Source organism: Kaistella chaponensis, from assembly GCF_900156725.1.
Lineage (GTDB): Bacteria > Bacteroidota > Bacteroidia > Flavobacteriales > Weeksellaceae > Kaistella > Kaistella chaponensis.
The window spans coordinates 1-57,671 of sequence record NZ_FTOI01000015.1 but is presented as its reverse complement, the minus strand read 5'-3'; the positions used below and the strand labels follow the sequence as shown (position 1 = coordinate 57,671).

The following is a 57,671-nucleotide window of genomic DNA, read 5'->3' as shown; positions in this document are numbered from 1 at the left end:
CCAAATATAAAACAAAACTCATGGAACAATTTAATGCCGCAAATAAAATTCAGGATTTGCAATATTTCGGAGAATTCGGAGGAGTAAACCCTTCCATTTCAGACAGTTCAACCTACACTTTTCTCTCCGCAAAAACCATGTTCGATACGTTCGAAGGAAATACAGAAGGTTGCTATTTGTATTCCAGACATTCTACACCGAGTAATCTTTATTTGAGCGAAGCTTTAGCACAAATGGAAGGAACCGAAAGTGCAAATGTAACCGCTTCTGGAATGGGCGCAATTACTTCTACCCTGCTTCAACTCTGCAAAAGCGGAGATCATATTATTTCGAGCCGCACGATTTATGGCGGAACGTATGCTTTTATGAAAAATTTTCTGCCGGGTTTCAATATTCAAACTTCATTTGTAGATATCACCAATTTAGAAAAAGTGGAAGCTGCCATTACCGAAAATACCAAAATTCTCTTTTGCGAAACAGTAAGCAATCCACTTCTAGAAATTGCCGATTTGCGGGAGTTGTCAAAAATTGCTAAAAAACACAACCTAAAACTCATTGTTGACAATACTTTTTCGCCTCTTTCTGTTTCGCCGCAGGTTTTGGGAACGGATATTACGATTCACAGTTTGACCAAATTTATCAATGGAAGCAGTGACGCGGTTGCAGGTGTGGTGTGCGCAAGTTCGCAATTTATTGATGATTTAAAAGATGTGAATTCTGGTGCGTGTATGTTGTTGGGACCGACTTTAGACAGTTTTCGGGCGGCAAGTATTTTGAAAAATTTACGAACCCTTCATATCAGAATCAAAAAACACAGCGAAAATGCGCAATATTTGGCAGAACAGTTTGAGAAAGATGGATTGACCGTAAAATATCCCGGATTGAAAAGCCACAAACAGCACGAGCTCTTCAAAAGCATGATGAATGAAGAATACGGTTTCGGTGGATTGTTGACTTTAGATGTGAAAACAACGGAAAAAGCCAACGAACTTATGGAACTGATGCAGAAAGAAAATTTAGGATATTTGGCGGTAAGTCTGGGTTTTTATAAAACATTATTTTCCTGTTCGGGAAGTTCAACTTCCTCGGAAATACCGGAAGCGGAACAGAAAGAAATGGGACTTTCACCAGGATTGATCAGAATGTCAATCGGTTTGGATCATGATATTAAAAGAACCTACGAAAAAATGAAATGGTGTATGGAGCAGGTTGGTATTTTTAAAGAAATAAAATCTGCACTGGCAAATTAGAAAGATAGAAATTAAAAAAAAAAAAGACTTCGCTTGAAGTCTTTTTTTTTGACATTTATTTACAGATCAAAATGATTCGGATGTTTCTTTTGAATTTCGGTAACTGTTCCCAAAACTTTCTCTTGCAAACTATCTTGATAAATTTCTAATTTTTTTGAGATTTTTTCATCTGCACTTCCAATAATTTTCGCCGCTAAAATTCCAGCATTCATTGCACCATTTAATGCAACCGCTGCAACCGGAATTCCTGATGGCATTTGTAAAATAGAAAGAACAGAATCCCACCCATCAATGGAGTTTGAGGATAAAATAGGAACTCCAATTACAGGCAATGTGGTGCAACTTGCGACCATTCCAGGAAGATGAGCAGCGCCTCCTGCTCCTGCAATAATTACTTTTAAGCCACGAGATTTTGCCGATTTTGCGTAATCGAACATTCTTTCTGGTGTTCGATGCGCGGAAACGACTGTTAATTCATAAGGAATTTCGAGTGATTTCAAAAAATTCGCTGCCTGTTCCATAATTGCCAAATCGCTTTGGCTTCCCATAATTATTCCGACCATTTTTTCAATTAATTTTAAAGGTTAAAGGTAAGAAAATAAATCCCGAATTTATAAATTTAGAGAATCTGCAACCGCATTCCCAACAAAAAATCCCGTGCTGAAACAAGCCTGCAAAAGATAGCCTCCAGTTGGTGCTTCCCAATCGATCATTTCTCCTGCGCAGAAAACATTTGGAAATTTTTTCAATTCAAAAAAGGAATTCAATTCTGAAAATGCAACTCCGCCCGAAGTAGAAATCACCTCGTCAATTGGCCGAAAACTTAAAACTTCAATCGGAAATTTTTTAATCCTTTTTGCTAAAATTTCGACATCGGTGTAGGTTTCTTTGTCTAATGTTTTTAGCAGATTCAACGCAGTGGTTGATAATTTCAATTTCTTTTTTAAAATCGGACTGATTCTGTCAGAACTTTTCAATTCCGCTACAATTTCATCTTCTGATAAGTTTGGCTTCAGATCAATTTCTATCACTATAGGGAAATCATGTTTTCGGGTGAAGCGATTCAGGTAGTAAACCGGACTTCCTTCAATGCCGTATTTGGTAAAGACAATTTCGCCAATTTTACTGTGATCTTCAAAAAAAACTTTAATGTTTTTCAAATATTGTCCTTGCAATAAGTGATATTTTTTCGGAGTATTATAACCAGAATTTGCGGATTGCAAAGGAATAATCTCAATGTTTTTTGCGGCTAAAGTTTCCACCCATTTTGCATCAGACCCGGTTTTTTTCCAGGAACCGCCTCCCATTGCGAGAATTAATTTTGAATATTTGACGATTACATCATTGTCATTATTTTTAAGAAAAACTGAAGAATCATCAAAATCTTTAAAAGTATAATCATAATGAATCGTAACTCCCAAAAACGTCAAACGATCTAACCAAGCTTTTAAAACCTGAATGGGTTTGAAATCTTTTGTCGGAAAAATCTTGCCGGAACTTCCGATATATGTTGTAATCCCAAGATCAGAAAGCCATTGAATTACTTGCTGATTATCAAAATATTTAATTAAATTTTGAATTTCTGATGATTCATATTTTTCAACGAATTGATCAATTTCTTCACTGTGCGTCAAATTAAAGCCTCCATTTCCGGCGACTAAAAATTTTCTTGCCGCTGCTTTGTTTTGCTCATAAACATGAACTTCAAAACCTTTTTCCGCTAAAATTTGTGCAGCCATTAATCCAGCCGGACCAGCTCCAATGATGATGATTTGATTTTTCTGCATCGTGTTGCAAAAGTACGGTTTTAGTTTTCCGTTGAACTTCAATTTTTTCTACCAGATAATAATGTTCTATCGCATTCCGATAATTATCGGAAGTGACCAAACAAAAGATCGCTTTTCAAGTGACTCAAAAGCCTGCAAAATCGATTTAAAAATACATTTCGCTGTTGCCAACTTTTAATATGTTTATTTTTCGAATTGCTATTTTGCCTCTTCCGATAATTATCGGAATGCGGTAAAAATATTTTTTCTAAAATTTTATGAGGAAATAAATTAGAATTTATCGGACTACAATTCCCAATTTTTATAAGGATTTAAAGTTAGATTAGAATTGAAATACTTTTCTTCTGCGGTAACTTCCTGCGCAATCCAATCGGGAATTTTGAAACTTTCGTCTTCACTTTTCAGTTCAATTTCTGCCACGATCAATCCCTCATTTTCTCCAAAAAAAACATCCACTTCCCAAATATGATGGTCCACAGAAATCTTATATCTGATTTTTGAAAGTTCGGAAACTGCAAATTGATCCAACAATTCTTGGGCTTCTTCTAAAGGAATTTCATACTCATATTCGGCTCGTGTTGCACCCACCGAAATTCCTTTGATCGTTAAAAAACCTTTGTCAGAAGTTTGTCTTACCCGAATAGTTTTCTTTGGATCGGTAAGCAAATAACCTTGACGGAAATTTTCCCCGCGAGGTTTTTCGAGTTGGTTCCAATTTTCTTTTTTAACTAAAAATTTCCGTTCTATTTCAATTCCCATCTTTAAAAACCACCATTTTTTTATGATAATGCAGCCCTCAAAAATACTGAAAAATGCAGCAATCGGTGCAATAAATTCTTCCTAAAAAAACGGTCAATATTTAGGACTCATCGGTTCAAAATTCTACCTTTGTTCCCGAAACTCACCACGTGTTTTTCAAAAATTGATTTTTCACCTTACCAAACATCATTTTTTAATGTTCAAAGATCCCAAATTAGTACTTGCAATAATTACCGTGGCCTTGGTTTGGGGAACGACATTTTTAGGAATCAGAATTGCGGTAGAAACGATTCCGCCGTGGTTTGTGGCAGGAATTCGCCAGTTATTAGCCGGTGCAATTTTGTTGCTCATCCTGCTTTTTTCCAAAAAATTAAAATGGATCGGCTGGAAAAATTATGGCAATCAAATCATTCTCGCATCCTTAATGTTGATTGTCGCAAACGGAATGACAACAGTTGCCGAAAAGCATTTAACGAGCAGTTTGGCTTCTTTGATTAGTTCTACATCTCCGCTTCTGGTTTTTATTTTAAGCATTTTTTTTAATCTTCAGAAATTCAGTTTTCGCGGTATGATTGGGATTTTGCTTGGATTTGCGGGAATTGTACTCATCTTCAAAGACGGACTTCAGGATTTGCTCAATCCGGAATACCGAAACGGCGTGATCTATATTTTTATCGCCATCTTTGGATGGTCTTTTGGAACCATTTATACCAAGAAAATCAATCATGAACCGGAGAATATTTCTCTCAATCTTTTTTATCAGTTCAGTTTCGCAGGAGTAGTTCAAATTATTTTTGGTTTCCTTGTTTCTGATCACATCGAGGTTTCTTCGTGGAGTCTAAAAAGTATTTTGGCTACGGTTTATTTGGCAGTATTTGGTTCTATTATTGCTTTTGTAGCGTTTCATTCCGCGCTGAAAAAAATCACGGCGAGTCAAATTGCAATCCTTTCTTATGTCAACACGATTATTGCGATTTTTCTGGGTTGGTTAGTTTTAAGTGAGCCAATTAGCATCCTTTTTCTGGTTGCGACCATTTTAATTATTGGAGGCGTTTTCATCACCAATTATAAGCCGGGAATGTTTAAGAAAAATTTGGATTAATAATTTATTTTGAAAAATCGCCATTTTATTATGGTACAAGTACCTTTGCATTATGGAAATTTTAGATTTACTCATCATTGGAGCGGGACCAATCGGATTGAATTGTGCGCTTGAAGCCAAGAAAAACAATCTTACTTATTTAATTGTAGAAAAAGGAACGATCGTGAATTCGCTTTACCATTATCCTTTGTATATGCGGTTTTTTTCGACGGCAGAAAAACTCGAAATTGCTGAAATTCCTTTTATCACGACTGCGCCAAAACCTGGAAGACAAGATGCTTTAGAATATTATCAGGGAATTGCACGACAAAAAGATCTTTCTATAAATTTGTATGAAAAAGTGCTAAATGTTCGAAAAAATGAAGAAATTTTTGAGGTAGAAACTTCCAAATCTCGCTATTCTGCGAAAAATGTGATCATCTCCACGGGATTTTATGATCTTCCGAACACGATGAATATTCCGGGAGAAAATTTAGAAAAAGTAAAACATTATTACACCGAACCATATCCTTTTGCACAACAAAAAATCGTTGTTGTAGGCTCGAGCAATTCTGCGGTTGACGCGGCTTTGGAAACATACAGAAAAGGTGCGGAAGTTACCATGATCATTCGTCATTCTGAAATCTCGAAAAGCGTAAAATATTGGGTAAAACCAGATATTGAAAACAGGATTTTGGAAGGAAGCATCAAAGCACATTTCAATGCTGAGTTAACTGAAATTAAAGAAAATACCGTCATATTTAAAGATGAAAAAGGAGAACTGCACGAAATTGAAAACGATTTTGTTTTAGCAATGACCGGTTATCTCCCCGATTTTGATTTCCTCAGAAATACAGGAATTCGGTTGGAAGGAGACTGCTTAAATCCTTACTACAATCCCGAAACAATGGAAACCAATATTCCCAATCTCTATCTTGCAGGTGTTGTTTGTGGCGGAAAAGACACGCATCTTTGGTTCATCGAAAACTCCAGAATTCATGCCAGTATCATTATTAAAAACATTCTTTCTGCCCATTAATTGTAAAGGAAAAACGAACCATTTTCTCCGAAGTTTTTAACAAAGAAGTTCCCCAAATTTTCTGCTGAAGTAAAACTCCAATGAATTTTGATGCATTCCGTTTGCGATGGAAAATTATTTATTTCGCGCCTTCATAAATGCTTAATGAGCACTCACCCATTTATTCAGAAATCACTTTTACCAAAGATTTTATAACAATCAATTGGTCCAAAAGCTCTTCTCTGGAATTGCCCAAAACATTGATGTGACCCATCTTCCGACCAGGTTTGGTTTCTTCTTTTGCGTAGAGATGAACATAAGTATTTGGTAATTTCAACACCTCTTCTAAACCTTTGTATTTTACTTTTCCAGAAAAATTTTCTTCACCGACCAGATTCAACATTCCGGAGAATCCAGCGGAAGAAGTGTCGGCAAGCGGCAAATTTTTCAAAACACGATAAAACTGCTCGAACTGGGAATTTGCGTTCCCTTCCTGCGATTGATGTCCCGAATTGTGGAGACGCGGCGCAGTTTCATTTACCCAAACTTTTCCGTTTTTATCCAGAAATAATTCGATGGCAAATAAACCTTCAGAATTGGCAGCTTTCATAAATTTTTCTGCGATCTGATCAATTTGTTTTTGAATATCTTCAGCAATTTGCGTCGGAGAAATATTAAAATCGAGCAAATTCAACTGCGGATCTGCAACCATTTCTGTGACCGGAAAACTTTTGATTTCACCTTGTTCGTTTTTGGCAATAATCAACGAAAGTTCTTTCTCGATATCTACGAGGTTTTCCAAAACAGAAGGAGCATCCCACAAATTAACTAAATCTTTTTCTGCTTTGATGATCTGAACGCCTTTTCCGTCGTAACCACCAGTATTCAATTTCTGAACGAAAGGAAAACCAATGACAATTTCTTCATCACTCGACTGAATAATCTGAAAAGCCGGACTTGGAATATCGAACTCCTCATAAAACTGTTTCTGCAAAATTTTCTGCTGAATGATGGTGATGATTCTGGAATTCGGAATCACCTTTACTCCTTTATTTTCAAGGACTTGCAATCCTTCAACACTCACATGTTCAATTTCGATGGAAACCACATCTTTGTCTTTTCCGAAATCAATAACCTCTTGTTTATTGTTGAAATTTCCTTGGGTGAAATAAGAAATATTGGCACAAGAACAGTTTGCACTAGGATCGAGTATGTAAAATTCATCATCATATTTCAAAGCTTCCTGAATTAACATTCGACCCAATTGTCCGCCACCTAAAATTCCTATTTTCATGTTTACTTTAATTTACTGATTGCTAAATATCCAATATGTGTGAAGTTTTTCTGACTTTCAATTTGCGATTTTTCTAATATAATTGAATATTTCTCCTTCATTTTTAAAGGCAGAATATCATTAACATTAAAAACATCGTCTATATCAACGGCGTGTTTATCATCAATATGACTTACCGCTTCGGGAAAACCCATCGTTTTGTAAAAGTCGGTTTTTTTTACTTTTCTAATAATTTTCGCCAACGATTGACCGACCATTAAATATTGCTCATGAAGTTCCTCGAACTTTCCACTTTGATAACCGCCGAGATTAATAAAAAACAGATGATTTTCTACTGATTCGGAAGTTTTTTCTACAATTTTCACTTCAAAACCGTCCACAAACTGAACTTCTTGATAGCAGTCGATATGAATTTTTCCTTTCGCTTCTGGCCAGAATTTCTTCATATCGGGAACTAAATCTTTGAGATTTTCACCAATGCCAAAAAAAACATCGTGTTGTTCGATATTTCTGCCGATTGGAGTTGCACCAAGAATGACGTAAAATAATTTCATATTTTCAAAAAGCAAAAATACAATTTATAAAAATTCCAGATAGCAGTTTAGGCGTTATTTTTAGCATCCAAAATTTCTTTAAACAGCTCAAAATCCTTAGATTTGTGACATGTCGGAAATATTAATTCTGTTCTTCGGAGCCGTTTCCGCCGGATTGCTTGGATCCTTAACTGGATTAGGCGGCGGTGTGGTTATCATTCCTTTACTCACTCTTGGCTTTGGTGTTCCCATGCATTATGCAATCGGCGCATCATTGATTTCTGTGATCGGAACTTCTTCTGGTGCAGCTGCAGCTTTTGTAAAAGAAGGCTTTACCAATGTAAGGATTGGGATGTTTTTAGAAATTGCCACCACAACCGGCGCAATTATTGGGGCTTTAATTTCGGGTTTGCTGAATCCAAATACCATCGGAATTATTTTCGCAAGTATCTTAATTCTCACCGTTATTCTTAATTTAAGAAAAAAACCTGATCATCAGGAACCTTTGATAGAGGGAAGTTTAGAGCACCGATTGCGGCTGTTCGGAACCTTTCCCGATAAAGGCGTCATCAAAGCGTACTCCGCTCGAAATACAATTCCAGGATTTTTTATGATGGCATTTGCAGGAGTAATGTCGGGACTTCTCGGTATTGGATCAGGAGCATTGAAAGTTTTAGCCATGGACAATATGATGAAACTTCCGTTTAAAGTATCTACAACAACGAGTAATTTTATGATCGGAGTGACTGCAGTAGCGAGTTCTCTTATCTATTTTCAGCGTGGCGAAATTATTCCTGTCATTGTAGCACCAGTATTAATCGGCGTTGTTTTAGGCAGTTTTATCGGCTCGAAAACATTGATGATTTCACAGACCAAAAAATTGAAAGTGGTCTTCGCAGTCGTCGTTTCGATTCTCTCTATTTATATGATGTACAACGGTCTTAACCATAATTTTAAATAATGAAAAGACATTTCACCGATTTGGATCTCAACCGTTCCGTAGGCAATCTTCTTCGTTTGGGCGTGATTTTTTCGGTCATCACTTCTTTTATTGGTTTCATTAAATTATTCTTTGAAGGATTTGAAATGCCCAATGATTATACTTCTTTGGGAGTTCCTGTCGGTACAATTTGGCAAAGCTTTTTTACTTCTTTATGTAAATTTGAAGGAATTGGCATCATCCAACTTGGCATTTTACTGCTTATTTTAACGCCACTGGTTCGGATTATTTTCGCCTTGGTTGGCTACATTAAAGAGAAAGATTACACTTACGTCATCATTTCGGCAATTGTGATCGGAATTATGTTGGTGAGTTTTCTGATGGGTTTTACCCATTAAAGGATTCCCGACTTTTTCAATACGAAGGTATTCAAAATCATTTTCCATTATTATTCAGCGTGATTATAAACATTCACAGCGCTTCAACGAATACTACTGAATTCGCTACTTTGTGGCTTTTTTGAGTTTGAAAATCTTTAGGTAAAGGCAACGTTCTTTAAAATAGCTTCCGCTTTCAATTCTGTTTCCTGCCATTCTTTTTCAACAGAACTTTCCGCTGTAATACCACCACCGACGTAGATTAATGCTGCATTTTTGAAAAATTCTGCACACCGTAGATTGACGAAATATTGAATATATTCTTCGGTTTCTACCTTGATGTAACCTGCATACAATTTTCTTGGGTACTTTTCAAATTGTTCAATCGCATTTTGACAAAGATCCTTTGGAATTCCACAAACTGCGGGAGTTGGGTGCAATTCCGAAATAATATTTTCTAAATTTTCCTGGGTAATTTGGGCTTTGAAATCGGTTCGCAAATGCTTGATGTTTCCAGAAACGTGGTCGTATGTTTCAGATTGCTCCATATTTTCGGAAAATTTTCCCAAAACATTCCTGATAAAATTGGTCACAGGTTTTTGCTCTTCTATTTCTTTTTTCGTCCAATTGTCGTTCACAGAAATTGTTCCGGCCAAACTCATGGTCTCAAATTGCGAATTTTTCTTGTTGAATTTACCTAAAATCTCAGAAAACGCACCCATCCAACATTTTCCTTCTTTGATGAAAAAATAGACAAAAGCATTTGGATAAGATTTGCAAAGATTAAGAAAAGTTTGAGTCAAATTTATTTTTAATCCATTGTAATTCAACAATTCTCTTCTAGAAATTACCAATTTCGAAAGATTATTTTGTTTAATAAAACCAATTACATTCGCTAGTTTTTCTTGATAATCATTTTGATTTTCTTCCTCGAAACCATTAAGATTAAAGGATAAAAAATGAGTATTGATTTCATTTTTCAAAAATTCTTGTTGAGATATTTGTTTAATATCACCTTCAAAGGGAAGGATTTCTGATCCATCAAACGAAAAAAAAGAAACCCATTTTTTCGTCGAAGAAGAGTCGGTGGTACAAATATTTTCAGAGAAAGGAAATTTGAAGTATACCATTTACGATTATTTATAAGCTTCAGAAACAGGCAATATTTTATGGTTAAAACCCCAAAAAGCTTGGTTTTCCCACGATGATCCGTCGGTTGCATTTTGACCTTTGTAAGAAACCCATTCGCTTCCCCAATAGCAGAAACCAATGCCTTTCGGAACTGCGGTGATGAGCTCTTTCATTTTTAACAAATAATTTTTTTGCCCCGTTTCAGTTGCGGAAAATTCTGATAAAATCTGTGACGAATTTCCGATTACATTGTGCGTTTGATCATTCCAACTCATAGTAAAAGGATAAGCTGTTTCTGCAATAAAAATAGGTTTATTTTGTGAATTGGAAATCTGTTCTAAATTTTGCTGCAACTCGATTAAACTTTTTCCGTGCCAATTTGGATAATAAGAAATTCCAATAATATCATAATTCAGGTCTGCAACATTGGTGAAAAATGAATTGGCATTTTGAAAACCCGCGAAATGCAAAATAACTTTGGTATTCGCGTTGGTAGATTTCACAGCAGAAATTCCCACATTTAAAAGTGTTTTCATTTGAAAAAGATTTTGAATACTGCCTTCAGGAAAAAGAAAACCGCTGTTTATTTCATTTCCGATCTGAATGTATTCGGGATTTATTTCGGTGACAATTTTTCGGGTATAAATAGCGACGCTGTCTTGTAAACTTGCAAAACTAATATGATCCCACTTTTGCGGTTTTTTTTGTTGAGAAGGATCTGCCCAAGAATCAGAATAATGCACGGACAAAAGTACTTTCATCCCTTTGCTTTTAATTTCTTGCGCGAGATTTTTCACGGTTTCAAAAGAAGAATTGGGAGTCGCTGGATTTTTCCAAAGTCTTAGTCGAATCACATTGACGCCGGCTTTTTTCAAAGTTAACAATGCGTCTTCTGTTTGGTTCTCGGAATTGAGGAGTTGAACTCCACTTTGTCTCAATTCAGGGAGAAATGATAAGTCGGCTCCTTTGATTTCTAGAATTTTAGGATTCTGTGGGGTTTCTTGATTCTGAGGATTTTCAATAGAATTCCCTTCATTTCTGGAACATGAAATAAGAAAAATGAAAGTGAAAAAGTAGAGAAAGTTATTCAAAATAAATATTTGGAAGCCAATTTTTAAACTAAAAAAAGAAGGTGAACTGCATTTTTTACCTTAGAATAATGGCATTGGTCATGGTTGTATGATTGATCAGTTCGCCTTTTTCGTCTCGAATTTCAATTTCAGAAACGTGCATGGTTTTTCCTTTTCGGATAAATTTTGCAGTTCCGGTAACTAAACCGTCCTTCTTGCTACGCAAATGATTGGAATTGATGTTGGTTCCGACCGGCGCAAATTTCTCTATATCAACATGCAAAACAGATAAGCAAGATCCTAAAGTTTCTGCTAAAACGCAACTTGCACCACCGTGCATGATTCCATAAGGTTGATGAACACGTGGAGTTACAGGCATAGTTGCAGTAAGCGTTTCGTTGGTAACCTCGGTAAAAACGATGTTTAAGGTTTTTCCTAAGGTTTCTCCACCCCAATTATTGAGTTTTTCTAAAATTTGTTCTTTATTTTCCATTAAAAAATTGAGATTGAATTTAAAAAATTTTTGGATTCCAGTTTTCCGGAACTTTGGGCGTTCTTTTTTTGTAATATTCTTCCAGTTCGGTCATGATGTCTTCGTAAGTTCGGGTTTCTAAATCTTCAACAGAAATTTTCTTACCGAGATAAATTGTTTTATCCTTGAAATCTCCCGAGGCAATTACGAGCGGAACTTTAGCTGCCAAAGCCATGTGATAGAAGCCTTTTCTCCATTTTGGGACCCAACTTCTGGTTCCTTCTGGAGTGATCACCAAACTGAAATCTTCTTTTGCGAATTTGTCTGCAACAAATTTTACCAAATTGTTTTTTTGTGCACGATCAATTCCTACTCCACCCATAGCTTTTACCAGAAATCCGTACCAAGCTTTGGTGTGCGCATCTTTTATAATAACTTTCAAAGGTTTTCCAAGAGACCAATATGCCAGATTTCCCAACATGTATTCTTCATTGGCAGTATGTGGTGCTACCACCAAGATACAGCGATTCAGGTTATCAACATCGCCTTCTAAGACGACTTTCCAGCCGACGATTTTTAAGATTAATTTTGCGAGGAATTTTTTCATAATAAATGATAAGGAGTGATGGTCATTAATACATGGAAATTAAACAAAAAAGTACAACCAAAAGGATTGGTTATACTTTTACAAATATATTGAATTATTCTGTCTAAAATAAACTGCTGATGAAATCCATGATTTTCATTGCGATTTCGAATACGAACTGTACCATGATTGAGTTTTTTAATTGTTAATGATTTACTTTTCCATTTAACACAACGAAATTACTATAATTTAAATTGAGAATACCATTGTGAATGTTAAATTTTCTTTAAAATTGCAATGTAGGGAACAAGCGAAAAGCGAATTTTTCTGGATTCCAATTCTCGTAAAGATCATCGGAAGAAGTTTTCGCTTTTGCTCATCCACTCTCATTAATTGGTTTTAATAGAAACTTCTTTTTTACCGTTTTTGATGGAAATGTTCACGTCTTTCAAATCACTGAAATCTACATTCATAGAATCGATCATTTTTTTGCCCACTTCCTGAGAAACTTTTTTCCCATTTACAATCATAGAATCGTTTTTACCGGAATTTGCGATAATGGAATTTTTCCCGATTTGGATGTTTACTTTTTCATCACCATTATTATCATTATCATCATCCTGATCGTCATCATTTTTCCCGTCGCCATTTAGATCACCTTCGATTTGTAAGACATTATCTCTTACTTTAAAAACCTGGGTTTTTTGTGGAACGACCAATTCATAACTAACATTGTAATCTCTGAAACGGTGTGCGTAGGGATATTTCATGTAATTTGGAAGTAATATTTTATTACCATCGATTTCTACAGGAATATTCAGCTGAACCGGAATATTATATCCATTTCCTTCTTTTTTAATGATTAAATACGGCGTAGTAATATTTGCATTTCTGGTAACATCCACTGACGGATAATCTTCTTCATAAACCATTTTCTTGTCAGAAAAAAGATCATTATCGTACCCTTTAAAATTCTGTGGAATTGTTACCTGTTTCATATCTACATATAAACTGTCTGAGGTCGTGTTAATGCTTACATTTTCGGTATCTTCTTTATGTCCTTTGAAGGATTGCGTTTTTGCCATACTTAAACCAAAGTACGCTCCAAGAGCCATTACTGCGATAAATAATGCACCAATCACCCAACCGATATTTCTTAATTTGGTCTGTGGAGAAAAGATCTTGATGCTCAATAAACTGAAAATAATAGCAGGAATTAAAGATCCTATGATGATAATTGCAGATAAAACTTTGTACAAACCATCGTCTTCAAAATAGAATTTCATTTCATTAGCACCGGGAAAGTTAGAATCGATCCCGAACATTCCGAATAATACAAATACTCCGATGATGCTGCTTACGGCCATTAAAGCCAGAATTCCACCAACAAAATATTTGATCACATTCCAAAGTCCACTTCCTGCATTGTTGATGTAAGGTTTATTTTCATTGTAAATTTCGCCAACTCTTTGCGAAGATTCGTTTGCAAACTGCACTATTTTGGTAGATTCGTTTTTTAAATTATCAAAATTCATTGGTTTACCCTTCATTTTAAGAAAATCGGTAGCAGTGGTTGCTTGTGGCAAAACTGCCCAAAGAATCACGTAGATTAAAATGATGAGCGAAGTAGAGATTGCTGCGGTAAATATTCCGAGAATGGCAATTCCTAACCAAATTGCGCGCATTACACTGATGTCTAAACCTACATAATGAGCCAACCCTGCACAAACACCAGCAATTTTTTGCTTTTCTGGATCGCGGAAGAGTTGTTTGTTTCCTGAAAAATAAGCAGAAGATTTAGCATTTCTTTTTGAATTATTTTCAGAATAATATGCTTCTTCCTGTTCTTCGATCTCTTCTGGTTTACCAATTTGAGAAATTACCCGTTCTACATCTCCATCATTGATAACTTCTCTTTTTCCGAGGGTATCATTGAAGATTTCTACCATTCTGATCTCGATATCGTGCATTACCTCATCTGCTTCATTCGCATCCAAAGAATTTCTAAGCGCTGCAAGATAATCGCTAAGTTTAATATATGCGTGTTCCTCGATTGTGAAAGAGAAACCGGCAAGTCCTATTGAGAGTGTTTTATTCATGGTTTTAAGAATTTGGTTGGAACGCGCTTTCAGGTGCGCTCGTCGGATTAGTGTTTTTAGTGATTTGGTTTACAGAGTCTGTCAATTCGTTCCAGGTATTTCGAAGCTCGGCTAAAAACAAATTGCCTTTTTCTGTAATCTGGTAATATTTTCTGGGCGGTCCTCCTGTAGATTCTTCCCATCGGTAGGAAAGAAATTCGCCGTTTTTCAATCTTGTGAGGAGAGGATACAGCGTTCCTTCCACCACATCTAGTTTTCCTTTTTTTAGTTCGTCGATCAAATCAGAAACATACATTTCTCTTTGGTCAATCAAACTCAAAATACAGAATTCTAGAATTCCTTTTCGCATTTGCGCTTTGGTGTTTTCTGTGTTCATTATTTTTGGGTTATTAATTAGTTTCGTTCTTGTGGTAAATTTGTAAGAAATTATAATCATCGATTCATCACACTTTCTCAATCTTACTATGCAAAGATATAAAATTATTTTAGTATCATGCAATACAAAGTAGTAATTTTTTTTATTTTTTTTTATACTGAATCCATTCTAATATTTGAATAAGTCTGTGATGACAGCATGTTCGGGAAATAAACTGCTTAAAAAAAGACCAAAAAAAATCCGCCTCATTGCTGAGGCGGATTCCTATTTAGCTTAAAAAACTAAGAAATTCTTATTTTTTAATTGCTTTAATTGAACGAACTGTTCCGTCTTCCATTTTAAGATTAACAAGATATAGACCCGTTTTCAAGTCAGAAAGGTTAAGTTCTGTACTTGGCTCCATAGATTTAACCTGTCTTCCGGAAACATCGCTGATTGTAACGGATTTAACACCTTTAACGTCAGAGATTTTTAATACATCATGGAATGGATTAGGATAAACAGAAACTGCTGTTTTGTCTTTTTCTGATACCGCTAATACACCTAGACAAATAACACTTCTTGTGTGGGATGTAGTAGAATTTGTTAAACCTGTACATGAAGCATCAGTGTGACTGTAAAATCTAATAAGTCCAGTTGTAGTTGCTGTATAGTTTAACGGTCCTACTCCATGAGCTAATACAACAGGAGCTGCAACGTTTGTTGCAAGGGTAATATAATAACCTGTCTTAAGTAATGTTTCAAATTTATAGGTATTTCCTGCTACAACTGATACGGTAGAATACTCACCTGCATATGCAATAGTTCGAGTAACTGCAGTTGTTCCATTACATGTAGAAGGTACAAGAGCTCCATATAAACCATTAGGAGAAGTAGTACAACCTGCAGCAACAAAAGCTTTTGTTGTAAAATTATAAATAGTAGTACATCCTGTAGCACTTCCTGCAGAATTAACAGGAACAACTCTCCAATAGTACTTAGTGTTAGCTAAAAGAGAATTATTAGTAGCAGTACTAAATGTTGCAGTTGGATTTACGAAATTTCCAATTTTAGTTGTTGCTCCAGCGGTAGTATCCATGTACAATTCATAGTATGATACTGCTCCTCCTGTGGTAGGTGCAGTCCAAGTAAGAGTGGTATTCGTATTATCTACTTCAATTGCATTATTTGCAGGAGCAGCTAGTGTAGCACAATCCGGAGCTACAGTTGGAGCGGTATCATTTACCACATTGTCAAATAAGAGTCTGAACATATCTGTTCCAGTTGCATGAAAACCAACATATATTGTTTGTCCTACATATGGAGTTAGATCAAGAACTACTTGTGTCCAAGCATTTGGAGCAGGACCATTTACTTTAATAAAAGTTGTAAAATCAGCACCTGTAGTAGGCATTACTGTTGAAATTTTAACATCGTAACTTTCAACATACGCTGGATCTTGATTCTTTACAAAATAGGTTATCCGATCATTAACACCTGCAGTTACAGTAATTGCTGGAGTTACTAAAAAATCATCATGTGCTACAGCATCAAAATTGATTTGTGCAGAATTTGGCGCAGAAAGTGTAGATCCTGGTGCACCTGCAGCAAAAATAAATGTAGATGCTCCTCCACCATTGATAACACTCCACCCAGCTGGCGCAGTAGTTGCCGCGTCAAAATTTTCTGAGAATTGCGCATTTGCACTAACTCCTAAAGCTAATAAGCAAGAAAATAATAATTTTTTCATAAACTTTTTTTAATTTGTTAAACTTTACAAACCTAATAAATAATTTCCATACAATTAGGATAAATCTCTACAATTATTGAATAAATGTTTACAATTGTTGTAAATTATTGAATAGGAGCGTTTATGATTTGCTCGGGCAAGAAAACTTTAACTTTAGCACTATTCATCATCAATAATTATATACCGTGACAGTTTTTTATTCTCATTTTGCAAATTTTCTAGCTTAGTAAGCAATTGATGAATAATTTCCAAACCAGGTAAATTGACATCTAGATCATAATGCCAATTCGAAAATTTTTCAAATGCCGATAAATCATCATACCGTAAATACTTCGTTTCATTTTCATGCTCCACCTGCAACAAACCAGATTCTTCCAGTGAATCAAAAAAGCTAATTTCGATATCGTAAATTTTTACGAGTTCTTCTCGGGAAATTCTATCATTCATTTTTCAGGTCTTTTAATTGTTGAAATAATTCTTTTTCTTTTTCCGTAAGATGGGTCGGAATTTTGATCATATACGTCACAAATAGATCACCAAACTCCCCTTCTTTTTTGTACAGAGGAAAACCTTTTCCTTTCAAACGTACTTTCGTTCCGTTCTGCGTTTCGGGTTTTACCTTTAGATTTACACTTCCATCTAAAGTTTTGATCGGAACTTCCCCACCTAAAACTGCGGTGTAAAAATCAATTTCTACTTCAGAAGTCAAATCATCGCCTTTTCTTTTAAAATGAGGATCTTCCTTGATGTTGAAAGTAATAAACAAATCACCATTTGGACCACCATTTTGACCAGGATTTCCGTAACCCGAAAGTTTAATTTTTTGACCATCGGCAACTCCCGCGGGAATGGTAATCCTCACTTTTTTGCCATTAATTTCGAAAGTTTGTTGATGAGAAACTGCGACCTCTCTTAAATTAAGATTCAGTTCTGCAGAAACATCTTGTCCTTTAAACTTCCCAGAAGCGCTTCCTCTGGAATTTTGTCCGAAACCGGCTCTTGTTCCACCACCGCCAAACATACTCTGGAAAAAATCTGAAAAATCTTCACCCTCGCCAAAATCAGCACCGGAATAATTGCCATAATTTCCTCCTCGTTGCGATTGATATTGCTGTTGCGCTTTCTCTTGTTCTTCCCCATGTTTCCAATTTTCCCCGTATTTGTCGTACTTCTCGCGGTTTTCTTTGTGACTCAAAACTTCATTGGCTTCATTGAGTTCTTTAAATTTCTTTTCTGCTTCTTTATCGCCCGGATTAACGTCTGGATGGTATTTTCGGGCTAATTTTCGGTAAGCCTTTTTTATCTCTTCGGGAGTTGCTTTTTTATCAATTCCCAAAACTTTGTAATAATCGATATAGGCCATAAATTAATGATTTACTCAAATTTACTAAAACTAAAACGAAAGATGTTCTAAAGTTCTGTTAAATCTTTGCCTTTAAATTCCCTCTTTATCTTCCGCCAATTATTTTAAAGAATCTACTACATATAGCAATTAAAAAATACCGGATTTCTCGAGGGAAAAAGATGCAAAGAAGTTACGGTCGTTTACAATTGCGCCAATAAATAGATTTTTCATTGACTCTGCATTTCGAACCGATACCGACGAATAAAAAGGAAGAAAAACCATTTCCTGCGCTTCCTTGAAGAAACTACAGAGACTTTTTGTTCGTGAACATTACCACGGATTCATCAACAATTAATAAACTTCCGAAAAATATCATTAAAATCTAAAAATCCCATTTTTAAAATTTACTCCTATCTTTGAAAAAATTACAAGATATGAAAGACATTCTGAAAAATTATTCGGGCATTATTTTACTCTTGGGTGGAATTGCAGTCGGAAGTCTTATTGGAATATTTTTTCCTGATGTTGTAAATTATCTGAAACCGCTCGGTGATATTTTTCTTAATTTACTTTTCGTGAGCGTAGTTCCACTCGTGTATTTCGCGGTGGCAAATTCTATTGCGAGTGTAGAAAAAGGCGGAAAATTCGGAAAAATTATTTTCTCTACGATTTTTACTTTTCTCCTATTTATACTAATTGCTGCACTTTTCACCATTTCAGTGGTTTACTTTTTTCCGACCGAAGCATTGCCATCAAATTCCCAAGAAATCATGGAAAATTCGGCACCTGAAAGTTGGGGAGACCGAATTGTAAGCTTTTTCACGGTGAGTGAATTCACGGAATTATTTTCCCGAAAAAACATGCTCGCTTTATTAATATTCGCATTTTTAACCGGAACAGCGTCCAGAAAAGCAGGTGAAGCAGGCGCAGTTTTCCGCGCGTTTCTAGCATCGGGATATGAAGTGATGAAAGAACTTCTGCTTCTGGTAATGAAAGTGGCACCTATTGGATTAGGCGCTTATTTTGCATTTCAGGTTGCGACGATCGGGCCACAACTTTTTGGTTTTTATGCAAAACCGCTCGGTTTATATTATAGTTCTGGGATTGTTTATTTCTTCGTGTTTTTTACGCTTTATGCATTTATAGCCAAAGGTAAAATCGGGGTGCGACAATTCTGGAAGAATAATATTTATCCCAGCTTAACCGCCATTTCAACCTGCAGCAGTTTTGCAACAATGCCCTCAAATTTACAGGCAGCTGCAAAAATAGGAATTCCAGATACAATTGCCAATATTGTGATTCCCATTGGAAGTACGCTGCACAAAAACGGTTCTTCGATGTCTTCGATCATTAAAATTTATGTTGCATTTCTCATTATTGGCAAAGATTTCTTTGATCCGATGAATTTGCTTTTGGCATTAGGAATCACCATTTTCGTGAGTATTGTTGCGGGTGGAATTCCGAATGGAGGCTATATTGGGGAAATGTTGATGATTTCTGTCTACCAACTACCACAGGAAGCAATTCCGGCGGTGATGATTATCGGGACTTTGGTTGATCCTTTGGCGACTGTTTTAAATTCTACGGGAGATACGGTTGCAGCGATGTTTGTGACGAAAATCTCGGGCCAAAAATTTGAGAAACCGAAAGAGTTTGCACCTTAATTACCTCCCAAAAAAAAGAACTTCCTTTTTCGGAAGTTCTTTTAGTTCAGTTACGATTTTTGAAATTATTTATAAACTTCAATCGTTTTATTAATCAAATCAATTTGCTGATGAATGGTTGAACTTGAAGGATTTGCCTTTAGAACGACCATCTTTTTCTCAAGACCATCTTTTAAAATCTGTACAATCATCATTTTCGCTTGCGGATTCTGACCAATTTGACCTTTCACCTGCGTTAAAACTTTGGTAACATTTTCCGTAGCTTTCAAATGATCAGAACTCATAATCCAGTTAAATCCAGCTTCTGCAGCGTCGCCTAATTCTGGTTTTTGAAATTTAATAAAAGGATAAAACGCCGCGGTAGATGCAATTGCAGCCATTTGCTTTTCAATTTTATTTTTAACGATGATGGGCATAAGTTCGGCGATCACTTCTTCATCTGCTCCTTCGAGATCAATTTTATCAGCCAACGAAGCAATTCGCGACGGATCAACTGCTGCAATCCCTGCAAGAGAATTGGCCTTCACCGAATTGGAAACCGAATTCATTCCTTTTTCAAAAAGAGGCAGGTATTTTTTATCTTTTATTTTTCCTAAAGCTGAAATTGCCGCACCCTGAACGAGTGTTTTGGGATCGCTCGAAGCCATTTTTTCCACTTCTGCGAGTGCTGCTTTTGCTTGGTCAGGTTTAGACAAATCTAAACCGACAAGAGCTTTTCCCCGAATTCTGAAATTGGAATCTTTTAAAGCTGCAACCACTGTTTTTAAAGCCGCCGGATTTTTCGTGAGGTTTTCAATTGCGTTTTCTACCGCTTTGTATCTGCTCAAAAACTGCGTTGAATTTTGATATTGAATTAAAAACTGCTCCGGAGTTTTAGTATCCGTAATTTCTGCAAGCAAAACGCCATCTGAATTTAGATTGACCAAATCTGGATTTTTGCTCACCTGAAAAGTGAAATCGTTTTTCTCTTTTGCGCTCACCCAAACATTTTTTCTGGTAGGTTTTCCGTTTTCGAAAATATCGATCGCTAAAGGAAACTGAAAATTCTGCCCAATCTGATTTTGACTCAGCGTAATTGTTACTGCTTTTTTGACAGGCTCAAAACTGCTTGTATAAGAAATTTTCGGGTTTCCGTTTCCAAAATACCATTGGTTAAAAAACCAGTTTAAATCTTTCCCCGAAACTTTTTCTAGAGACAATCGCAGTTGATGTGCTTCGCCGGTTCCGAACTCGTTGGTTTTTAAATAATCGGTTAATCCTGCAAAAAAAGCATCGTCGCCTACATAATTTCGCAGCATGTGTAGAATTGCGCCACCTTTATTATAAGAAACGCCATCGAACATGTCTTCTCGCGAATGATAATTGAAACGCACCAAATCTTTCGAAATGTTAGAAGGATCCATCATATATCCTCGGATCTCTTTCATTAATCCGTAATCTGCGATATCTTTTCCATATTTATGCTCGTTCCAAAGGTATTGCGAGTAGTTGGCGAAGGATTCGTTTACGGTCAAATTGCTCCAACTTTCAGCGGTGACTAAATCACCAAACCAATGGTGAAACAATTCGTGAGCAATGGTATCTTCCCAGCGGTTTTCATCAATTAAATCTCCCGGTTTTTGTTGTGCAGATTCCTGATGAAGCGTTGCAGTGGTGTTTTCCATGGCGCCGGAAACGAAATCTCTTCCGGTAATTTGCGCATATTTAGACCACGGATAATCGTAACTTAATCTTTTAGAAAAGAACTCGATCATTTCGGGTGTGTTCCCGAAAATCTGTTTTGCGAAAGGTTCATATTCTTTTTCAACATAATAATCTACCTCGATATTTCTCCATTTATCTTTCACAACGGCGTATTCACCAACTCCCATGAAAAACAGATAAGGCGCATGTTTTTTATCCATCACCCAATGATCGGTGCGCAAACCGCCACTTTCTTTGGTAGAAGATTTCATGATTCCATTGGATAAAGTCACGTATTTATCGGGAACGGTCATGTAAATTTCCTGGGTGGTTTTTTGGTTGGTTTTGTCAATTGTTGGAAACCAGGCTGAACTGGATTCGGTTTCTCCTTGCGTCCAAATTTGGGTAGGTTTATCGGCATCTTTTCCTTGCGCATTGATAAAATACAAACCTTTTGCGTCAGAAATTGCTGCGCTTCCTTTTTGAGAAACCTCGTTTGGACGAGCGGTATATTTGATGTAAACCGTATAATCTTGATTTTTGTTGTAGGTTTTATCAAGATTTATTTTGAGTAGATCGTCTTTATACTCATATTTTAACGGACTTTTGCTGCCATTTTTATTTAAAGCCACTTCGTGGATCAACATTCCTTTAGCGTTCAAAACCAAAGAATCAGTGGGATAAAAATAGGGAGAAGCAGTTAACCATTCTTCGCCGCCCATTTGTTCTTTTTGGTAATCGAAATTCACCTTTAGTTTGGTGTGTTTCAATTCTGTAGTTTTGGTGTGCGTTTGTCGGTAAATTTCGGTTCTGCCGGAAGTTTCGGTTTGTGCGAATGTATTTCCGGAAAGCATCACTCCGAGTAATCCGAGAGCGACTACAATTTTTTTCATATGTAAATATTTATTGTTTTTTATTTGTCATGTGTTATCGCCTAATCTTCATGTGTGTTTGTTTAAAAACTTGTTAATGGCGATTTCACATGTAGATTTTTATTGTTTTTTATTTGTCATATGTTATCGCCTAGTCTTCATGAGTGTTTGTTTAAAAACTTGTTAATGGCGATTTCATATGTAGATTTTTATTGTTTTTTATTTGTCATCTGTTATCGCCTAATCTTCATGAGTGTTTGTTTACAAAATTGTTAATGGCGATTTCATAAGATCATTTATTTTGATTTTGGGTGAAGCAAAAGATCGAAAATATCATTTACAATCGTTTCGTATTCGCCTTTTTTTAACTGTTCTTTACTTTTCGCAAAAGCTTTTTTCAGGTCACTTTCTGCGTTTTCATCATCGATGATTTCGATTGATTTAATGCCTTTAATCTGCATAAACAGTTCTGCCATTTTCGCAAAATCAGCTTTTTCTTCGAGGTTTATCTTTAAAGATTTCATTGGTGATAAGTACGATCTTTTTACAAAAAGTTACAAAAAAAGTGAAGTCGCACTTCACTAGGTTTTTATTTGAGATTCAATAAATATTTTAAATTTTCAGGGTCTTTTTTATTGGCCCAAAATAATAAAATTTCAACAGAATCATCATGTAATTCAAAAAACACTTTAACTTGTTTTTTTCCAATTAAAGCAAACCTTAAATTATCTTTGGAATTTATTTTTGGATAGGATATAATTCTATCATTTAGAGATTGTATGAATTTTTCAAAGTCATTATTTAAGTTCTGGATTTCTTTATCCGTCCATTTGGATTCCAAAAATTCAATAATTTCTTGAAGCGTTTTCAAAGCATTTTTTGAATATCTGATTTTCATTTTTTTCTAAAAATAGAATTCATTAATTCTTCAGAATGCTCTATGTATTCGCCGTTATTTATTTGTTCGCGACTCTGCTCCATCACTTTCCCAAAATATTCTGAATTTTCAATTTCATCCCAAGAGTAGGTTTTATCTTCTTCGGATACATCAACGCTTTTAATGCCTTTTATTTGTGAAAGCAGTTTCTTGATGAAAGAAATATCGGCGTTGTCTTCTAATTGTATGGTCAATTCCATTTGACTTAATTTTTATCAAAGTTAAAGATAATTTCTATATCGCAACCGGCGCTTTAATTCCCGGATCCGGAGTGTAATTTTCTAGTGTAAAATCTTCAAAATCAAAATCAAAAATATTTTTAATTTCAGGATTTAATTTCATGGTTGGCAAAGATTTCGGCGTACGCGAAAGTTGTCTTTGAACCTGCTCAAAATGATTATTATAAATATGAACATCACCAAAAGTGTGAACGTAATCTCCAACTTCTAAATCACAAACCTGCGCAACCATCATTAAAAGCAAGGCATAACTCGCAATATTAAAGGGAACTCCGAGAAAAACATCTGCACTTCTTTGGTACAATTGAAGGGATAATTTGCCATCCGCAACATAAAACTGGAACATCGCGTGACACGGCGCTAAAGCCATGTTTGGAATTTCAGCAGCATTCCAGGCGGAAACGATCAATCTTCGGGAATCCGGATTTTTTTTAATTTGCTCAATCACTTCAGAAAACTGATCGACTATTTTTCCATTTGCTCCGGTCCAACTTCGCCATTGTGCGCCATAAACAGGACCTAAATCTCCATTTTCATCCGCCCATTCATTCCAGATCGAAACTCCGTTATCCGTTAAATATTTAGTGTTTGTATCACCTTTAATGAACCACATTAATTCATAAATAATGGACTTTAAATGCACTTTTTTTGTAGTAACCAAAGGAAATCCTTTAGATAAATCATAACGCAACTGATAACCAAAAACGCTTCTGGTTCCAGTTCCGGTTCGGTCGGTTTTATCGGTTCCGTTATCTAAAATATGTTGAAGTAAGTCGAGGTAATTTTGCATTGAAATTAATTTGAAAATGTGATCATGCGCTCATTTGAAAATATGAAAAAAGCATTTTCAAATTTACCAAATTTTTACAATTTGTTGTTTGTTATTATTGAAAGAAAATTCTGCATTTTGAGATTTTCCCGACATTGCCTTTGCCAAAGGACTTTCTGTAGAAATGACAAATATTTTATCATCATTAAAAATTATTTCTCCCAACGAAACGGCAATATAAAAAAGACCTTTATCGGTTTTTACAAGACTTCCCAAACCAACAATTTGATGCGCATTAATATTCATTAATTTCAACGAATTTTTTGCCCGCAGATTTTCATTCAACTGAATTTGAAGGTTGTTAATTTCCTGTTGCACCATTTCCCGCGACGTCTCATATTTATCGCCCATGGAACTTTTGGTTTCGTTGTTGGAAGCACGGGTTTCGTCGATCAATCGTTCTAAATTATCAATTTTTTCAGATAATTTTTTCTGGATGATTTGAAGGATTTCGGATTTGTTCATATTTTTCGAAACCCTTTCAGCCTTTAAAAGGCTGAAAGGGTTGTTTTAATTTTAATCAATTCGATGACAAAAAACAAAATTCTCTCTATCATCAAAGTATTCTAATACTTTATTTCTCTGAAGTTTAGTGGGTGAATCTGAAAGAATTGCATGATAAGAACTCCATTTATAATCTTCAGCACGATCTACAATACCGTGGTTTTTCGGATTATTATGAATATCCAATATCAATTGTACTAAATAAGTTTCATTCTCAACCAATTTTCTTTCAAAAGGCTTTTCGAATAAACTTCCGGATCTTTTGTATCTTTTATTGATTGCCAAAGTGTAAGCATTAAAAAAATGAGAAAATTGTCTTGAAGCATCAAAGCTTTTTGGTTTTTCTACTGTTGAAAATGTAAAATCCGACAATACCAACTCTTCAAATTCTTTAATTCTAATCAATAAATGAAAATGGTTATTCATTAAGCAATAACAATAAATATCTGCAACAGGAAAAATATATTTGGTCAAAAGTTTCAAAAAATAGAGGTAATTCTCTTCTTCAAAGAAAATATCTTGACTGTTATTTCCTCTGTTGAAAATATGATAAAATTTTCCAAATTCAATTTTTTCTATTTGCATACTTTCGTATTTACAAAACCCTTTCAGCCTTTAAAAGGCTGAAAGGGTTGATTCCTTATCTCTCAAAAACTGCGTAATCTCCAGCTTTCATTTCGAAATTTTTATGGGTAGCAAAATCCCGTTTTGTTTGATCAAAAACATTTTTGAAACTTCCGGAAACTTGTTCATCTTCAATTTTAAAATTAACGACTTCTTTCGACATATTCAAAACAACCAAAACCTCATCTTTTCCATTTTTTCTAACGTACGCTAAAATTTTATCGTCGGCTGAAGTTTTCAAAAAATAAGTAGTAACATTAGAATCACCGCCTCGCAAAGCTGGATTGGTAGATTTTAAATTCAATAAAGTTTGATAGAACGAAGCCATTTGATTGTTGCCGTTCCAGTTAATTACATCTTTTTCAAAAAATTCCAATCGTTTCATATTGGGCAATTCTTGTCCGGAATACAAAAGCGGAACTCCATTCCACGTTGCAGAAAAAACGGCAAGAGGTTTTGCAATCAAACCATATTTTTCATATTCGGTTCCGTTCCATGTATTTTCATCATGATTCGTCGTAAACCAAGCTCTCATTGACTCATCGCCAATTGCAGAATATTTAATGAGCAAATCTTTCAATTCAGAAAGAGGCAAATCTTTTTTATAATAATCCGCCGTTTTATGCATCCAAGTCCAGGAATAACTGGCGTCGAAAACTTTTCCGTAATCGGGATTATCGAGTTCATCAAATTCACCGATGAAAAACAAGGGTTTTATTTTCTCCACTTCCGGTCTTGCTTGCTGCCAGAAATCGACTTCTACCCAACTTGCTAAATCGCAACGAAATCCGTCGATATTGGTTTCTTTTACCCAAAATTTCATGGCATCGATCATTGCTCGTCGCATCGCGGGATTTTTGTAATCCAGTTCGATAATATCATCCATTCCGGAAGCGATCTGAAAATCGTTTGTTTTAGGATCTTTCAAATAATATTCCGGATGTGATTTGGTCCAAACATGATCCCAACCGGTGTGATTTGCGACCCAATCGATGATCACATTGAAACCCATTTTGTGCGCTTCATCGACCAAATGTTTGAAATCTTCTAAATTTCCGAATTCTGGATTGATGGAAACATAATCATGCGCTGCGTATTGACTTCCCATTGTTCCCTTTTTCACCTTTTGAGAAATCGGCGTAATTGGCATCAACCAAAGTGTTTTTACACCCATTTCTTTCAAACGCGGCATTTCTTTTTCGAACGCACGAAACGTTCCTTCTTTGGTGTATTGTCTTAAGTTAACTTCGTAAATATTGGTATGGTGTTTCCACTCGCTTGGTGAATTGGTCATTTTTGTAGTTTTTTGCGTGGTGCAGGAAAGAATTCCCAAACCGATGATTGATAAAAGTAAAAGCTTTTTCATTCTTAATGATTTAGGACAAATATATTGATTTTTATTTCAAGCACTACAAGAAATTCCTTCTAACGCTGAACTTTTGCGCACAAAAAAACCTCTTAAAAAAAAGAGGTTTTGTATAATTAAATATCGTCGTTGTCAACTTCGTCGAAATTATCGTTGTAGTCATCTTCTTCATCATCGAAATCGTCTTCATCTTCATCTGCAAAACTGCTTGCATTAAACTCATCTTCAAAACTTCCAAATTCATCATCCAATAAAGGGATCACCGAATTTTTGCCCATTTTCTTAGCGGTTTTGCTTGGTGCTTTCAAAGGCATATTTCCGAAGCGGAACACCGTAATTGGATAATTTACGGCAGGTTTTTCATCTATTTCTTCTACCAATTCACAGAAAAACTCCCACAAATCCATAAAACCGTATTGAAACTGAATTTTGGCTCCTTTGTCCTCGAAAGCTTCGGAGAGGTAAACATCACTCATAATTTCGCCGTCGCCATCATCGCTCATATCTTCCAACGGAACTGATTTCAGCACCACTCCATCTTTATCTAATAAATGAAACACGGACAAATCATCGCCCATTAGACTAAATGCACTTTTGATTCCCAAGTGCAGATTCCAAAGTGTTTGTTTTTCTTTGATTTCGACATCTCTAAAAATATCATCTTTGGCGTCTAAAATTACACGGATCTTATAAATCATCTTTTCCTTTAAATGTTTTGGTTAGTCTGCTTCAATAATTTTCGGGTACAAATATAAAACAATTGCATTTTGACAAAAAAAATATCAGCGCTTTTTTATTAAAAAGTTTTGCTTACATTTTGCGATTTCTAAATGCTTTTTTCCAGCAAAAAACTGAATTGAGTTCCTTCCAAATATACACTTTGTACAGAAATATTTTCGCCGTGCGCTTCCAAAATATGTTTTACGATTGCTAAACCGAGTCCAGAACCTCCATCTGTGCGGTTTCTGCTGGTTTCTACGCGATAAAATCTTTCGAAAATTCGTGGTAAGTTTTCGGGCTTAATTCCCATTCCGTTATCTTTTACTTCGACCAAAACTTTATTTTTGAGAATATTCGTTCGGATGATAATCTGCGCTTTATCGCGATTGGCGTAATGAATAGCGTTTGAAATTAAATTGATCAGAACCTGCGCTATTTTGTGTTTATCGGCTTTCACCAAAATTTGCGAGGAGGAAGTCTGAAGCTGAACTTTCGAATCTTTTTTTTGTGCTTCCAAATCAAGGAGATCTATAATTTCTTTGATTAAAACATTGATATCGAAAATTGAAATATTGAGGCTGATTTCACCGGATTCATATTGGTTGATCATGTCTAGATCTTTTACAATTGTAAGCAATCTTTCTACCGATTTATCAATTCTCTCCAGATATTTATCGCGTATTGCAAGATCTTCCACACCGCCATCAATGAGCGTTTCTAAATAGCCCTGAATGGAAAAAAGCGGAGTTTTCAGTTCATGGGAAACGTTGCCGATATATTCTTTCCGATAGATCTCCATCTCTTTCATGGTATCTAATTCTGTTGCATTTTTCTGGCTAAATTGAGAAACCATTTCACCCAACTCCTGAAAGTTTAATTCGTTATCGTCTTCAGGACTGAACTCATTCGGTAAAATAGTAGAAATCCTGCGAATTTGTTTTTTACCGTAAACCGTAAAAAGTGAATCTAGAATAATGTAATTCAGCACAAAAATAAGCACCACACAACTGATAAAGACAATATTAAAAGTTGCCTGATCATGAACAATTTGATCTTTGGTATAATCGAAAACCAAGGCGATAAAAGACATTGCAATGGTGAGGAAAACCGAAGCAAGCAAAGTTAATTTGTGAAACCTCATCTTACAAATTTACACAACTAATTTGTAACCAATTCCTTTGAGCGTTTGAATGGTATTGATTCCTAATTTTTCTCGAAGTCTTCGGATATGAACATCGATGGTTCTTTCACCCACAATGACATCATTTCCCCAAACTTTTTCCAGTATTTCGTCGCGTTTGAAGACTTTATCGGTATTTGAAGCGAGCAAATAAAGCAGATCGAACTCTTTTTTGGGGAGCATAAATAATTGTCCAGCTTTGGAAACTCTGAAAATATCTTTATCGATAATTAAATCCCCAATTTCAATGTTTTTGGAGGAACCTGAAACCTGAGAAGTCAGTTGTAAAAGTGCATTCACCTTAGAAATCAAAACTTTAGGCTTAATGATTTTCACGATATAATCATTTGCACCTGCTTGAAAACCCGCCAATTGCGAAAACTCTTCGCTTCGTGCCGAAAGAAAAACGATTAATGTTTTTTGGAGTTCTTTGATCTTGCGTAAATCCTGACAGGTTTCAATCCCATCTTTTTCCGGCATCATCACATCGAGAAGAATCAAATCGGGAAGGATCTGTTTCGCCATTTCTATTCCTTCATTTCCGTTGGTCGCGGTAAATACTTCGTAGCCTTCTTTCTCCAAATTATAGGAAAGAATCTCCAAAATATCATGCTCATCGTCAATTAAAAGAATTTTTTTCTGTTTCATTTTTACTTTTTAACCTTTCAAAATTAATCAAATTTAATAGGAGAAACACGGGCTTTTTAAATATTCATAAAAAATTAACACAGACGCTGTTCTGTTAAACATTTCTTAAAACAAACTTAAAACTTAAGCAACACCAAATAATCGCACAATCCATTCCTTTGCATCGAATAAGAAACTAATGAAAGAAGTAATGAAAATCAGAAAACTCAGTGTTGCCGTATTATTCATGTTGTCCTCTACAACTATCATTTACGGACAAAAAGTGGAAAAAGACACCATACGAAAGGAAAAAAATATCGAAGGAGTTACTATTATTTCCAGTGGAAATAAAAAATCTGAAACCGCAATTTTAGGGGATCAAAAAAAAGCAATTATCCAGAAACAGGCGATGGGAGCCGAAGAAATTTCCCGAAAAGGCATTTCTAATGTAGAACAAGGTCTAACAAAAATTACCGGAATTACAACGGTTGAAGGTCGCGGTCTTTTTGTAAGAGGTTTGGAGGAGCGTTATAATTATCTTTTGATCAACGGTCTTGGTTCACCATCCAACAACCCTTTTCAGAAAATTATTGCTTTAAAACAGTTTCCTACCGATGTGGTGGGGAAACTGAATATCTACAAAACATTTAATTCTAATCTTTACGGAGATTTTGCCGGTGCAACTTTCGATATTGAAACTTTAACGATTGATAAGCCTTTCAGTAAAGTTGAATTCAATGTTGGCGTAAACACTTTGAGCACTTTTAGAGACAATTTTAAAGTAGCTGAAGGAGCGAGCGGAATTGAAGGTTATTTGGGACAGAACTCGGAGGATCGAAGATTACCGGGTGAGATAAGAGATTCCAGACCATCCAATTACAATTTTTCGGCGCAACAATCATTAAATTCTTTTAAAGGTTCCTGGAATGTTGATAACGTAAAATCTATGCCGAATACAGGAATTGGTTTTACAACGGCACAAAAATTTAACGTGGGAGAAGCAAGCACTCTTTCATTTTTATTCTCTTTAAACCAAGCGGCAAAGTATACCTACCGAAATGGTGATAATAATTTGTTCCAAAGAAATGGGTCAGTGATTCAACCCAATAATCTTTTAAATAAAAAGTCTTACGAGTATGAAACAGAATCCTCTGCTCTCTTAGGTTTAGGCTATAAAAACAAGGGAACCAACGTCAACCTTAATGCGATTTATCTACAAAATTCGACCAATATCATTGAAGATTTCAACGGTTTTAAATTAGGTAATGTAAATGACATAAGATTTTTTCGAACCAATCAACAGGATATTTCCAGATTTTTAGATTTACAATTAACGGCTTCGCAAAAATTAGGAGAAAGACATTTATTCAAAGCCGGAGCAAGTTATGTGATGAATAATTACAGCCAGCCGGACCGGAAGATTTTCGAAGTTGACTATCCAACAGATTTTACAAAAGCTGTTATCTCTTATGGAGGGAATAACCTGGTTCGCCAGTATTTAGATGTTAACGGAAGATTTTACGGATCGGCTTACGGAGAATATTCAGTTTTACTGGGAGATAAAGGGGATCGCAAAGATTACCCAATGCAATTATCGATCGGTTATAATGGTTTTGCAGATGTGAGAGAAAACTCCTACCGTTTTATCTTTAGTCGAAATCCTCGGAATTTAAACGAAACGTCTATCATCAATATTGATCAACCGCAAACCACGTTCAATAATGCTATACTGAATAATAAATTCAATTACGAAGAGGGAAGTGACAGCTACAGCTACCTTTCCAATATATACCAGTTTGTGAATGCAGGTTATCTGAATTTTAATTACAAACCTTCCGAAAGCTGGGATATTTTACTTGGAGGTAGATTGGAGAATGATATGAGAATTATTCGCTTTCATAGAAATGCTATTGCTAAAACAACCACTCTTAAACCTAATAATAATTACATTTTACCATCGATTTCGATTAAAAAGGCAATCAATGATAAAAATAACATTAGATTATCTTTGAGTAAAACAATTACTCGACCAGTTCTTATCGAAACAATGCCGATAGAATATGTGAATCCAGATAATACCACTATTCTTGGGAATGAAAATATTCAAAACAGCGAAAACTATAACATCGATCTGAAGTGGGAATATTTCCCAACGAACAAAGAAATGTTTGCTGTTAATTTATTTGCCAAGAGAATAGATAATGCGATTGAAAAAGGGCTAAAAAATTCGGGAAATGCAGCAGGTATTGCATTTACTTTTTTTAATGCAAAGAGAGCAGAACTTGCAGGTGTAGAACTTGAAGGAATTTTAAGCTTAGGCAGAATTTCTGAATCATTAGACAAATTTGCATTAGGGATAAATACAACCTTCATGTATTCTAATGTTGAAAGAAGTGAAGAACAATTAGAATTAGAAAAACCAGATTTTATCAATCTGGATCAATTGAAAAAAAGAGGTTTGCAGGGTGCTGCTCCTTACGTCATCAATGCAGATTTAAAGTATGAGTACAAGAATCTGAAAAATTTCACCAAAACAGTTTCTTTGGTATATAACGTCTCCGGTTCAAAAATACTTACTGTTGGAGGTGCAGGTTTAGGACATTATTTTGAGAAACCTTTTCACCAGTTAGATTTGGTACATCAAAATCAAATTGATAAAAACTGGAATATCAAACTAGGCGTTCAAAACATTTTAAATACCAAATACCGTGTAGAAATGGAAGACAGTTATCTTCCTCTACAAAGAGAAGATTTAACCGCCATCAATAACTATTATAACGGAATCACTTTCAACGCAACAGTGGGTTACACCTTCTAAAACTAACTTTTTAAATTTAAATCTTAAAATATAATGAAAACAAATTTTTTAACTTTACTATCATTAACATTACTCTTAAGCGTATCTTCATGTACAATTGACATTAACGAACGCACCGGCGATGGAGAAACCATTTCAACTCCAGGAACAACTACGGGTGTATTACCAGAAGGCGGCAAATTATCCGGAGATATTACCAAAGACCTTACCGTAAAAAAAGGAAATTATGTATTAGAAGGAATTGTAAAAGTAGCAGACGGCGCTACACTTACCATTGAACCAGGCGCAACATTTACTGTTTCTACCAATGTTTCTTCAAGTTTGGTTGTATTGCAGGGCGGCAAAATATTGGCGATCGGATCTGCTGCAGAACCTATCGTATTTTCCACTACCGCTAAAGTAGCCGGTGGATGGGGTGGAATTACGGTTTACGGAAGAGCTCCTATAAAAGCTGTTAACGGTAATGCAACAGCAGTATCAGAAGACGGCAATGCTCTTACATACGGTGGTACTGATGCGAACTCCAGCTCAGGGATCTTAAAATTCGTGAGAGTGGAATATGCAGGTAAAAAAATTGGGGACGGAACATCTGAAACCAACACATTTACTTTCTACTCCGTAGGTGACGGTACTATTTTAGAAAATCTGGTAGCATATAAAGGAACAGATGATGGTTTTGAATTTTTTGGAGGAACAGTAAGTGCAAGAAACATTGTGTCCTACGGAAATTTTGATGATGCATTTGACTGGCAGGATGCCTGGAAGGGACAAAACAACAGCAACTGGTTCGCTTTTCAAACAGTGACCGGTAATTTCGGAATGGAGATCGAGGCATCTGGGAATACTGACAATACGGCTCCAAAAATCTCAAACATCACTTTAATAAGAGATGCAAACACTAATCCGGAAGTAGCGGGTTCTACAGAAATAAGCGCTATTCAGTTCAAAAAACAAGGATCCGGAATTTTTTCTAACGTGTATGTCAGCGGTTATAAAAACCTTGGTGGTAAAAATGCATATGCAGTTCTTATACAAGACGATGCAACAAATAACAGCCAGGTAAATACCACTCCAAGTAAAGTAGTTGTATCTCCTTTAAACTATGTTAATTCAGATAATTTAGGAGTTTGGGGTTACGCAGCAACAAATGGAGGCGCCACTTTCACAAATGCTGCAACGGTAACAAAAGTTTCTTTACCTACAGGAGCTTGGGCAACTGTAGATGGAGTTGATTTATTGACCGCTTTAAAATAGTTTCATTTTCTTCTTCATATCACAAAAACCACCGACTTGGTGGTTTTTTTGTTTTATATCGGTTTTAAAAATGGTGTAATCACAAAAGTTTTAAGTGGAAAAAATTCTGCATAAACCTCAAAAAAGAAAATACAATCTTTGAAATACTTTTACTAAAATTCACCAGAAAGAATTCACCAAAAAATTTACTCCTCAGAAATTTCGCCTTCCTCATCATCCTCTTCATATTGAACCAGGAAATAAGAAAAAGTAAAATCTTCCAGTTCATCATCTGCATCTTCCAGCGTAAGCAATAGATCTTCGAAAACCTCCAATTGTTCTACGCTCATATTTACAAATTCCAGATGAAGTGGCATTTCTACAAATCCGGTTAAGGAATCATAAAGCGCATCCAAATTATCACCGAAAAATTCCGGCAGCTTCAATTTTTCTTTCAGTTGCGCATAAAAATCCTCATAATCTCCAAGGTCCGTAAAGTCGATGTATATTGTTTTCATTGTTGTTGGTTGTCAGTTTTGGTTGTTGGTTGTCAGTTGTTGGTTGTCAGTTTTTGGTTTTTGGTTTTTGCTTCTTGCTTTTTGCCTCTAGCTTCTTGCTTCCTATTTTAATATTCTTGCATGTTGAATTTATATTCTTGCATCCTAAAACAATATTCTCGTCTATGTAAAGTATATTCTTGCGTTTGTAAACAATATTCTTGCATCCTATTTTAATATTCTTGCATGTTGAATTTATATTCTTGCATCCTAAAACAATATTCTTGTCTATGTAAACTATATTCTTGCTTCCTATTTTAATATTCTTGCATGTTGAATTTATATTCTTGCATCCTAAAACAATATTCTTGTCTATGTAAACTATATTCTTGCTTCCTATTTTAATATTCTTGCATGTTGAATTTATATTCTTGCGTCTTAAAACTATATTCTCGTTTATGTAAACTATATTCTTGCATCCTATTTTAATATTCTTTCATATTGAATTTATATTCTCGCATCCTAAAACAATATTCTCGCATCTTTATTCTTTATTCTTTACTCTTTATTCTTTTCTCTTGCTTCTCGCTTCTCACCTCTCCTACTGCTTTTCAAAACTCCTATAATGATCCTTCGTCAAGTAAACATCGCCATTTTTGGTGAAGACAATTCGGTCTGCATTTCGGTTGCCACAATTGTAATTCACGTCGGCTTCAAAATATTGGCCGTTTCCAGGGAGATTTTTTTCTCTGTTGCTGAATTTGTCGCCGCCAATTGCTTTTCCGGGCAAAACATCACATAAATTTCCTTTAGAGGGAACCCAACCGTTTCTTTTTGCTTCCGATTTGGTAACGTAATAATCTGGAAGACTTTTATTGGACTTTACATAATTGATGACTTTATTTTCATTGGTCAGTTCATCAATATTTGCAGAATTTCCCGACGAGGAAGTACTGAAATCTGCAGAATTTCCCGCCTTCGAATTGGTGTTTGATGTAATTTCGGTAGTTGAAACCTCAGTATTTTTCTTTTCAATTCTATAGTTCTGAATGAAATACATCACCAAAAAAGCGGTCAACAAACCGATGATGAAAAAAAGAGCGAGTTTTATATTTTGTCTGTTCATAGTTTTAATTTGATCATGTAATAAGGTACAGATTTGAAAATGAGCTATTCGAATTTGAAAAATAAACAATCATTAATCCTCAAATTACTGAATTCTCAAATTTTCAAATTATTTCCGCCATTCTTCCGGAATATCGCACACCGGAATTGGCTGTATTTTATGTTGCGCCGCTTTATTCATTCGGCTGAAAATTTTGAAAACCTCCAAATCTCTTCCACTATAATCTGCTTCTGATTTTGTTCCCCACTCTTTCTGAATTTTTTCGAGTTCAGGATAAGTTGCCCCAATTTGTTGTTCATCGGTTCGGTCAACATCCCAAAGTCCATCAGTTGGGATTGCATTTTTAATAGATTCTGGCAAATCTAAACTTCTTGCCAAAGCATAAACTTCCGTTTTGTACAAATCTGCTATCGGGGAAACATCTACTCCACCATCACCATATTTCGTATAAAAACCAATTCCAAAATCTTCCACTTTATTCCCGGTTCCGCAAACCAAAAGTCCGTTAATTTGCCCATAATAATACAAAGTCAGCATTCTTAATCGAGCGCGAGTGTTTGCAAAAGCCAGTTTTTCGGCGGGAAATTCGTCGTCTTTCACATCAAAAGTTTTGTACAAAGCCTCGAAAGGTTCATTCAAATCGACGGATTTTCCTTCCACATTCGGGAATTTATTCTCTAAGAATTGAATATGTTCCAAAGCGCGATTTACTTGATCTGCTTTTTGGCGAATCGGCATTTCTACCGCAATCACTTTTAAACCCGTCATTGCACAAAGTGTAGAAACCACCCCGGAATCTACACCACCCGAAACTCCGATGATATATCCTTTAACATTGGCTTTTTGGGCGTAATCTTTCAGCCAGGAAACTATTCTTTCTGTTATTTTTTCTGTTTGCATTTGGTATTGATGATTTTTAAAGCTTTAAGAATTTAAATGAGTTAAAACCTTAAAATTGCTTATTTTTGCTGTTCTTAAATCTGATGTAAAAATAATGAAGTTTTTTAAATATGTAGCCGTTTCATCTGCATTCGTTCTCGGAGTGATTTCTTGCAAAAAAAATCCCGAAAACCAATGGAAAGTTGAAATTACAAATCCCGCACAAAAAGTACAGGTTGTCGATATTTCCAAGGAATTTTATTCCCCAAATGTTCCTCTGGAAGATTTCAAAAAGAAATATCCTTGGTTTCAAGGAACAGTACCAGATGAGGATTTTGCAATAAGAAGAACCGATCAGGAGGAAGCAAAAATTTACAAAGAAGCCATTTCTAAAATCGATATTGCAAAACTGAATAAAGAACTCACCGATTTATTTTCACAGGTGAAATATTATTTCCCACAATTCAAAGATCCCAAAGTTTTTCTTTATTCATCAGTACTTCAAGGTGTGATGGAACCTGTTTTCTATCAAACAAAAGAAAATATGGTTTTTATTGATGTTACGGGTTTCATGGGCGAAAACAATCCTAATTATAAAGGATTGGAAAACTATTTTCAAACGTCGATGAATCCACAGAACATTGTTCCGAAAGTTTCTGAAATACTGGCTGAAAATTTCGTGCAACCCAATACTGATCATCAAAAATTTATCGATGACTTAATCTATAACGGTAAGATTTTGACGCTGCAAGATGCGTTTCTTCCCAATTTTCCCGATTATTTGAAAATGAATTATTCGCAGAAACAATACGAATGGTCAAAGGAAAACGAGGTCAACATCTGGAATTTTTTTGTGGAGAACAATTTGGTTTTCAGTGATGACATTCGTTTGAAAGAGCGGTTCATAAAACCCGGACCGTTTTCGAAATTTTATACTGAAATCGACAACGAATCCTCCCCACAAGTAGGAATATTTATCGGGTGGCAAATTTGCAAAAAGTTCTTTACCGAAAAACCAGAAGTAAAACTCCCCGATTTTTTAAAGATGAGCGCTCAGGAAATTTTTAATCAAAGCCACTACAAACCGAAGAACTAATGTGCAAATGTGATGATTTGAAAAATACAATCATCCAAATATTAGCAAATTATAAAATTAACGATATGAAAAAGACCCAAATTACCATAGACATTGAACTTGACGAAAACAATGTTCCCGAAAAAATGACCTGGAATGCAGAAGATGGCGGCATCGAAAAAGAAGAAACCAAAGCAACGATGATTTCTGTTTGGGACGATGCCAAAAAGGAAGCACTTCGAATTGATCTTTGGACTAAAGATATGCCAGTTGATGACATGAAAATGTTCCTGCACCAAATTTTAATTTCACTGAGCAATACCTACGAAAGAGCAACCGGCGAAGAAGATGTCGCACAATGGATGGAAGAAATGGCAGAAGAATTTGCACAGAAAGCAGCGATAAAAATGTAAAATTAATGTAGCAATTTAACAGTTTAACCATGTAACAATCATTGGTAAACTGTTAAATTGATATATTGCTAAATTATAAAATTATGAATTTTAATACAAAAGTAATACACGGTGGACAACACCACGAATCAGCAACAGGATCGGTAAATGTCCCAGTATTTTTAACTTCCACATTTGCGCAAAAATCTCCGGGAATTCATTCCGGTTACGAATATTCCAGAGCTGCAAATCCAACCAGACAAGCTTTAGAAGACAGTTTAGCTTCTATCGAAAACGGAGCAAGAGGTTTGGCTTTCGGTTCTGGTTTGGCTGCAATTGACTGTGTGCTGAAATTATTAAATCCAGGAGATGAAATCATCGCGGTTGATGATCTTTACGGTGGAACGTACAGAATGTTCACGCGTTTGTTTGAAAAATATCAATTGAAATTTACGTTTGTGAGTTTTGATGATGTTTCAAAAATTTCTGGATTAATTACAGATAAAACCAAATTAATCTGGCTCGAAACTCCTACAAATCCTTTGATGAAATTGGTCGATATCAAAGCGGTGACAGAAATGGTAAAAGGAAAAGACATTTTAGTTGCGGTTGACAATACTTTTGCGTCGCCATATTTGCAGCTTCCTTTGGATTTGGGTGCAGATATCGTGATGCATTCTGCAACAAAATATTTAGGCGGACATTCCGATGTGATTGCAGGAGCTTTGATTGCAAAAACTGCAGAACTGGGCGAAAAACTCCATTTTATTCAGTTTGCAAGTGGCGGAATTCTAGGTCCACACGATTCTTATTTGGTTTTAAGAGGAATCAAAACTTTGGCTTTAAGAATGCAAAGACATTCTGACAACGGGATGAAAGTCGCAAAATATCTGGAATCTCATCCTGCAGTTGCCCAAGTAATTTATCCGGGATTGGAATCTCATCCACAACATGAGTTGGCAAAAAGACAGATGAAAGATTTCGGGGGAATGGTTTCTTTCACCTTTAAATCAGGAAAAAAAGAAGATTCCATTAAGTTTTTAGAGAAAGTAAAAGTGTTCACTTTGGCAGAATCTTTAGGTGGCGTAGAATCTTTGGCGAATCATCCTGCTTTGATGACGCATGCTTCAATTCCTGCAGAAAAACGTGCAGAACTAGGAATTACCGACGATTTGGTACGATTAAGCGTAGGAATCGAGGACGCAGAAGACTTAATTGCAGATTTGGAAAGAGCTTTCGCATAACAATAATATTTTATTTCACCACAAAAGTCACAAAAGTTCTTTTCTATTAAAAGCGAAATCATTTCTTTTTAAAGTGGAAATAATCTTATTTCTCCTTTAAAAGTTGAATATTATAGCTGTACTGTAAATTTAACTTTTGTGACTTTTGTGGTTTTAAATAATTCGATAATGACCGAATTTCAAAAATACATCCAAAGATACCTCGATTTGGTTCCGAGTGAGGATTGGGTGGAAGAACTAAAAATTTCGGGAGAAAAAACGCTGAAAATTTATTCAGATTTTTCCGAAGAACAATCCAATTTTGCTTATGCAGAAGGAAAATGGACTTTAAAAGAACTGCTTCAACATCTAATTGATGCAGAACGGATTTTCATTTATCGCGCCTTAAGATTTTCGAGAAATGACCAAACGGAACTTTCCGGTTGGGACGAGGAATTCTATGCAAAAGAATATTTTTTGGAGCAGATTTCTTTGAAAAATTTAATGGAGGAATTCGACTTTTTAAGAAAATCAAACCTCTTATTTTTCGAAAATTTAAATCAAGAGATCCTTTCCAGAAAAGGAGTTGCGAACGGTAACGAAATTTCCGTGGAAACTTTAGGGAAATTAATTGTCGGACATAATTTGCATCATTTAAATATTATTGAGGAAAGGTATTTTCCAAATTTAAAATAACAAAATGAACTGTCCTTGTTGCTCCGGAAAATCCTACGAAGAGTGTTGCAAACCTTTTCATACGAAAACAAAATTTCCACAAACTGCGGAAGAATTGATGCGTTCACGGTTTTCTGCTTTTGCCATTCCAAATGGAGAATATTTGATGGACACGACTTTTCCGGCAAAAAGAAAATTGCACAACAAAAAAGATCTGCAAGAATGGGGAGAAATGAATGACTGGACAAAACTGGAAATTATAAAAACTTCCGGGAAGAATCTCGTAGAATTTAAAGCGCATTATAACGACGAAAACGGAACTACGCAAATCCACCATGAAATCTCGCTTTTTGAGAAATTAAATAATCGGTGGTATTATGTTTCAGGGAAGTTTTTGGATTAGATCTTTTAACCACAAAAGTCACAAAAGTTTTAATTTAACTTTTAAACGCATAGAAGTTAAAAAAAGCAGAATGTAAAATTGGAAAAATAGAAATTCGTGCATTCGTGGTAAAAAACTAAAAATTTTGCTCGTTCTGTTTTTTCTTTCTCAAAACATAAACATACAAACTTTCCACTTTTGTTCTGGCCCAATCTGTTTTTCGTAAAAATTTTAAAGAAGATTTGATGCTCGGATTATCCGTAAAACACTTGATGTTGATTTGCTTTCCCAATTCTTCGAAACCTTCGTAATAATCGACGAGTTCTTCCAAAATGGTATCGAGACGTTTTCCGTGTAAAGGATCTTTTGCTTTTTCGTGCATAATGGTAAAAGTAAGAAATTTGATCTTAAAAGCGAAGAAAATTCCACCGAATAATTTTCGATGGAATCATCGTTATCTTACAAGTGGTGCCACTTTTTCGCCAAATAGTTCGATGGATTTCATCATCACCTCATTTTCCGGCGCTCCAACATCCATGTGACCAACAAATCTGGTGATGCCAAAAATTTCTTTCATGTAAGCGATTTTATCTGCAACTTCACTCACATTGCCGATAAATAAGGCGCCATCTTTTGCTCTTCCGCCTTCATACTGCATTTTTGTGTACGGAGACCAACCTCTGGTTGCGCCAATTCGGTCCTTTTGATCTTTATAATTTTGGAAATATCCCTCGATCACCTTTTGATCTTCACTCACCAAAGTATGGGAATGAATGGCGATTTGCATTTCAGATTCCGGAAAACCTGCAGCCAAATATTCCTGTTTGTAGAATTGAATTAAATTTTTAAACTGAATCGGCATTCCACCAATAATCGCGACTACTAAAGGCATTCCTAATTTCGCAGCACTCAAAACCGATTGCGGAGTTCCACCAACCGCTCGCCAAATTGGAAGTTTTCCATTATTTTTTGCTCTCGGATAAACGGTTTGATTGTCCATCGGAGCGCGAAGTTTTCCTTTCCAGGAAACATTTTCTTCCGAATTTATTTTCAGCAGCAAATCTAATTTTTCATCGAAAAGCTGTTCGTAATCATTTAAAGAATAACCATATAAAGGAAAAGATTCGATGAAACTTCCGCGACCTACAAATAATTCGGCTCTTCCGTCTGAAATTAAATCTAAAGTAGCGAAATCTTCATATACTTTTACAGGTTCAGAGGAACTCAAAACCGTTACTCCACTTGCTAATTTGATGTTTTTTGTAATACTTGCCGCTGCAGCCAAAACCATTTCCGGCGACGAAACGGCATAATCTGCGCGATGATGTTCTCCCATTGCGAAAACATCGATTCCGACTTCATCCATCAATTTTACCTGTTGCAAAATTTCCCGGATTTTTGTTCCTGCATCCTGATATTTTCCCGTTTTTTGGTCGAACGCTAAATCGCCAAACATTCCTATTCCTAATTCCATATTTTAGATTTTAGATTTTAGATTTTAGATTTTAGATTTTAGATTACAAATTTATGGGAAAGAATATTTAAAAGCATTGATGAATGGTAAGAACGGATCCTTGAAAGACATTCTATTTTTAATTACTTTTGCAAAGGTCGAAAAGGTCTTTAAAAACATTAAAAAAACTCATGGAACAAATCATCGAAACTTTAAAATCCGGCGGAACCATTCTTTACCCAACTGATACCATTTGGGGAATTGGGTGTGATGCGACGAATATTGATGCCATCAACAAAATTTTTGAAATCAAAAAGCGGGAGAAAAACAAATCCATGATCATTTTGGTAGAATCTGCAAAGCGGTTGCAAGATTTGGTGGAAGTTCCGGAAATGGCGTGGGAAATTATGGATCTTTCGGAAAAACCGGTGACTTTAATTTACGACAACCCAAAAGGTTTACCGAAAGAAATTTTGGCAGAAGATGGCAGCATCGGAATTCGGTTGGTCGATGATTTATTTTTAAAAAAAATCATTACAAAGCTGAATAAACCTTTAGTTTCTACCTCTGCAAACTTTAGCGGAGAAAAATCTCCTATGAAATTTTCGGATATTTCAAAAGAGCTTGTTAATGCTGTTGATTTTGTAGCGGAAGAGAACCACGATAAAATTTCAGAATTTTCCGGATCTTCGGTCATTCGCATTTGGAATGATGGAAGGATAAAAGTTTTGCGGGAATAGGTTTTCAACCACAATTTTTTAACCACAAAAGTCACAAAAGTTGAAGTGAAATGCATTGAAAACAAGAGTTCACAAAAGGCGAATTGCTGTAATTTCTAACAGATTTAACGGATTACACAGATTTTTTTAAACAAAATTCCAGTAATTCTGTCGGAAATTTTTTTTTACTTTTTATGCAATTTCTCGTACAATGCAATCCAATTTTCAGGAGTCATTTTCTCGCAAAGTTTCGCAATGAGCTCAAAAGGAATTGCCTCCATTTTCTTAAAACGAATGCAGGATTTTCCCATATCTAATTTTTGATTGGAATATTTCGGAAACTCTTCAACAAACCATTGCAGCAATTCCGGATTCGCATAAATTCCCATGTGATAAAGTGCGATAAAATTTTTCTGTGAAGCCAGATTTATAAAAGGCAACGGCGTATTTGGCGTACAATGATAACCGGCGGGATAAGTTTCCAAAGGAATATTCCAGCCGATTATGCCGTAACTCAATTCTTCCTGAAAACCTGGAGGTAAATGGTGTGAAACTGCTTCATACAATTTCCTGAAAGCAGATTTCCTTTCATCTGGAACATTGTTTAAATACTCTTCGACTGAATTTGCCTTAATTTTCATCGCTACTTTTTTAAATATTCATCAAAATAATCCGTCACTTTTTGCATCAAATGAACGCGGTCTTTCCCTAAAACATTGTGTTCGTGACCAGGATAAACGAAATAATCCATCTGAACTCCATTGTCCACCGCAGCTTTTAAAAATTTCATAGAATGTTGCCAAACTACTACATTATCTTGCGCTCCGTGAATCATCAGAAGATGTCCTTTTAAGTTTTGAACTTTGTCTAAAAGATTGGCTTTTTTGTACCCTTCAGGATTTTTTTGTGGGGAATCCATATACCTTTCGGTGTACATAATTTCATACATATTCCAGTCGATTACAGGTCCACCTGCAACTCCTACTTTGAAAACATCGGGGTGCTTCAACATAAAACTGGTGGTCATAAATCCGCCAAAACTCCAACCATGAATTCCTAATTTTTCAATATTTACGTAAGGTAAAGACTTCAAATATTCAACTCCTTTCAGCTGATCGCTCATTTCTACTTCTCCTAAATGGCGGAAAACGGCCTGCTCAAATTTTAAACCTCGGTTGGAGGAACCTCTTCCGTCCATGGTGAAAACTATATAGCCACGTTGCGCCATAAATTCATACCATAAATTACCCGAAGCAGGAAAAGAATTGGTGATCAACTGAGCATGTGGACCGTTGTATAAATAAACAATGACCGGATATTTTTTGTTCGCATCGAAATCGGTGGGTAAAATAATTTTGCCATAAAGTGGTGTTCCATCGTCCGCTTTTAGGGTTATATCTTTGATTTCTGGTCTTTGGTAATTTTTTAAAGGATTTTCTGCGGTCAGAATATTTTTGGATTTATCAGTAGCTGTACTGATCACATTAATGGCTCTCGGTGTGAAGCTATTGCTGTAAACATCATAGAGATGAGTTCCATCTTTACTCAAAATTCCGGAATGCATTCCAGGTTGTGAATCTAATTTTTTGGATTGAAAAGTAAGCCAGTTAATTTTGTAAAGGTGTCGTTCTAAAGGAGTTTCCTGAGTAGAAACATAATAAACTTCCTTCTTTTTTTCATTAAATCCGAGCAAATCTGTGACGGCGTAATTCCCTTTGGTCAACTGAGAAACCAAACCAACTTCTAAATTATAATGGAAAAGATGATTGTATCCTGTGCGTTGACTTTGCCAGATAAAATCGGTATTAGAATTGGGGAAAAATGTAAGCTGATGTTGAGGTTCAACGTATTTCTCGGATTTCTCTTCGAAGATTGTTTTCAAAAGATTTCCCGTAAATGCATCGTATTGATTGAGTTGCATCTCATTTTGATCGCGGTTTAAAACACCCACAAATACAGACTTAGAATCGGGACTCCACGTCACTGAAGTTAAATATTGTTCGGGATCTCCAATAATGTTGAGGAATATTTTCTTATTCGTTTTCGTATTAAAAACGCCTAAAGTCACATGATGAGAAGGCGTTCCTGCCATCGGATATTTAATGTTTTTATTCACTGCGGGAGTCACGCTCCAATCAATAATCGGGTATCCTTTGACCATACTTTGGTCCATTCTATAGAATGCGATTTGCGAATTATCGGGTGCTACAAAAATGCCTTTGGTAATGCCAAATTCTCTTTGATGAACGGCTTGTCCATTGAGAATATCTTCATTTTGATCTTCGGTAATTGCAGTGATTTTACCATCTTTATTCAAGAAGACATTATTCTTTATCGTGTATACAAAACCTTGATTATCACTCAATATTTCTGTATTTTCTGCGTCATCATCCAGCTTTACCCAATCTTTTACTTTCCAATCATTTGCGCTTTTCTCGATCCAGAAATACTTTGAATTTTTTTTGAAATAGCCTTTATTTTTATCAATGAAAGTTATTCGGGGAAGCGATTTCAGAACCTGATCTCCGGTGAGATTCTTATTGATTTGATGGAGAGAAACTAATGTATCTTGTTTTAAACTCGGAACTTCGGTGATTAAATAAGCATTATTTACAGATTGAAGGAATGATTTACTATCGCCGCTCCAAGAGAATTGAGCAATATTTTTTACCGCTAAGTTGCTTCGAAGTCCGTTTACCGCTTCTGCAATGGTAAATTTCTGTTGTTGTGCAAAGAAAAAACTCCCTCCAAGAAGGAGTGCATAAGTAAATTTTGAAAATTTCATTTCTTAGATTTAAGTCCTTAAAAATAAGAAATAAAACTGAAACTGTTAAGAAAGTGTTAAATGAAAAATGACCACTGATGTTCTTGATCTGATTTTCAAACCATTTTTTCCTGCTAATAAATGTTTCCGACGAAGGGATCGTGTGTACTTTTTGTTGTATTCCATTGATACTGATGCGTCCAATAAGCAATTTTCATTGATAAAATCCCTAAACCTGCACCGAACAGAACATCAGAAAGATAGTGTCGGTTATTTGCGATCCTCATAATTCCCACTGTAGAAGCCACTCCATAAGCAGCATAAGGAACCCATTTGTTGTCCTGTCCGTATTCGATGGAAAGCAAAGTCGCGCCTGCAAAAGCATTTGCGGTATGACCAGAAGGAAAAGAAAGTGAAGTTCCATCTGGACGAGTTTCCTTCAAAGTATTCTTTAAAATATAAACCAATCCGAGATTCAAAATTTGTCCTTTTATAAGAATTGCAGACCGGTTTTTCCAATCGGTTTTGGGTTTCATTCCTGCGAGTTCAAAGCCATAAGCAGCGACAAAAGGCACAAACTGCAAATAATCATCGGCGTGATTTTCAAAATTTGGAAAATCCCTATTACGAGTCGCAGCAATTTTATTGTTCCAAGAATTTTCACCATGACCTCCTGCAATGACTCCTGTAATCATTAAACCAACAGGAATGTACATTTTTTTATACTGATATTCAAAAGTGCTTTTTTGAAATTGTAATGTATCTTTTTCTTGAGCAAGGAACATATTACCAAGCAACAACATTGTAAAAAACAGGATTATTTTTTTCATAGTTAAGAATTGCAACAAATATAAAAATTAATCATTTACTATCCTACATCAAGAGTAATCGAATCTGAACACCCTACATTTGCAATACAATAATCAATTAAAAAAAAGAAAATGAGTACAAAATGGAATTTAGACCCGACCCACAGTGAAATTACTTTCAAAGTAAGACACATGATGATTTCTAATGTTAAAGGAAACTTTAATAATTTTACCGCAACCGTAGAAACAGAAGACGATACTTTTAAAAATGCAACCGTAAAAGCTACCTTGCAAACGGATTCGGTGGATACCAATAATGCAGACCGAGACACTCATTTGAAAAGTGCAGAGTTCTTCAATGCAGAAGCTCATCCTGAAATTACTTTTGAAAGCGATTCATTAAACAGCGGAATCACAGGACATCTAACCATAAATGGAGTTACAAAACCCGTACAATTAGATGTAGATTTCGGTGGAATTAATGTTGATCCGTGGGGACAAACGAAAGCAGGATTTTCTTTCGAAGGAAAAATCAGCAGAAAAGATTTCGGTTTAAACTGGAATGCAGCTTTGGAAACAGGCGGTGTAATGGTTTCTGACGAGGTAAAAATCGCCGGAGAATTGCAATTTGTTAAAGCATAAATTTCTTCGCTCAAAAAAAAGTTCACCTTATTCTGGTGAACTTTTTTTTTTGACTACAATCGCGGTACTTTTAAAAAAAATACCAAAAATTAGCATTATAGGATTTTGAAATTTTTGCCGTACAACGGTTCAAAAAAACCTCCATTTCAACTTTATCAATGACGTGATCGTTGGAATAATCGAACTTTGGTTTTATTTCAGAAGATTTTCTGATTTCGCCATTTCGATACGTAACGGTCCAGTTTAATTTTAGATTGGTCTCCGCAGTTTCTGGTTCAAAGACGACCATTTTGTCTATTGCTCTCACTTCTTTAAAAGAATTAACAGCAAGATCACATTTCACGTTATCATTGCTAATCGTGCTTGAAGTTGGTACAATGACCTCAATTAATTTTTCACATTTAGCCTGTCCATTTTTCGTTTTTATTTCTAAGGTTAAAAGCGCCTCTCCTGGAACTGCACCTTTAACGGCAAGATCATTTTGCTGTGTGTTGCTTTCCAGCAATATTTTTTGATCCAAATAAGCCCATTGAAAACAATCTAAACATTCCGCCGCATCATCATTTGTCGCGGTGTAAGTTTGCCTTTCCCCAACTTGAAGCTGATCCGGACCTGTAATGGTACACTGGGAAAAAATTAAACCAAAGTTCAGCAATGCGATGATGAATAGATTTTTTTTCATGGCTTTAAATTTTTAATTACACTTGAATAACTCCTAAATTAAATTTTTCTGTAATCGGAGCGTGATTCGCAGCTTCAATTCCCATAGAAATCCATTTTCGGGTATCGATGGGATTAATGATTGCATCGGTCCACAATCTTGCAGCAGCATAAGTCGGCTCTGTTTGTTTTTGATATTTTTTAGAAATAGAATCCAGAATTTCTTGATGTTCTACCTCGGTAATTATTTTTCCTTCTTTTTTAAGCGTTGAAGTTTGAATTTGGGCTAAAACTTTTGCAGCCTGACTTCCACCCATAACCGCGAGTTCAGACCAAGGCCAAGCTACGATTAATCTTGGGTCATAAGCTTTTCCACACATCGCGTAATTCCCTGCACCGTAGGAATTCCCTGTGATTACAGTGAATTTTGGCACTACAGAATTGGCAACCGCGTTTACCATTTTAGCACCGTCTTTGATGATTCCACCATGTTCAGATTTGGATCCTACCATAAATCCGGTGACATCTTGCAAGAAAAGAAGAGGTATTTTTCGCTGGTTACAGTTTGCAATAAAACGGGTTGCTTTATCCGCAGAATCCGAATAAATGACACCACCAAACTGCATTTCGCCTTTTCCGTTTTTTACTAATTTTCTTTGATTAGCAACAATTCCTACGCTCCAACCGTCGATTCTGGCAGTTGCGCAAATGATTGATTTTCCGTAGTCAGCTTTGTATTCCTCGAACTCCGATTGATCGACCAAACATTTGATGATATTAAAGGTGTCGTATTGATCACCACGCGAAACCGGCATATGTCCGAAAATATTTTCAATGCTTTCTTTCGGCGGAAAACTTTCAATACGGTCGAAACCTGCTTTTTCGTAATCACCAATCGATTTCATAATCGTCTTAATTCTATCGAGAGCATCTTTATCGTCTTTTGCCTTGTAATCGGTTACACCAGAGATTTCGCAGTGTGTTGTTGCGCCTCCTAAAGTTTCATTATCAATGGATTCTCCAATTGCAGCTTTTACCAAATAGCTTCCTGCTAAAAATATAGAACCGGTTTTGTCTACAATCATGGCTTCATCGCTCATGATTGGGAGATAAGCACCACCTGCAACACAACTTCCCATCACCGCAGAAATCTGGATGATTCCCATAGAACTCATTTTTGCGTTATTGCGGAAAATCCTACCAAAATGTTCTTTATCTGGAAAAATTTCGTCTTGCATCGGAAGAAAAACTCCCGCAGAATCTACCAAATATATAATCGGCAATTTATTTTCCATGGAAATTTCCTGGGCACGAAGATTTTTCTTCGCAGTCATCGGAAACCATGCGCCAGCTTTTACAGAGGCATCATTGGCAACAATTAAGCATTGTTTTCCAGACACATAACCCATCACTACTACAACTCCTGCACTTGGACATCCACCTTGTTCCTCGTACATTTCATATCCCGCAAAAGCACCGATTTCTATAGATTCTGAATTTTTATCCAGCAAATATTCCACTCTTTCACGAGCAGTTAATTTACCTTCATCACGCTGTTTTTGCAAACGTTTTTCGCCACCTCCTTTTTTTATTTCGGTGAGTAAACTGTTGATCGCGCTTAGCTTTAATTTATTTTGATCTTCCCTTTTATTAAATTCTAAATCCATTGTTAAAAAAAATTTTCCTAAAGATAAGATTTTTAATGCGATTTATCTTCAATTCAAACCTTTGTATTAATTATTTGAAATTCAGAAAATTAATTAGATACAATCATCATCTTAAACATTTTCTCCTAAAATATAATTCCTATTATTCCGTTAATAAAAAGAGAAAACGCTCATTGATTGACGATTTTTAAAATTTAGTTCCTAGTTTTTTTATTTGTTTTTATTTGAAGACCCCACAAATTTTAAAGATTTTTGGGGTCTTTGTAATTTCATTGGAAATCACCGTCATCTTTAACCTAAAATTTAAAAGGGATTTGTAGATTTGCAGAAGTTTAAAAAAAATATAGATCATTGTGTTTAAAAATTCCGCACTTTTCCGATTGCACCTTATCGTTTTTTTGTGGGGATTTACCGCAATTTTAGGAAAACTGATTCATGCCAACGCACACATTTTGGTTTTTTACCGAATGGCTTTTGCTTCCGTTTTTCTGTATATTTTCATCCGGTTTTTCAAAAAAGAAAGTTTGCATGTACCGAAAAAACTTCTCATTCAATTGGTTGTAATTGGTGGATTTATGGCTGCGCATTGGTTTTGTTTTTTTTATTCTATAAAAGTTTCCAATGTTTCCATTGCGTTGAGTTGTCTTTCGCTTTCTACTCTATTTGCGGCAATTTTGGAACCTGTTATTTTTAGGCGGAAAGTTGACCTGTCCGAAGTTATCATGGGGATTGTAATTGTAATTTGCATGGCATTGATTTTCAAAACGGAATTCAATTACAAGGAAGGCATATTTTACGGCATTTTAACCGCACTTTTCGGAACTGTATTTTCAGTTTTCAATGGGAAAATTTTCGGAAAAACAAGTTCTGGGAACATTATTTTCTATGAAATATTTTCAGGCTTTCTTATTCTAAGTTTATTTTATTTGTTAACCGGACAAATTTCGCAAGTGAATGAAATAAGTTATCGTGATTTAGCGTTAGTTTTATTATTGGCAAGTTTTTTTACAGCTTTCCCAATGTTGGAATCGGTAAAACTCATGAAATACATTTCGCCTTTTACCTTGATTCTAACGGTAAATCTGGAACCCGTTTATGGGATTATTCTTGCTTATTTTATCTTTGGAGATTCAGAACAAATGAGTCCTGTTTTTTATGGTGCATCGTTGGTTATGATTCTCGCAATTATCGCGAACGGAATTATCAAGTCCAGAAAAATGGCAAAAAAAGCAGAATTTTGATGAAAAAAATATTCTTTACCCTTTTTATTTTTTACGGAATTTTTTCTGAGGCGCAAATCGTCCGAAAATATTCGAATGAATTCCTGAATATCGGAGCCGGCGCAAGAGGTTTAGCGATGGGCGGTGCAGTTATTTCAAATCAAAATGATGTGTATGCTCCAATGTGGAATCCAGCAGGATTAATCGGCATCGAGCGCGATTGGCAAGGTGCTGCAATGCACGCTGAATATTTCGAATCGATTGCCAAATACGACTACATTTCTTACGCAAAATCACTGGATAATAATGGGGGCGTCTTTGGCATTTCAGTAGTTCGACTTGGGGTTGATAATATTTTAAATACAACGCAGCTCATCGATGCAGAAGGAAATATCGATTACGATAAAGTCACGAGTTTTTCCCAGTCAGATTACGCCGCTTTGCTTTCGTACGCGTTTCGTCCAGGAGGCGATCAGCGTCTTGCAGTCGGTGTTAATGCTAAATTGGTTTATAGAAATGTAGGGAAATTTGCAAGCGGTTATGGTTTCGGTTTTGATGTAGGGGTTTTATATAAAACAGATACAGGTTGGAGTTACGGAGCCATGTTGCGCGATGCAACAACAACAGTGAATTTTTGGACAGTGAATCAAGCCGAACTTTCTGCAGTAGTGAACGGTGAAGAATTTAATCCAGCGCCGAAAGACAAACTGGAAATTACAATGCCTAAACTGAATATCGGTATGAGTAAAAATTATGAGATCAACCGTGATCTAGAATTATTACCAGAAGCGGGAGTGAATATCGACTTTGCGAAAACGGCGGCTTTGATTTCAACGAGTTTTGCGAGCATCACGCCTTATGCAGGAGCAGAACTCAAATTTCAGGATATGATTTTTGTGAGAGTTGGCGTAAACAGATTTCAAACCATTACCGATATTGAAGATTTAAAAAGAAAAATTTCCTTTCAACCGAGCGCTGGAATCGGCATCAAATATCAAGGTTTAACGTTAGATTATGCCATCACCAATTCCGGAGTCGGCGGCTCTAATTTTTACTCTAATTTCTTTTCTTTGAAATTGGATATGGGTGATTTCAGAAACTAATGTTTGCGGTGATGCGATAAATTTCGTTCTCGTAAAGCAAAAACCGGTATCTTTAATTCAAATTAATTTCATGAAAAAATTCCTTCAGATTTCATCTGTGCTTTTGGTTTCCGTTTTGTATGGGCAACAAATTTCGGATTATCATTACATTTTGATTCCGGATACCTTTGCAAATTCGAAAGCGAACCGGTATGATCTTGATAAGCTCTTGAGTGCGCAACTTCAAGCTAAAAAATTCATCGTAATTAATGAAAATTCACCCGAAAGTAAAAACTTGTGTGAATATTTAAAAGCCGAAATTTCTGACACCGGCAATATGTTGACCAACAAAGTTCAAATAGAGTTCAAAGACTGCTATAATAAAAGCCTCGCAATATTAGATGGTAAATCACGCTCGAAAGATATCGAAGAAGGAATGCAAGATGCGCTGAAAAATGCCATGATGAATATTCCACTGTCGAATCCTGTAAAAAATGCAGCTGCATTGCAAAAAGAATCACAAATTGCAGAAAATCAGATTAAAGCAGAAGAAAACAAACCCAAGCAAGAAGTTTCGGCAATACATTCAGATAAAGCAGCTTTTAAACCAAACAATAAAGCAGAAATTTACCACAATGGAAGTCTAAGTCTGAATAAGATTCTTCTTTCAAATGGTGAATTTATTTTGGCGGATCCGAACAGTTCTGCTCCTTACGGAATTTTCAAACCTTCTACGAAAAAAGACACCTATCGTGTTCAACTCAGCGATGGAACAACTACTTTAGGTTATTTGGAAGACGGTAAAATCGTGATCGAAAAGACGAATTCTGATGGAAGTTTGCGAACAGAAGTTTTTGAAATGAAATAAAATATTTTGAAAATTCAATAGAATTACCGTAGAATAATTGTATGAAAAACTGGAAGATCACCTTCTATTTATTTGCAGTTTCCCCAGTATTATATGTAGTTTCGTTATTTACATTTTATTTTCATTCTGCGATCCAATTAGGTTTCTTTCCTACTTATTCTCAACCAGATCCTAAGGAAATAGAGGTATATGAAATCTATCAACCAATAATTTTGACTTTTTTAAATATCTGGTTTGTTTCATTATTGATCTGGATTCCATTAGTCCTTATTTACTGGCTGATTTATCTAAAGAAAACAATATGGAAACATCTACTAATAAGTGCTATTTGTTTCCTCATTGCATTTTTATCAATATTTACGGGAGTAACCGAATGGTTTGCTGATTAAGTTAAATCATTAAAATACTCCCAAACCAAACCGCCGCGGTTTTTCCCTAAAATTTCCTCTAAAGTTTCGCGGGAAGATTCTTTCACTCTTTTTACCGATTTTAGTTTAGAAAGCAAAAGTTCGATCGCTTTTTCACCAATGCCCGGAATTTCTTCGAGTTCAGATTTGATGGTCGAGTTTTTACGCCTGGTTCGATGATGCTTCACGCCAAAACGATGCGATTCATCGCGAACACGCTGCAAAATTTTCAGTGTTTCCGACTTTTTATCCAAATAAAGTGGAATAGAATCTTCCGGAAAATAAATTTCTTCGAGGCGTTTTGCAATCCCGATGATGGTGATTTTTCCATACAGTCCAAGTAATTTCAAACTTTTTACCGCAGAGGAAAGTTGTCCTTTTCCACCATCGATCAAAATCAATTGTGGAAGCGCTTCAGCTTCATCCAACATTCTTTTGTAGCGGCGATAAATTACTTCTTCCATGGTTTTATAATCATCGGGACCGACGACTGTTTTCGGATGAAAAATTCGGTAATCTGCTTTACTCGGTTTTCCGTCTTTAAAAACAACACAAGCCGAAACTGGATTGGTTCCCTGAATGTTCGAGTTGTCGAAACCTTCGATATGACGCGGTTCTGTAGGCATGTGCAGAAGTTTTTGCATTTCGGCCATAATCCGGTTCGTGTGTCTTTCAGGATCTACAATTTGTACCGCTTTTAATTTCTCAATGCGGTATTCTTTGGCGTTTTTCTCAGAGAGTTCTACGATTCTCTTTTTATCGCCTACTTTCGGCACAATTAATTTTACATTCGGAATTTCTAACGATAAATGAAAAGGAATTAAGATTTCTTTGGAATCAGAATCAAATTTCTGTCGGATTTCAATCATCGCTTCTTCCAAAATATCTTCATCCGTTTCTTCCAGAATTTTCTTGATTTCTGTGGTAAAACTTTGGATAATATTTCCGTTCTGAATTTTGAAATAATTAATATAAGCCGCGGTTTCATCACTCGTCATTCCAAAAACATCAACATCATCAATACTCGGATTTACCACCGTATGTTTGTGTTGGTAATTTTCGAGCAGATCGATTCTTTCTTTGACCATCTGTGCGTTTTCGAATTCTAAATTCTCCGCATAAGTCATCATTTGATTGGTTAAATACTCTTTTGAAGTACGGAAATCACCTTTAATAATTCCACGAATTGCTTCGATTTTTTTGTCGTAATGCGCTTTCATTTCCAGCATTTCACACGGACCTTCGCAATTTTTGATGTGATATTCCAGACAAACTTTGTATTTCCCTTCATCGATTTTTTTTGGCGAAAGATTCAGGTTACAGGTTCGGATTTTGTAAAGGTGTTTGATCGTGTCTAGCAAAACCTTTGCAGGACGAACTTTTGCGTAAGGACCAAAATATTCAGAGCCGTCTTTGATTTTATTCCGAGTCAAAAAAATACGCGGGAAATCTTCATTTTTAATGCAAATCCAGGGATAGGTTTTGTCATCTTTGAGCATCACATTGTAAAACGGTTGATGTTCTTTAATGAGATTATTCTCCAATAAAAGTGCATCATATTCGCTGTTTACAACGGTGGTTTCGAGGCGGAAAATTTTCGCAACCATAATTCTGGTCCGATAACCAGGCTGATTTTTATTAAAATAGGAAAGAACCCTTTTTTTTAAATTCTTCGCTTTGCCTACATACAGCAAATTTTCATTTTTATCGTAATAGCGATAAACTCCAGGATGAGACGGCAAAGTTTTTAGTTGAAGATCAAGATCAGCATTCATCATACAAAAATAGCGATTTGCTTTGTAAAAAAGTGCGGTTACAAACAAAACCAGCTTGACTAAAAAAGGCAAACTGGTTTAAAAAAATATTTAAAAAATTTTATGCTTTACGATTTTCAGGAATTTCTAGCGCTGCAATTTTACTTTTATAATTGGCTAACTGTAGTTTAACCGCTTCCAGATTACTCTTGAAAAAAGCAGTCTCCGCAAATACTTTCTCGTAGTAGGAAACGCCTTCGAGTAAATTGGTTTTAAAGGTTTTCCATTTTTTAGTCTGCGCATTGGTGAAACTTTCGGAGAATTCGTCGATCTCGTTTTTCAGATAATCCACATACATTTTCAATTCTTTTACAAAGATGTTTGGACGGTCTGTTTCCTGCATTATATTTTCGTTTCCGTAAATATGTTTCACCATATCAGAAAGCGAAACTTCTTTGTCGAAATAAGCCAAATTAGGTCCCGGACAAACTACGACTCCTTGTTTTTCCCCTTTGATGGGAATTTCACTTTCCAGATAAGATGAATTAACCAATCCCACGCAAAGACAGGATTTTTCGGTGATTTTTGATTTTCTTTTATCGTATTCTTTCAGAGAAATTTCCTCTTTTTCACCCTCCAAAAGATTCAATTGAACCGTTTGATATTTCCGGGAAGCGGTACAGATTCCTTCGGGTCCAAATTCTTTACTCAAAGCCAAATACTTTTTCGGACAAGAACTTCCGGCTTTTTGCTTATTAATTTTTTCTTGTTTTAAGAACTCATTGGTGCTTCCTTTAACAGTATTGAAGGGAATTCCTAGCGGAGAAATAGTGCTTAAATAAAAATCATCTTCTTTCGATTTTGATAACAAATCTCGGGTTTCTTTATCTACAGAAGTTGCTTCAGGTACCAACAAAAAAGGAGAACCCCATCCAATACTGTCTACTTGATAGTTTTCTAATAGAAACTCATGTTCTTCGGCAGTTCCTACGCCACCTTGAACGGTTATTTTCATTTCCAATGGTTGTTTTGGAACAGGAAGTTCTTTTTGTGTTAAAGCATTCACCATTAATTCATGAGATGAAGCGATGAGATCATTTTTCTTTTGTTTGAATTCCTCCATAATCGGTCCCAACAATAATCCATCGGTTGCGAAGGCATGACCACCACAATTCAAACCTGATTCTACACGGTATTCAGAGACCCAAAGTCCCTTCTTTGCGAAAAAATTCCCTTGAATCATGGCAGATCGAAAATCACTCACTTTCAAAATAATTTTCTTTTTTAATTCTCCTTTTTCATTTGGAAAAAAATCAGGAAACGATTCAAAATAACTATATAATCTTGGGTTCATTCCGGCAGAAAGCACAATCGAGGACGACAATTTGCTGTTCGCAAATCCTCTTAATGAAACATGGGCATCATTATAAATAACGGGTAACTGCGTACCGTTTACGAAATTATCTTTGTCTACTTTGGTCATTACATTTACATCAATACTTCCGGGTGAAAGATGATTTTCCAGAAATTTCAATACATTTTCGGTGAAATTTTCTTTCTGTTCAGAAAAGCTTTCCAATCCTTTTTTGATATCCGACTGATTCGGCAACATATCAATAAATTGCTGAAGCGCTTCTTTGCTTTTACTTAATTCCTGTTTGAAAGTGATAAATTTTTGATGAACTACTTCATGGACCATATCAAGGTAAGCTGTAATTCTTTTGGCGCGGTAATCTTCAACTTTATTGGAAATTTCTGTGTAGGAAAAATTATTTCTTTGATGATAAAGACGGTTCATTTTCTCAATAATTTCATCATCGATAATTGAGATAACCGACGAAATTCCGTATTGTGCAACACGAATCGGACTGTCGATCGTATAAGCCAATCCCATTACGGGAATATGAAAACTGTGCATGGACTTCTTATTACTCATATTTTTCTATAATCTATTTTATATACAGATATATTTAAATACTGTTCAAAATTAGAATTAAATATTTAATTATGCGTACAATAGTAATTTAGATAAAAGGTATGGATCAATGACATTTATCAGCAAATAAAAAAGGCGATATTCTATTTCCCTAGATTTGCAAAAAGACGTATTTTTAGGCAAAATCTAATTAATGAAAATTTACGGTCTAGATACTTTTACGATTACTGATGTAATGGCGATTTTAAAACATCCCAAGGAAGCAAAACTTAACAAAGAGGCAAAACAGAGAATCTTGAAATCTCAAAGCAATGTTCAGAAGATCGTTGCATCTGACCGAACCGTTTACGGAATTAATACAGGTTTTGGACCACTGTGCGACGTAAAAATTTCGGAAGAAGAAACTGCACAGCTGCAATACAATTTAATCATTTCTCATTCTGTAGGTGTAGGAAAACCTATTGCGAAAGATTACTCCCGAGTAATGATGATTGCAAAAATTCACGCGTTATCGAAAGGTTTTTCGGGCGTTTCCTTGGAAGTAATCGAGCGCTTGATTTTGATGTTAGAGAAAGATATCATTCCTGTTGTTCCGGAGCAAGGTTCTGTGGGCGCTTCTGGAGATTTGGCTCCATTGGCTCACTTGGTCTTACCGCTTTTAGGATTAGGAAAAGTATGGCAAAATGATGAAATTTTAGAAACAGAAAATGTCTTAAAAAAGCATGGATTAAACCCGTTACAACTTGGTCCCAAAGAAGGTTTGGGTTTAATTAATGGTACTCAATTTATTTTAGCGCATGCTATTTTAGGATTAGATAAATTTAGATACTTACTGAACCTTGCAGACTTAACTGCGGCTATAAGTTTAGAAGCTTACCGTGGTTCTGCAAGTCCATTTAAAAAAGAACTTCATGATATTCGTCCTTTTGATGGCAGTAGAAAAGTTGCTTCACGAATGCGAAAATTTTTAAAAGATTCTGATAATTTAAAGAGTCATGAATTTTGCGACCGTGTACAAGATCCATATTCCATGCGTTGCGTTCCGCAGGTGCATGGAGCAAGTAGAAATGCTTACGAACATTTGAAAAATTTGGCAGAAACAGAATTAAATTCAGTAACCGATAATCCGATTGTTCTTAGTGCAGAAGAATCAATTTCCGGGGGAAACTTTCACGGACAATTATTGGCACTACCTTTAGATTACGCCACTCTCGCAGCGGCGGAATTGGGTAATATCTCTGACCGAAGAAGTTATCTATTACTTGAAGGGAAATATGGACTCCCACGATTATTAACGGAAAGCTCTGGATTAAATTCCGGCTTTATGATTCCACAATATACTTCTGCGGCGTTGGTTACAGAAAATAAAACCCTCTGCTTTCCGGCTTCTGCCGATTCTATACCGACCAGTTTAGGACAGGAAGATCACGTATCGATGGGAAGTATTTCGGGTAGAAAATTTAACCAGGTTTTAGGAAATTTAGAAAACATTCTTTCTGTGGAACTGATGTTTGGTGCTCAAGGTTTAGAATTCCGAAGACCCGCGAAATGTGGTAAATTTGTTGAAAAGGCCTATTCATTGATCCGAACTAAAGTTGCAAAATTAGAAGAAGACCGCTTGATTGGAGAAGATATGTTGGCGATTGCGGCGTTGATTAGAGAGCAAAAATTTGAAGTGGAATAATTACTTCTAAAATAAGCTTTTGTGATATATACTACTAAAACTTTGCATCACATTTTCCCGTCTTTTTCATAAAATTATACGCACTATTTAAGAAAGATCCGCAATAAGACATTTTGGATGATTGCTTGCGTAGAAAATTACGGCATCTATTTCAAGAATTCACAATGAAAAAGCCGATTCGGGTGAATCTTATTGCCAAAAAAAGTTTACCCAATGTGAGGAATAAGTTCATCAATTTTTCATTTTCAAAAAATAAATATAGATCCACTACAAGATTTATGAATTTACATAGGTAGTAAGCCAGTAATAGTAGAAAACATTTACTTCAAAGAATTACAAGAATCTAAAAATCGTAATCGACATTTTTGAAAACGAGAATGCACAAAAAATATCCAATTAGCTAGTCATTGTTTAATATTAAAGCTTTCCAATAGCGTAGAATCTCTAATTTTCTTGCTGTAAATCTCCGTGCTTACAATCAGCGCGATCATATGATTGGATTGTAATGGTTGGTTTTCGATTTTGCCGATTATACTGTTGTATAAAGGACATAAAAAAGCTCATCAAAATAAATTGATGAGCTTTAAAAAAAACTGGCGGCGACCTACTCTCCC

At 35.6% G+C, this 57,671-nt stretch carries 56 protein-coding genes; 19 read left to right on the top strand and 37 right to left on the bottom strand.

Annotation, left to right across the window (positions count from 1 at the left end; all coding sequences use genetic code 11):
• Positions 1–20 precede the first annotated feature (20 nt).
• Entirely contained in the window at positions 21–1,250 is a 1,230-nt protein-coding gene (locus BW932_RS12885; protein ID WP_076388233.1) for an aminotransferase class I/II-fold pyridoxal phosphate-dependent enzyme, read from the top strand.
• A gap of 59 nt (positions 1,251–1,309) precedes the next feature.
• Here the strand turns inward: BW932_RS12885 and purE are convergent, their stop codons facing one another.
• The 3 genes from purE to BW932_RS12870 form a co-directional block, all read right to left on the bottom strand.
• Positions 1,310–1,813 (bottom strand): 5-(carboxyamino)imidazole ribonucleotide mutase, encoded by a 504-nt coding sequence (gene purE / locus BW932_RS12880; RefSeq protein WP_076388231.1) that lies wholly within the window; start codon positions 1,811–1,813, stop codon positions 1,310–1,312.
• Positions 1,814–1,861: 48 nt separating this feature from the next.
• The gene (locus BW932_RS12875; RefSeq protein ID WP_076388229.1) at positions 1,862–3,037 is read right to left on the bottom strand and encodes a BaiN/RdsA family NAD(P)/FAD-dependent oxidoreductase; all 1,176 of its coding nucleotides are present in this window, start codon (positions 3,035–3,037) and stop codon (positions 1,862–1,864) included.
• A gap of 285 nt (positions 3,038–3,322) precedes the next feature.
• Positions 3,323–3,796: a CYTH domain-containing protein gene (locus BW932_RS12870; RefSeq protein WP_076388227.1), complete on the bottom strand. Its 474-nt coding sequence runs from the start codon at positions 3,794–3,796 to the stop codon at positions 3,323–3,325.
• A gap of 196 nt (positions 3,797–3,992) precedes the next feature.
• Here BW932_RS12870 and BW932_RS12865 point away from each other — a divergent pair, with 196 nt between their 5' ends.
• Positions 3,993–4,898, top strand: coding sequence for a DMT family transporter (locus BW932_RS12865; RefSeq protein WP_076388225.1), 906 nt, complete (start codon positions 3,993–3,995; stop codon positions 4,896–4,898).
• Positions 4,899–4,950: 52 nt separating this feature from the next.
• The gene (locus tag BW932_RS12860; RefSeq protein WP_076388223.1) at positions 4,951–5,916 is read left to right on the top strand and encodes a YpdA family putative bacillithiol disulfide reductase; all 966 of its coding nucleotides are present in this window, start codon (positions 4,951–4,953) and stop codon (positions 5,914–5,916) included.
• 160 nt (positions 5,917–6,076) lie between these two features.
• Here the strand turns inward: BW932_RS12860 and BW932_RS12855 are convergent, their stop codons facing one another.
• Positions 6,077–7,189, bottom strand: a complete 1,113-nt coding sequence (locus BW932_RS12855) for a 5-(carboxyamino)imidazole ribonucleotide synthase (RefSeq protein ID WP_076388221.1) — start codon at positions 7,187–7,189, stop codon at positions 6,077–6,079.
• Between the two features lie 2 nt (positions 7,190–7,191).
• A complete protein-coding gene (locus BW932_RS12850; RefSeq protein WP_076388219.1) occupies positions 7,192–7,743 on the bottom strand; it encodes a DUF1543 domain-containing protein in 552 nt (183 codons plus the stop codon).
• Between the two features lie 109 nt (positions 7,744–7,852).
• Here BW932_RS12850 and BW932_RS12845 point away from each other — a divergent pair, with 109 nt between their 5' ends.
• Together BW932_RS12845 and BW932_RS12840 are read left to right on the top strand one after the other, a co-directional pair.
• Complete coding sequence (locus BW932_RS12845; RefSeq protein ID WP_076388217.1) at positions 7,853–8,683, top strand: sulfite exporter TauE/SafE family protein; 831 nt, start codon at positions 7,853–7,855, stop codon at positions 8,681–8,683.
• Entirely contained in the window at positions 8,683–9,060 is a 378-nt protein-coding gene (locus BW932_RS12840) for a DUF1634 domain-containing protein (protein ID WP_076388215.1), read from the top strand. The genes BW932_RS12845 and BW932_RS12840 overlap by 1 nt, the downstream gene beginning before the upstream one ends.
• 137 nt (positions 9,061–9,197) lie before the next feature.
• Here BW932_RS12840 and BW932_RS12835 read toward each other — a convergent pair whose 3' ends face one another.
• From BW932_RS12835 to BW932_RS12795, 9 genes are all read right to left on the bottom strand, one after another.
• On the bottom strand, positions 9,198–10,169 hold the full coding sequence (locus BW932_RS12835) for a chorismate-binding protein (RefSeq protein ID WP_076388213.1): 972 nt from the start codon (positions 10,167–10,169) through the stop codon (positions 9,198–9,200).
• A 6-nt stretch (positions 10,170–10,175) separates the two neighbouring features.
• A complete protein-coding gene (locus BW932_RS12830) occupies positions 10,176–11,261 on the bottom strand; it encodes a glycoside hydrolase family 53 protein (RefSeq protein WP_159436435.1) in 1,086 nt (361 codons plus the stop codon).
• Positions 11,262–11,316: 55 nt separating this feature from the next.
• Positions 11,317–11,733 (bottom strand): PaaI family thioesterase, encoded by a 417-nt coding sequence (locus tag BW932_RS12825; protein ID WP_076388209.1) that lies wholly within the window; start codon positions 11,731–11,733, stop codon positions 11,317–11,319.
• A 19-nt stretch (positions 11,734–11,752) separates the two neighbouring features.
• Entirely contained in the window at positions 11,753–12,319 is a 567-nt protein-coding gene (locus tag BW932_RS12820; protein ID WP_076388207.1) for a 1-acyl-sn-glycerol-3-phosphate acyltransferase, read from the bottom strand.
• Positions 12,320–12,687: 368 nt separating this feature from the next.
• On the bottom strand, positions 12,688–14,397 hold the full coding sequence (locus BW932_RS12815) for a PspC domain-containing protein (protein ID WP_076388205.1): 1,710 nt from the start codon (positions 14,395–14,397) through the stop codon (positions 12,688–12,690).
• 4 nt (positions 14,398–14,401) lie between these two features.
• Entirely contained in the window at positions 14,402–14,773 is a 372-nt protein-coding gene (locus BW932_RS12810) for a PadR family transcriptional regulator (protein ID WP_076388265.1), read from the bottom strand.
• A gap of 292 nt (positions 14,774–15,065) precedes the next feature.
• On the bottom strand, positions 15,066–16,502 hold the full coding sequence (locus BW932_RS12805; protein ID WP_076388203.1) for a T9SS-dependent choice-of-anchor J family protein: 1,437 nt from the start codon (positions 16,500–16,502) through the stop codon (positions 15,066–15,068).
• 159 nt (positions 16,503–16,661) lie between these two features.
• Positions 16,662–16,949, bottom strand: a complete 288-nt coding sequence (locus tag BW932_RS12800) for a chaperone modulator CbpM (protein ID WP_076388201.1) — start codon at positions 16,947–16,949, stop codon at positions 16,662–16,664.
• Entirely contained in the window at positions 16,942–17,865 is a 924-nt protein-coding gene (locus tag BW932_RS12795) for a DnaJ C-terminal domain-containing protein (protein WP_076388199.1), read from the bottom strand. Before BW932_RS12795 ends, BW932_RS12800 begins: the two co-directional genes overlap by 8 nt.
• Before the next feature lie 416 nt (positions 17,866–18,281).
• Between BW932_RS12795 and BW932_RS12790 the strand changes: the two genes are divergently transcribed.
• Positions 18,282–19,511 carry a dicarboxylate/amino acid:cation symporter gene (locus tag BW932_RS12790; RefSeq protein ID WP_076388197.1) on the top strand — a complete coding sequence of 410 codons (1,230 nt, stop codon included), beginning with the start codon at positions 18,282–18,284 and terminating at the stop codon, positions 19,509–19,511.
• A gap of 65 nt (positions 19,512–19,576) precedes the next feature.
• On the opposite strand, the gene BW932_RS12785 is transcribed toward BW932_RS12790, so the two are convergent.
• The 11 genes from BW932_RS12785 to BW932_RS12735 all read right to left on the bottom strand — a co-directional run bounded on the left by BW932_RS12785 (position 19,577) and on the right by BW932_RS12735 (position 29,113).
• Positions 19,577–22,087 (bottom strand): M1 family aminopeptidase, encoded by a 2,511-nt coding sequence (locus BW932_RS12785; RefSeq protein WP_076388195.1) that lies wholly within the window; start codon positions 22,085–22,087, stop codon positions 19,577–19,579.
• 275 nt (positions 22,088–22,362) lie between these two features.
• On the bottom strand, positions 22,363–22,590 hold the full coding sequence (locus BW932_RS12780) for a hypothetical protein (protein ID WP_076388193.1): 228 nt from the start codon (positions 22,588–22,590) through the stop codon (positions 22,363–22,365).
• A gap of 65 nt (positions 22,591–22,655) precedes the next feature.
• Positions 22,656–22,964 (bottom strand): type II toxin-antitoxin system RelE/ParE family toxin, encoded by a 309-nt coding sequence (locus BW932_RS12775; RefSeq protein ID WP_076388191.1) that lies wholly within the window; start codon positions 22,962–22,964, stop codon positions 22,656–22,658.
• The gene (locus BW932_RS12770; protein ID WP_076388189.1) at positions 22,961–23,203 is read right to left on the bottom strand and encodes a hypothetical protein; all 243 of its coding nucleotides are present in this window, start codon (positions 23,201–23,203) and stop codon (positions 22,961–22,963) included. The genes BW932_RS12775 and BW932_RS12770 overlap by 4 nt, the downstream gene beginning before the upstream one ends.
• 34 nt (positions 23,204–23,237) lie before the next feature.
• A complete protein-coding gene (locus BW932_RS12765) occupies positions 23,238–24,032 on the bottom strand; it encodes a thymidylate synthase (protein WP_076388187.1) in 795 nt (264 codons plus the stop codon).
• 63 nt (positions 24,033–24,095) lie between these two features.
• Positions 24,096–24,536, bottom strand: coding sequence for a hypothetical protein (locus BW932_RS12760; protein WP_076388185.1), 441 nt, complete (start codon positions 24,534–24,536; stop codon positions 24,096–24,098).
• Between the two features lie 51 nt (positions 24,537–24,587).
• Positions 24,588–25,160 carry a hypothetical protein gene (locus BW932_RS12755; RefSeq protein WP_076388183.1) on the bottom strand — a complete coding sequence of 191 codons (573 nt, stop codon included), beginning with the start codon at positions 25,158–25,160 and terminating at the stop codon, positions 24,588–24,590.
• Positions 25,161–25,215: 55 nt separating this feature from the next.
• The gene (locus BW932_RS12750) at positions 25,216–26,565 is read right to left on the bottom strand and encodes an alpha-amylase family glycosyl hydrolase (RefSeq protein ID WP_076388181.1); all 1,350 of its coding nucleotides are present in this window, start codon (positions 26,563–26,565) and stop codon (positions 25,216–25,218) included.
• Between the two features lie 116 nt (positions 26,566–26,681).
• On the bottom strand, positions 26,682–27,263 hold the full coding sequence (locus BW932_RS12745; protein ID WP_076388179.1) for an IS1096 element passenger TnpR family protein: 582 nt from the start codon (positions 27,261–27,263) through the stop codon (positions 26,682–26,684).
• Between the two features lie 128 nt (positions 27,264–27,391).
• Complete coding sequence (locus BW932_RS12740) at positions 27,392–28,426, bottom strand: sensor histidine kinase (protein WP_076388177.1); 1,035 nt, start codon at positions 28,424–28,426, stop codon at positions 27,392–27,394.
• A 9-nt stretch (positions 28,427–28,435) separates the two neighbouring features.
• Positions 28,436–29,113, bottom strand: a complete 678-nt coding sequence (locus tag BW932_RS12735) for a response regulator transcription factor (protein WP_076388175.1) — start codon at positions 29,111–29,113, stop codon at positions 28,436–28,438.
• A gap of 190 nt (positions 29,114–29,303) precedes the next feature.
• Here BW932_RS12735 and BW932_RS12730 point away from each other — a divergent pair, with 190 nt between their 5' ends.
• Both BW932_RS12730 and BW932_RS12725 read left to right on the top strand, forming a co-directional pair.
• A complete protein-coding gene (locus BW932_RS12730; RefSeq protein WP_076388263.1) occupies positions 29,304–31,910 on the top strand; it encodes a TonB-dependent receptor plug domain-containing protein in 2,607 nt (868 codons plus the stop codon).
• A gap of 33 nt (positions 31,911–31,943) precedes the next feature.
• On the top strand, positions 31,944–33,164 hold the full coding sequence (locus BW932_RS12725) for a hypothetical protein (RefSeq protein WP_076388173.1): 1,221 nt from the start codon (positions 31,944–31,946) through the stop codon (positions 33,162–33,164).
• 185 nt (positions 33,165–33,349) lie between these two features.
• On the opposite strand, the gene BW932_RS12720 is transcribed toward BW932_RS12725, so the two are convergent.
• From BW932_RS12720 to nadE, 3 genes are all read right to left on the bottom strand, one after another.
• Positions 33,350–33,661 (bottom strand): barstar family protein, encoded by a 312-nt coding sequence (locus tag BW932_RS12720; RefSeq protein WP_076388171.1) that lies wholly within the window; start codon positions 33,659–33,661, stop codon positions 33,350–33,352.
• A gap of 580 nt (positions 33,662–34,241) precedes the next feature.
• Complete coding sequence (locus BW932_RS12715; protein WP_143745564.1) at positions 34,242–34,766, bottom strand: ribonuclease domain-containing protein; 525 nt, start codon at positions 34,764–34,766, stop codon at positions 34,242–34,244.
• A 108-nt stretch (positions 34,767–34,874) separates the two neighbouring features.
• Positions 34,875–35,666, bottom strand: coding sequence for an NAD(+) synthase (nadE, locus tag BW932_RS12710; protein WP_076388170.1), 792 nt, complete (start codon positions 35,664–35,666; stop codon positions 34,875–34,877).
• A 94-nt stretch (positions 35,667–35,760) separates the two neighbouring features.
• On the opposite strand from nadE, the gene gldB reads away from it, so the two are divergent.
• From gldB to BW932_RS12685, 5 genes are all read left to right on the top strand, one after another.
• A complete protein-coding gene (gldB, locus tag BW932_RS12705) occupies positions 35,761–36,741 on the top strand; it encodes a gliding motility lipoprotein GldB (RefSeq protein WP_084566524.1) in 981 nt (326 codons plus the stop codon).
• Between the two features lie 65 nt (positions 36,742–36,806).
• Positions 36,807–37,133 (top strand): gliding motility protein GldC, encoded by a 327-nt coding sequence (gene gldC, locus BW932_RS12700; RefSeq protein ID WP_076388257.1) that lies wholly within the window; start codon positions 36,807–36,809, stop codon positions 37,131–37,133.
• A gap of 83 nt (positions 37,134–37,216) precedes the next feature.
• On the top strand, positions 37,217–38,356 hold the full coding sequence (locus BW932_RS12695; protein WP_076388168.1) for a cystathionine gamma-synthase: 1,140 nt from the start codon (positions 37,217–37,219) through the stop codon (positions 38,354–38,356).
• 168 nt (positions 38,357–38,524) lie between these two features.
• A complete protein-coding gene (locus BW932_RS12690; RefSeq protein ID WP_076388166.1) occupies positions 38,525–39,031 on the top strand; it encodes a DinB family protein in 507 nt (168 codons plus the stop codon).
• Between the two features lie 4 nt (positions 39,032–39,035).
• Complete coding sequence (locus tag BW932_RS12685; RefSeq protein ID WP_076388164.1) at positions 39,036–39,413, top strand: YchJ family protein; 378 nt, start codon at positions 39,036–39,038, stop codon at positions 39,411–39,413.
• 115 nt (positions 39,414–39,528) lie between these two features.
• On the opposite strand, the gene BW932_RS12680 is transcribed toward BW932_RS12685, so the two are convergent.
• A complete protein-coding gene (locus BW932_RS12680; protein ID WP_076388162.1) occupies positions 39,529–39,774 on the bottom strand; it encodes a VF530 family protein in 246 nt (81 codons plus the stop codon).
• A 72-nt stretch (positions 39,775–39,846) separates the two neighbouring features.
• Positions 39,847–40,866 carry an LLM class flavin-dependent oxidoreductase gene (locus tag BW932_RS12675; protein WP_076388160.1) on the bottom strand — a complete coding sequence of 340 codons (1,020 nt, stop codon included), beginning with the start codon at positions 40,864–40,866 and terminating at the stop codon, positions 39,847–39,849.
• A 170-nt stretch (positions 40,867–41,036) separates the two neighbouring features.
• Between BW932_RS12675 and BW932_RS12670 the strand changes: the two genes are divergently transcribed.
• On the top strand, positions 41,037–41,585 hold the full coding sequence (locus BW932_RS12670; protein ID WP_076388158.1) for an L-threonylcarbamoyladenylate synthase: 549 nt from the start codon (positions 41,037–41,039) through the stop codon (positions 41,583–41,585).
• 164 nt (positions 41,586–41,749) lie between these two features.
• Here BW932_RS12670 and BW932_RS12665 read toward each other — a convergent pair whose 3' ends face one another.
• The 3 genes from BW932_RS12665 to BW932_RS12655 all read right to left on the bottom strand — a co-directional run bounded on the left by BW932_RS12665 (position 41,750) and on the right by BW932_RS12655 (position 45,158).
• Entirely contained in the window at positions 41,750–42,205 is a 456-nt protein-coding gene (locus BW932_RS12665) for a DUF1801 domain-containing protein (protein WP_076388156.1), read from the bottom strand.
• A gap of 2 nt (positions 42,206–42,207) precedes the next feature.
• Positions 42,208–44,349 (bottom strand): S9 family peptidase, encoded by a 2,142-nt coding sequence (locus BW932_RS12660; protein WP_076388154.1) that lies wholly within the window; start codon positions 44,347–44,349, stop codon positions 42,208–42,210.
• A 113-nt stretch (positions 44,350–44,462) separates the two neighbouring features.
• Positions 44,463–45,158: a phosphatase PAP2 family protein gene (locus BW932_RS12655; protein ID WP_076388152.1), complete on the bottom strand. Its 696-nt coding sequence runs from the start codon at positions 45,156–45,158 to the stop codon at positions 44,463–44,465.
• A 111-nt stretch (positions 45,159–45,269) separates the two neighbouring features.
• Here BW932_RS12655 and BW932_RS12650 point away from each other — a divergent pair, with 111 nt between their 5' ends.
• Positions 45,270–45,779 carry a YceI family protein gene (locus BW932_RS12650; protein ID WP_076388150.1) on the top strand — a complete coding sequence of 170 codons (510 nt, stop codon included), beginning with the start codon at positions 45,270–45,272 and terminating at the stop codon, positions 45,777–45,779.
• A gap of 70 nt (positions 45,780–45,849) precedes the next feature.
• On the opposite strand, the gene BW932_RS12645 is transcribed toward BW932_RS12650, so the two are convergent.
• Both BW932_RS12645 and BW932_RS12640 read right to left on the bottom strand, forming a co-directional pair.
• Positions 45,850–46,461 carry a hypothetical protein gene (locus BW932_RS12645; protein ID WP_076388148.1) on the bottom strand — a complete coding sequence of 204 codons (612 nt, stop codon included), beginning with the start codon at positions 46,459–46,461 and terminating at the stop codon, positions 45,850–45,852.
• A 16-nt stretch (positions 46,462–46,477) separates the two neighbouring features.
• Entirely contained in the window at positions 46,478–48,106 is a 1,629-nt protein-coding gene (locus BW932_RS12640) for an acyl-CoA carboxylase subunit beta (RefSeq protein ID WP_076388146.1), read from the bottom strand.
• 353 nt (positions 48,107–48,459) lie between these two features.
• Between BW932_RS12640 and BW932_RS12635 the strand changes: the two genes are divergently transcribed.
• The 3 genes from BW932_RS12635 (at position 48,460) to BW932_RS12625 (ending at position 51,276) form a co-directional block, all read left to right on the top strand.
• A complete protein-coding gene (locus BW932_RS12635) occupies positions 48,460–49,347 on the top strand; it encodes a DMT family transporter (RefSeq protein WP_076388144.1) in 888 nt (295 codons plus the stop codon).
• Positions 49,347–50,429, top strand: a complete 1,083-nt coding sequence (locus tag BW932_RS12630; protein ID WP_143745563.1) for a putative type IX sorting system protein PorV2 — start codon at positions 49,347–49,349, stop codon at positions 50,427–50,429. Before BW932_RS12635 ends, BW932_RS12630 begins: the two co-directional genes overlap by 1 nt.
• A 70-nt stretch (positions 50,430–50,499) precedes the next feature.
• A complete protein-coding gene (locus BW932_RS12625) occupies positions 50,500–51,276 on the top strand; it encodes a hypothetical protein (RefSeq protein ID WP_143745562.1) in 777 nt (258 codons plus the stop codon).
• 385 nt (positions 51,277–51,661) lie between these two features.
• Here BW932_RS12625 and uvrC read toward each other — a convergent pair whose 3' ends face one another.
• Together uvrC and BW932_RS12610 are read right to left on the bottom strand one after the other, a co-directional pair.
• Positions 51,662–53,458 (bottom strand): excinuclease ABC subunit UvrC, encoded by a 1,797-nt coding sequence (gene uvrC, locus BW932_RS12615; RefSeq protein WP_076388255.1) that lies wholly within the window; start codon positions 53,456–53,458, stop codon positions 51,662–51,664.
• A gap of 100 nt (positions 53,459–53,558) precedes the next feature.
• Positions 53,559–55,373 carry a hypothetical protein gene (locus tag BW932_RS12610; protein WP_076388136.1) on the bottom strand — a complete coding sequence of 605 codons (1,815 nt, stop codon included), beginning with the start codon at positions 55,371–55,373 and terminating at the stop codon, positions 53,559–53,561.
• A 193-nt stretch (positions 55,374–55,566) separates the two neighbouring features.
• Here BW932_RS12610 and hutH point away from each other — a divergent pair, with 193 nt between their 5' ends.
• The gene (gene hutH, locus BW932_RS12605; protein ID WP_076388134.1) at positions 55,567–57,057 is read left to right on the top strand and encodes a histidine ammonia-lyase; all 1,491 of its coding nucleotides are present in this window, start codon (positions 55,567–55,569) and stop codon (positions 57,055–57,057) included.
• Positions 57,058–57,671 lie beyond the last annotated feature (614 nt).

Coding starts and splice junctions, on each gene's coding strand:
- hutH (WP_076388134.1), top strand. CDS start 55,567: ATGAAAATTTACGGTCTAGATACTTTTACGATTACTGATGTAATGGCG.
- BW932_RS12800 (WP_076388201.1), bottom strand. CDS start 16,949: ATGAATGATAGAATTTCCCGAGAAGAACTCGTAAAAATTTACGATATC.
- BW932_RS12815 (WP_076388205.1), bottom strand. CDS start 14,397: ATGAATAAAACACTCTCAATAGGACTTGCCGGTTTCTCTTTCACAATC.
- BW932_RS12860 (WP_076388223.1), top strand. CDS start 4,951: ATGGAAATTTTAGATTTACTCATCATTGGAGCGGGACCAATCGGATTG.
- BW932_RS12715 (WP_143745564.1), bottom strand. CDS start 34,766: ATGAACAGACAAAATATAAAACTCGCTCTTTTTTTCATCATCGGTTTG.
- BW932_RS12850 (WP_076388219.1), bottom strand. CDS start 7,743: ATGAAATTATTTTACGTCATTCTTGGTGCAACTCCAATCGGCAGAAAT.
- BW932_RS12625 (WP_143745562.1), top strand. CDS start 50,500: ATGAAAAAATTCCTTCAGATTTCATCTGTGCTTTTGGTTTCCGTTTTG.
- BW932_RS12835 (WP_076388213.1), bottom strand. CDS start 10,169: ATGGTATACTTCAAATTTCCTTTCTCTGAAAATATTTGTACCACCGAC.
- BW932_RS12655 (WP_076388152.1), bottom strand. CDS start 45,158: ATGAAAAAAATAATCCTGTTTTTTACAATGTTGTTGCTTGGTAATATG.
- BW932_RS12685 (WP_076388164.1), top strand. CDS start 39,036: ATGAACTGTCCTTGTTGCTCCGGAAAATCCTACGAAGAGTGTTGCAAA.
- BW932_RS12885 (WP_076388233.1), top strand. CDS start 21: ATGGAACAATTTAATGCCGCAAATAAAATTCAGGATTTGCAATATTTC.
- uvrC (WP_076388255.1), bottom strand. CDS start 53,458: ATGAATGCTGATCTTGATCTTCAACTAAAAACTTTGCCGTCTCATCCT.
- BW932_RS12675 (WP_076388160.1), bottom strand. CDS start 40,866: ATGGAATTAGGAATAGGAATGTTTGGCGATTTAGCGTTCGACCAAAAA.
- BW932_RS12670 (WP_076388158.1), top strand. CDS start 41,037: ATGGAACAAATCATCGAAACTTTAAAATCCGGCGGAACCATTCTTTAC.
- BW932_RS12825 (WP_076388209.1), bottom strand. CDS start 11,733: ATGGAAAATAAAGAACAAATTTTAGAAAAACTCAATAATTGGGGTGGA.
- BW932_RS12875 (WP_076388229.1), bottom strand. CDS start 3,037: ATGCAGAAAAATCAAATCATCATCATTGGAGCTGGTCCGGCTGGATTA.
- BW932_RS12730 (WP_076388263.1), top strand. CDS start 29,304: ATGAAAATCAGAAAACTCAGTGTTGCCGTATTATTCATGTTGTCCTCT.
- BW932_RS12745 (WP_076388179.1), bottom strand. CDS start 27,263: ATGATTTATAAGATCCGTGTAATTTTAGACGCCAAAGATGATATTTTT.
- BW932_RS12840 (WP_076388215.1), top strand. CDS start 8,683: ATGAAAAGACATTTCACCGATTTGGATCTCAACCGTTCCGTAGGCAAT.
- BW932_RS12750 (WP_076388181.1), bottom strand. CDS start 26,565: ATGAAAAAGCTTTTACTTTTATCAATCATCGGTTTGGGAATTCTTTCC.
- BW932_RS12775 (WP_076388191.1), bottom strand. CDS start 22,964: ATGAAAATCAGATATTCAAAAAATGCTTTGAAAACGCTTCAAGAAATT.
- BW932_RS12755 (WP_076388183.1), bottom strand. CDS start 25,160: ATGCAAATAGAAAAAATTGAATTTGGAAAATTTTATCATATTTTCAAC.
- BW932_RS12660 (WP_076388154.1), bottom strand. CDS start 44,349: ATGAAATTTTCAAAATTTACTTATGCACTCCTTCTTGGAGGGAGTTTT.
- BW932_RS12785 (WP_076388195.1), bottom strand. CDS start 22,087: ATGAAAAAAATTGTAGTCGCTCTCGGATTACTCGGAGTGATGCTTTCC.
- BW932_RS12640 (WP_076388146.1), bottom strand. CDS start 48,106: ATGGATTTAGAATTTAATAAAAGGGAAGATCAAAATAAATTAAAGCTA.
- BW932_RS12820 (WP_076388207.1), bottom strand. CDS start 12,319: ATGAAAAAATTCCTCGCAAAATTAATCTTAAAAATCGTCGGCTGGAAA.
- BW932_RS12720 (WP_076388171.1), bottom strand. CDS start 33,661: ATGAAAACAATATACATCGACTTTACGGACCTTGGAGATTATGAGGAT.
- BW932_RS12855 (WP_076388221.1), bottom strand. CDS start 7,189: ATGAAAATAGGAATTTTAGGTGGCGGACAATTGGGTCGAATGTTAATT.
- BW932_RS12865 (WP_076388225.1), top strand. CDS start 3,993: ATGTTCAAAGATCCCAAATTAGTACTTGCAATAATTACCGTGGCCTTG.
- BW932_RS12770 (WP_076388189.1), bottom strand. CDS start 23,203: ATGGAATTGACCATACAATTAGAAGACAACGCCGATATTTCTTTCATC.
- BW932_RS12790 (WP_076388197.1), top strand. CDS start 18,282: ATGAAAGACATTCTGAAAAATTATTCGGGCATTATTTTACTCTTGGGT.
- nadE (WP_076388170.1), bottom strand. CDS start 35,666: ATGCAAACAGAAAAAATAACAGAAAGAATAGTTTCCTGGCTGAAAGAT.
- gldC (WP_076388257.1), top strand. CDS start 36,807: ATGAAAAAGACCCAAATTACCATAGACATTGAACTTGACGAAAACAAT.
- BW932_RS12645 (WP_076388148.1), bottom strand. CDS start 46,461: ATGAAAAAAAATCTATTCATCATCGCATTGCTGAACTTTGGTTTAATT.
- BW932_RS12630 (WP_143745563.1), top strand. CDS start 49,347: ATGAAAAAAATATTCTTTACCCTTTTTATTTTTTACGGAATTTTTTCT.
- BW932_RS12735 (WP_076388175.1), bottom strand. CDS start 29,113: ATGAAACAGAAAAAAATTCTTTTAATTGACGATGAGCATGATATTTTG.
- BW932_RS12765 (WP_076388187.1), bottom strand. CDS start 24,032: ATGCAAAATTACCTCGACTTACTTCAACATATTTTAGATAACGGAACC.
- BW932_RS12610 (WP_076388136.1), bottom strand. CDS start 55,373: ATGAGTAATAAGAAGTCCATGCACAGTTTTCATATTCCCGTAATGGGA.
- BW932_RS12780 (WP_076388193.1), bottom strand. CDS start 22,590: ATGAAATCTTTAAAGATAAACCTCGAAGAAAAAGCTGATTTTGCGAAA.
- BW932_RS12695 (WP_076388168.1), top strand. CDS start 37,217: ATGAATTTTAATACAAAAGTAATACACGGTGGACAACACCACGAATCA.
- BW932_RS12805 (WP_076388203.1), bottom strand. CDS start 16,502: ATGAAAAAATTATTATTTTCTTGCTTATTAGCTTTAGGAGTTAGTGCA.
- purE (WP_076388231.1), bottom strand. CDS start 1,813: ATGGTCGGAATAATTATGGGAAGCCAAAGCGATTTGGCAATTATGGAA.
- BW932_RS12795 (WP_076388199.1), bottom strand. CDS start 17,865: ATGGCCTATATCGATTATTACAAAGTTTTGGGAATTGATAAAAAAGCA.
- BW932_RS12760 (WP_076388185.1), bottom strand. CDS start 24,536: ATGAACAAATCCGAAATCCTTCAAATCATCCAGAAAAAATTATCTGAA.
- BW932_RS12740 (WP_076388177.1), bottom strand. CDS start 28,426: ATGAGGTTTCACAAATTAACTTTGCTTGCTTCGGTTTTCCTCACCATT.
- BW932_RS12680 (WP_076388162.1), bottom strand. CDS start 39,774: ATGCACGAAAAAGCAAAAGATCCTTTACACGGAAAACGTCTCGATACC.
- BW932_RS12810 (WP_076388265.1), bottom strand. CDS start 14,773: ATGAACACAGAAAACACCAAAGCGCAAATGCGAAAAGGAATTCTAGAA.
- gldB (WP_084566524.1), top strand. CDS start 35,761: ATGAAGTTTTTTAAATATGTAGCCGTTTCATCTGCATTCGTTCTCGGA.
- BW932_RS12870 (WP_076388227.1), bottom strand. CDS start 3,796: ATGGGAATTGAAATAGAACGGAAATTTTTAGTTAAAAAAGAAAATTGG.
- BW932_RS12665 (WP_076388156.1), bottom strand. CDS start 42,205: ATGAAAATTAAGGCAAATTCAGTCGAAGAGTATTTAAACAATGTTCCA.
- BW932_RS12845 (WP_076388217.1), top strand. CDS start 7,853: ATGTCGGAAATATTAATTCTGTTCTTCGGAGCCGTTTCCGCCGGATTG.
- BW932_RS12690 (WP_076388166.1), top strand. CDS start 38,525: ATGACCGAATTTCAAAAATACATCCAAAGATACCTCGATTTGGTTCCG.
- BW932_RS12650 (WP_076388150.1), top strand. CDS start 45,270: ATGAGTACAAAATGGAATTTAGACCCGACCCACAGTGAAATTACTTTC.
- BW932_RS12725 (WP_076388173.1), top strand. CDS start 31,944: ATGAAAACAAATTTTTTAACTTTACTATCATTAACATTACTCTTAAGC.